The sequence below is a fragment of the Flammeovirga aprica JL-4 genome (genome assembly GCF_012844305.1).
Lineage (GTDB): Bacteria > Bacteroidota > Bacteroidia > Cytophagales > Flammeovirgaceae > Flammeovirga > Flammeovirga aprica.
In genome coordinates this window covers 1-57,671 of record NZ_JABANE010000004.1, presented here as the reverse complement: position 1 = coordinate 57,671, position 57,671 = coordinate 1, and the positions used below count along the sequence as shown (strand labels likewise).

Here is a 57,671-nt window from a genome sequence, read left to right as displayed (position 1 = left end):
CCTCCGTGTACTTTACTTTTCTTTAGTTATGAATTAATGAATTATTAAATACAGCATGAAACTAAACTTTTACTTTCTGATCGTTCTGTTTTGGGGAAGCGTTGCGTTAACGTCTTTTGCTCAAAACCCTTTAATCACACACCGCTTTTCTGCTGATCCAACAGCAAGAGTGATGAATGATACCTTATTTGTATTTCCATCTTCTGATACCACATGTGCTCAAATCCAAGGGAACAATGGTTTTTGTATGCCGGATTACCATGTTTATTCTACCACGGATCTGACAAACTGGAAAGATCATGGAGAAATTCTTTCTCACAACACTGTGCCTTGGGTAGAAGAGAACAGTTATGGTATGTGGGCGCCGGATTGTATTGAAAAGGATGGAAAATACTATTTCTATTTTCCGGCAATGCCAAAAGATAAAAGTACTTTCAGAAGAATTGGTGTAGCGGTAGCTGATACTCCCACAGGACCTTATACGCCGGAGGAGTCTTATATAGAAGGAATTGAGGGAATTGATCCCAATGTATTTATTGATGACGATGGAAGTATTTTTCTTTATTACGGAGGTGGTGAAAACTTGTATTTTGTGGAGTTGAATCAAGATATGAAGACGATTAAAACGACCCCTCAAAAAGTACAAGGGTTACCTTCAAAATATAAAGAAGGACCGTTTATGTTTAAGCGAAAAAATAAGTATTATTTTACTTTCCCGCATGCTCCTGAAGGGTCTGAAGAAATAGCCTATGCAGTCGGTGATAGTCCTAGAGGACCTTTTGAATATAAAGGAAAAGTACTGGAAAGATGGAAAGACGGCTGTTGGACTAACCATCATTCATTTGTAGAATATAAAGGAGAGTGGTTGTTGTTTTATCATCATATGGATATTTCTGGCAATAAGCACAGAAGATCAATGTGTGCAGACAGAATCTTTTTTGATGAAGATGGTAATATCCCAGAGATAAAGGCAACACAAAGAGGTATAGCGAAATTGTTTGCCAAAGATGCGATTCAGGTGGACCGTTATAGCCTGCTGAAAAAAGGAAAAGTTGAGAAAACCAATTCGGCAACGATCAATTGGGTAGTGAAACGTATTACGCCTGCTACGGAGTTAGAAATTCATGATATCAATTTTGAAAAACAGAAGTTTACACAAGTGGCTCTTTTTGTAAGTTCAACAACGAAAGCAACAATTGAAATCTCAGCAAATGGAAAAAAATGGACTACGCTAGAAGTTCCTGCCATGAAAGAGGGAGAGTGGAGATTGGTGAAAGGAAAAACGAATTTCTCACCGAAAGGAATGCAAAATCTATCTTTCCAATTCAAAGGAAATACGGAGACTTTACAGTTGGATTGGATGCAATGCATGAAAAAGAATGATGTATTGCTGGGGAAGACTTCAAACATTGAGTTATTCAATCAGGCCCAACAAAGAATTATATTCCAACCCAATCAAGGAGTGGTTTATTCTGCGAAAGCAATCAATAAAGCAACACCACATTTTTTAGAAGATGCATTGGTAAAAGGTGATTTACATATCAATGGTGAAAAAGTCAATCAGCTGACTGCTTTAGAAAGTGGAGATGTAGTGAGTTTCAGTACAGATAAAGCCAGACAAATGTACGATGCCTTCGCAGGGATAGATGCTTCAAACTTCTCTGATCAGGAGGGTGTGATGACAGAATCATGTAAACTTGGAGGAAAAAATGTGGGCTATATTGAAAATGGAGATTACTTGATGTTCAATAATTTATTATTCCATCAACAGCCTCAGAAAGTGACGATTGGTGTAGCAACACCCAATAACGGAGGTGTAGTTGAAATCAGAAAAAGTGATGTAAAAGGTGAACTCTTAGCGTCTTTCCAAATTGAAAAAACAGGGGGATGGCAAAACTGGACTAATCTTACTTCAGACATTAATTCTCAAGTGGCTAAAAACGAGAAAATCTATATTGTATTCAAAGGCAATAACGGGTTTTTGATGAATTTGAAAGACGTCAAATTTGAATAAAAAAACTAAAGCAATAATAAATCATGATTAAGAAATACATAACAGGTGCCTTGCTCGGTATATTAATGGCAGGGTGTGCAACTACTGAAAAAGCAAAGCAAACAGAAGAAATAAAATATGAGGCAGACTGGGAGTCGTTAGGGCAATACCAAGTACCGGAATGGTGGAAAAACTCAAAATTTGGAATTTATTTCCATTGGGGTCCATATTCAGTGCCTGCCTATGAAACAGAATGGTATTCACACCATATGTATAACGAAGGAAGCAAAATCAGAAAGCACCATGAGGAAAAATATGGTAGCCTGGATAAATTCGGGTACAAAGATTTTATTCCAATGTTTACAGGAGAGCATTTTGATGCCGATGAATGGGCAAAACTCTTCAAAGAAGCTGGTGCTCAATTTGCTGGTCCTGTAGCAGAACATGCCGATGGTTTTGCCATGTGGGATAGTGAATTGACGCACTGGGATGCCAAAGAAATGGGACCGAAAAGGGACATTGTGGGGGAGATGGCGAAAGCGGTGAAGAAATACGATATGAAGTTTATAGCCACTTACCATAGACATTGGATGTACGCTTGGTACCCTACGTGGGATAAATCAACAGATGCCGGAAACCCTGAATACGAAGGTCTATATGGCCCATATACTCCCAAAGGGACTTTCACTATGGCAGATGTAAAAAGTGACCCGCTTCCAGACAAAAAGTTCAATGATGAATGGCTGGCCCGTTTGGATGAACTTATGGAAAAATATCAGCCAGATATTATTTGGTTTGATAACAGAATGGACATCATTGATGAAAAACACAGAAAGCAGTTTTTAGCCAATTATTACAACAATGCACAGAAGTGGGGCAAAGAAGTAGTTTGTACCTATAAGTTCGAAGACATGGAAAAAGGGACCGCAGTCCTTGACCTAGAACGTTCAAGAATGAAAGACAAGCAACCTTTTGTTTGGCTAACGGATGACTCTGTAGACTGGAAAGCATGGTGTGATATTGATGATCCTAAGTACAAATCAACCAATAGATTAATTGACTTTTTGGTGGATGTAGTTTCTAAAAATGGAGCTGTATTATTAAATATTCCTCCAAAAGCCAACGGTGAAATTCCAGAAGGTGTAGTGACCCGTTTAAAAGAAATGGGGCAATGGTTAAGCATGAATGGTGAAGCAATTTATGACACTCGCCCTTGGGTGATTTATGGTGAAGGTCCTCAAGAAATCAAGGAAGGTCACTTGAGTGAACATAAAAACAAAGAAGCAGTCGCAGAAGATATTCGATTCACAACCAACGGTAACAATCTTTATGCAATAGCATTGGACTGGCCAAAAGACGGAAAATTGAATATTAAAAGTTTAGGAACAGATAAAACCTACTTGAAAAATAAAATCAAAAGCCTACAATTACTAGGCTCAAATAAAGAATTGAAATGGTCATTAAAAGGTGATGGTTTGGCAATTGAACTACCAAAAGACAAGCCTTGTGATCACGCTTTTGTTTTCAAAATGGTATTGGATAAGAATGTGATGTAAACATTAAAAAGGGAAGAAGGAAGGTAGTCTTATTCCTCTTTCTTCATCCCTTTTTTTACATGAAAAAAAACTGTATTATATTTTTTAATCACTTCTAATTCTTCAAAATATACCCCTTATCATTCAACTCTACCAAAGACATTCCTAAAGGCACATAGCTTTCAAGGGCATTACTGACGTAAATTTTCATAGGAACTTCACGTTTTGGTAGGCCCATGATGCCGGAAGGGAGTTTGTTGATTAAAGTAGTTTTAATATGTAAAGACTTAAGTTTTGGTAGTGCAAAAATTTCTTCTGGCAGTTCACGAATTCTTACACAATTATCTAAATCTAAATGTTCTAAATCTTTTAGTTTGATAATATCAGTTTTTATTATTTTAAACGGGTTTTTACCAATATATAGCCTTTGTAATTTCGTATTCTGATAAATAAAATCAGGAAATTCAAAAAGGCCTTGATCCGATAAAGATAATACTTCTAGGTTATAACATTTTTTGAAAGATTCCATTGGGAATTTGGTATGACCACGATACCCTATATTTACCTCTTTCAAAGAATCATAGGTACCAAAAAGGTTATCCATATGATCAAGTTTACGGTTATCTTCAATAGAAATTTTACTTATCTCATAAGTACTATATTCAGTTGGAATTTCGGAGATATCTGTTTTGGATATGAACAGGAATTTTGGTTTTTGATTATTCTTTAGCAGTGGTAGATTTCTAACTTTCATATTACTAAGGAATAATGAAGAAAAATTTTCCAAGCATATTGAATCAGGTAGATACTCAATATTATTACCTTTGAATCCAATATGTTCTAGACTATCTAGTTCTAGAACCTGAATAGGAAAAGATTGAAGAGGCACATTAATGAAAGTGATTTTTTTTAGCCTATCAAAATTCTTAATCCATTGTGGAACAGTTTTATTATTTAACCAGTTCATAAATAAATATTCTAGGTTATTAAATCCTTGAATTTCATTTGGTATGGTATCAAAATGAGATGATAAGGTTATACTATATACATTTCCTTGTTCATTAGATTTATATGCTAATTTAGTATTGTATTTATTGTTAATCTCTTCAACTAATTTCTGATCATTAATATTTGAAGAGCAACCAAAAAGAATTACAAAAAAGATACTAATTACTTTTCTTATTATATTGATAATCATAACTTTGTTGGTCTTTATATAAGTTTTTAAAAATAATATCTAAATGTCTCGCTTCAAAAGTAGGTTCATAATCTTTAAAAGATTGAACCCCTAGTAAATTCATAAAGAAATCCTTAGGCCCTTTATCCCCAAAATACTTCTTAGCTTGAACAGCATTAATTGTCATAAAGGCATCTTCATCTACCTCACTCCAACTTGTTTTATCATTAAATTCCCAAAGTTTTCCAAAGAAGTTCTGCGATAACTGATCTAGTTCACTTCTATGTTCTTGACTGTATTCCTTCCAAGTATTTTCTTTTGGATTTACTTCAATAGATTTACCTTCTGTTTTGATTTATAAAAAGAAAGACCAAGAGTAATTTTATTAAAAGCACTCTTAGTCTTTACTTTTCAATATTGATAGTTATAATATCATCTATTATTCTACTTCAAATTCCCTTCAACAAATTGCTTCTAATTCTTCAAAATATACCCCTTCTCATTTAACTCTTCCAAAGACATTCCTAAAGGCACATAGCTTTCAGGAGCATTACTAACATAGATCTTCATAGGTGCTTCACGTTTTGGAAGCCCCATGATGCCGGAAGGAAGTTTTCCAATTAAAGTAGATTTTATATCGATAGCCTCTAATTTTGGTAATGCAAATATCTCTTCGGGTATTTCTCTCATTCTAAAACTTTCACTTAAATCTAAGTATTCTAAATTTTGTAATTTGATAATATCAGGTTTAATAATTTTAAATGGGTTATCACCTATATAAAGCCTTTTTAGCTTTGTATTTTGATAAATAAAATCAGGAAATTCCCTAAGGCTTTGATTCGATAAATATAAAACTTCAAGATTATAACATCTTTTGAAAGATTCCATTGGGAACTCAGTATGCCCACGGTATCCTAAATCTACCTCTTTCAATGAATCAAAAGTGCCAAAGAGGTTATCTACATGATCTAGTTGACGGTTATCATCTATTGTAAAATCTTTAATATGATATTTGCTATATTCTTTTGGAATTTCAGTTATATCTGTTTTCCTCAATATAACACTCACCCCTTCTTTAGTATTAAAATGAAGTAGGGGTAACTTTTGAATCTTCAACTCGCTTAAATAGATTGATTTTAGATTTTCAAAATATAACTCTGCAGGTAGCTCTTTCACTTCATTACCATTAAAACTGAAATGTTCCATACTATCTAATTCTAATAATTCCTCTGGAAATGAGGTGAATGGAACATCTACAATAGTAACCGTCTTTAGTTGTTTTAATTCTTTTATCCAATCAGGTAGTTTTTTTATATTAACATCATCGATTCTTAAATCTTTTAAATTCCTAAATTCTTTTATCTCTTCTGGTATAACAGAAAAGTCAGATCCATAAATACTAAGCCCAAGTATAGTATCCCCTTCATCATCCGAAACATGTAAATCAGCATTATATTTTTTATTGATTAATGATATTAATTTTTGATCATTATGCGTTGTCATTTCACAACTGATTATGATGATCATAAAAATGAATAGCAGTTTAGTTTTTATACGTGTAATCATAACTTTGTTGATCTTTATATAGATTGTTTAATATTATTATTAAATCTTTAGAAGTAAATTTTGGCATTTTCTTAGGAAGTTCCTTTCTTTTCAATAACTTAAGAAATAAACCCTTAGGCCCACCATCCCCAAAATACTTTTTAGCTTGAACAGCATTAATTGTCATAAAGGCATCTTCATCTACCTCACTCCAACTTGTTTTATCTTTAAATTTCCAAAGAAGTTCTGTGATAACTGACCTAGTTCACCAGCATGTGCTTTACTGTATTCCTTCCAAGTATTTTCTTTTGGATTTACTTCAATAGATTTACCTTCTGTTTTGATTTATAAAAAGAAAGACCAAGAGTAATTTTATTAAAAGCACTCTTAGTCTTTACTTTTCAATATTGATAGTTATAATATCATCTATTATTCTACTTCAAATTCCCTTCAACAAATTGCTTCTAATTCTTCAAAATATACCCCTTTTCATTCAACTCATCCAAAGACATTCCTAAAGGCACATAGCTTTCAGGAGCATTACTAACATAGATCTTCATAGGCACTTCACGTTTTGGTAGGCCCATGATGCCGGAGGGGAGTTTACCAATTAAAGTAGATTTAATATCGATAGCCTCTAATTTTGGTAATGCAAATAATTCTTCAGGTAAATCCGCAATCATAAGGCTATTATATAAACCTAAGTATTCTAGGTTTTGTAGTTTAATGATTTGTGAAGATATTTTTTCAAAAGGGTTATTACCAATATAAAGCCTTTTTAGTTTTGTATTTTGATAAATAAAATCTGGGAATTCCCAAAGGCCTTGATCCGTTAAAGATAATACTTCTAGGTTATAACATTTTTTGAAGGATTCCATTGGGAACTTAGTATGCCCTCGGTATTCGATTTTTACTTCTTTCAATGAATCATAAGTACCAAAGAGGTTATCTACATGATCTAGTTGACGGTTATCTTCAATGATGAATTCTCTTATACGATATTTTCTATATTCGTTTGGAATTTCATTTATATCTGTTTTCCTCAATATAACACTCATCCCTTCTTTTGAGTTAAAATAAAGTAGGGGTAACTTTTGAATCTTCAACTCGCTTAAATAGATTGATTTTAGATTTTCAAAATGTAACTCCGAAGGTAGTTCTTTCAATTCATTACCATTAAAACTGAAATGTTCCATACTATCTAATTCTAATAATTCCTCTGGAAATGAGTTAAATGGAACATCTACAATAGTGACCGTCTTTAGTTGTTTTAATTCTTTTATCCAATCAGGCAGTTTTTTTATATTTACACCATCAATCCTTAATGCCTTTAAATATTCAAAGTCCATAATTTCTTTTGGTAATTCAGAAAAATACCTTCCGTAAATTCTTAGTCCTGTAATTGTATCTCCTTTATGGTAAGATGTATTTAATTTTGCGTTATACTTTTTATTAATTAATCTAAAAGTCTCCTGATCTTTATAGGTTGTACTTTCACAACTGATAAAGAGGACCATAAAAATGAATAGCAGTTTAGTTTTTATACGTGTAATCATAACTTTGTTGATCTTTATATAGATTGTTTAATATTATTATTAAATCTTTAGAAGTAAATTCTGGCATATCGTCTGGTAATTCCTTTACTTCCAATAACGTCATAAAGAAATCCTTTGGTCCTCCTTTACCAAAATACTTTTTAGCTTGATCTGCATTTATTGTCATAAAATTCTTTTCATTTACCTCATCCCAGCTTGTTTTATCTTTATCTTTCCAAAGGCCTTCATAGAAGTTATGAGCTAACTTATCCAATGCACTTTTATTTGCTGTACTATATTCCTCCCAGGTGTTTTCTTTTAGGTTGACTTCAATAGGTTTGCCTTCTGTTTTAATTCAGCAAAACAAAGACCAAGAGTAATTTTATAAAAAGAACTCTTAGTCTCTACTTTTCAGCATTGATAGCGATTATATCATTTATTATTCTATTTCAGATGCCCTTTCCCTTGAATAGTTTAATTATAATTCAACAAGACATACCCCTTCTCATTCAATTCTTCCAAAGACATTCCTACAGGTACATAACTTTCAGGGGCATTACTGACGTAAATCTTCATAGGCACTTCACGTTTTGGAAGTCCCATGATGCCTGAAGGGAGTTTTTTTATTAGAGGGTTCCTAATATTTAGATAACTTAACTTGGGTAAAGCAAATATTTCTTCGGGTAGATCAATCATAAAAGTATTACTCATATGTAGCAACTCTAAATCTTGTAATTTGATAATATCAGGTTTTATGTTTTCAAAAAAGTTATCATCTATATAAAGCCTTTTTAGCTTTGTATTTTGATAAATAAAATCAGGAAATTCCCTAAGGCCTTGATCTACTAAATATAATACTTCCAGGTTATAACATTTTTTAAAAGATTCCATTGGGAACTCAGTATGTCCTCGGTATTGAAATTTCACCTCTTTTAATGAATCATATGTACCAAAGAGATTGTCTACATGATCTAGTTTACGATTATCATCAATAGTAAATTCTCTAATATGATATTTTCTATATTCATCTGGAATTTCAGTTATATCTGTTTTCCTCAATGTAAAACTCACCCCTTCTTTAGTATTAAAATGAAGTAGGGGTAACTTTTGAATCTTTAATCTACTTAAGTGGATCGATTTTAGATTTTTATAATGCAACTCCTTAGGAAGTTCTTTCACAGCATTATTAAGAGTGAAATGATTATTGAAACTGAAATGCTCCATACTATCTATTTCTAGTAATTCCTCTGGAAATGAGTTAAATGGAACATCTACAATAGTAATCGCTTTTAATCGTTTTAATTCTTTTATCCAATCAGGTAGTTTTGTTATTTCTACTCCATCAATTCTTAAATCTTCCAAATACCTAAATTCCTTAATCTCTTCCGGTATAACAGAAAAACTATGTCCATAAATTCTTAACCCTGTAATAGTATCTCCACTATGGGAAGAAATATTTAATTCTGCATTATACTTTTTATTAATTCTTTTAAGGGTTTGCTGATCTTTATTAATCGAAGTTTCACAACTGATAAAGATGATCATAAAAATGAATAGTAGTTTAGTTTTTATACGTGTAATCATAACTTTGTTGATCTTTATATAGATTTTTTAATATTATTATTAAATGCTGAGAAGTAAACGTTGGCATATCGCCTGTTAATTCCTTTCTATCCAATAACTCCATAAAGAACTCATTTGGTCCACCTTTCCCAAAATACTTTTCAGCTTGTACTGCTGTTATTGTCATTAAATTACTTTCATTTACTTCAGACCATTTTATTTTATCTTTTTCCTTCCAAAGGTCTTCATAGAAGTTATGAGCTAACTGATCTAGTTCGCTTTTATGAGCTGTACTGTATTCCTCCCAGGTGTTTTCTTTTAGGTTGACTTCAATAGGTTTGCCTTCTAAGCCTAATACACTATCCCAATGTAGAGTGTTCATGAGGTTAAAGAGAATCTTATCTTGATTCTGCTTTAAGATTTTGATTTTTAGATTGTTTGCTTTAAATGCATTCAGACTGACATCATCGGTTTTATCTTTTAATTTTTTATTTTCTTCTTTTAAGATTATAATGTCACTTCTAAAAGATTTATAATTTTTAACATCCTCCTCATGCCCCTTCAACTTAGTGTTATCCTCATCACTTAAACTATTACTTTTTAAGCGTTCAATTAATGCAAAACTTTTGTCTCTTCTTTTCATAATATTCTCACCCTCTTTGTAATTCTTAAGTTGACGAGACATCATTCCATTGTAAACTGTTGAAGCATAAGTTAGCGTATTTGGAGAGATAGATTCTACTACATTTCTAGTATAACCCAATTCCGTTTTCATACCAGCCTCAAACCCTAAAATTCCATAGAGAGTTGATATTCTTCCAGTGGTCGCTTCAAATGTTAAATTTCCACTTAATAAAACTCTAGTATATTGTTGTTTTAAATCAGTAATACTATCCCCATCTTTAACAAAATGTACTTGGAAAGTGACACTTGCATCTCCGCCAATTCCTATAGAACTTTTGTTTTCATTTTCACTTAACGACTCTATATGTTCAAATAAACTTTTAGCTTCTGTATCTGATTCAGTAAATGATATACCAGCATTATGTCCCCCAATTTTCATTTCTCCAGAAACAGATTTTACCATTTCATTCATAATGGCATTAGATGTTTTTGCTGGGATACTTTTGATTATTGACTTTAATCTCTTTAAGAAATTATGAGAAGAACCAGGTTTTACCACCTTATCCCAGACACCTTTCAAGTCTTCTATAGAGGGTGAATTTTTTAATGCTTTTATACCTCCATATAAAAGGCTTTTGAGCTGTTTAGCATTTAGAGTCAGTTCTCCTGTAAGATATGATCCATTATTATCACTATTCACATCATTGCCATAATAACTATAGACAAGGCTTAGTCCACTTTTTTTGCCTAAAGAGGTCAAGCCTGCATCAACCACATCTAATGATACTATTTTTGAAGTTTTATTTCCTTCGTCAGCTTGAGTAATATCTATTTCTTGACCAGGGGCATCTACAGTTGGTAATTTATCATAGGAGAAAAAGCCAAAATTTAATTTTACACTACCTTCGCCTTCACCTGTTTTGTTTTTTGCTCCACCCCCTGCACCAAATGATCCATTCTGTTTTCTTACTTTGTAAGCATTAGTGCGTAAATAATTAATATGGGAACCATCATCCCAATACTCCTTGAAACTATCGGTCATCTGTGCATCTAAATCTAATAGACATGAATAGACTGAATTGTTAAAATGTACTGCATAATGATCTATATTATTATATCTTATTGCGGAAGAGGAAAGTTGTACTGCTAGTTTTACATTACCAAGCCCGGCTACTCCTGCTTCTCCTTTTACAGCAAAAGAGGTTTTACTTGTGATAGAAGTGTCATCATCCAACGATAAAGAAGCATTGTATTCGGTGCCTAATTCTAACGTAATTACTAATATGATATCTCCTTTTACAAAAATTTCTAATGTAAAACTTAGTGAACTTCCCCCTTTCTGCCCAAGAATCATATTAAGAAGGTCATGAATAAATTCAGGGTGGTAATTATCTTCATTTACTCTGTAAGTTCCTGCATCAATAATACCCGCATCTTTGTACTTTTTAATGACCGTATTGCCTACTATATATAAAGAATCATGGACACGTCTCTGAATATCAAAAGCATTAGCCGTAATTTTTATGGCATTTCCTGGTTGTAGAAATTTTGGTTGAGCACCTTCTTTTTCTGTAATTTGACCATCTTTAGAAATACTTTTCCAATCGTTAAGTTTAATCAACTCATTTGAGGATATTCCCAAAGTTTCACAAATTTTATTGGGGGTATCTCCATTTCTAACAATATAATAATGTTCAGGTTCATCCATTTTTTGTTTCCTGAACTCTATAATAGTGCCTTCATCATAAATAAATTTCCTGTCAGATAAATCACTGTTTACTTGATGATTGTAAGTCTGATAGAGCTTTGATACATCTTCTGAATTGGTCAAATAACGATTTTCAATTTTTTCATTTAATAGGAATAAAATATCATTAGCATCATGATTCGAAAGGTAATTGATGTCAACTTCACTGTAAACTGGACCGTAAGATGTATAAGCTACCACTATATTTTCTCGGGTTCGAAATTTTTGTCTAGCATACTCAACATCTTTTAATAATTGCTCTTTTGGATACAGTTCATAAAACTCTTCGATGTGATTTCCATCCCTTTTCAAGCCATTCAGAAAGACTACTATATTATGAACATCAATGGGAACATTAGCGTCATCAGGAGCTTTTTGTAATTCTCCTCTCACCGTATCTGCAATTTGTTTATAGCTAAGACCTTCCCATAACTTATCTTTACCTCGCATATCTATAGATGCAATAAAGCGCATCTTCTCATAAGCCAAAGCATATTCAAGGCTATAGTTTTGTTCTCCAAAGACTTCTGCAATATCACTTGCATGACGTTTCCTTAATTCGTCATAAGGATCAATCCCTGTTTGTTGTCTTCTCATACTGTATGCACGAATTGTCTCGGGGTTCAATGACCTTTGAAATTCTCTCATCACATTATTTATCCAATGCATATTTAAATGAGCTTTAAATTTGCTAAAATAAACTGTATTAAGAATCTCAAGTGCTACAGCTTCATTATTAAAATTAGCGATCATTGAACAGATTAACCTATGGTTAGTCATTGCTCCACTAGTGATTAATTTATTGATTTTGTTTACTACAATAGTATAATCCTTTAGCGTATAAAAGTCACTAGTTCCTTTCTTTTCCAAATGAGAGACCTTTGCCTTACCTTCCGTTTGATGATCGATAACCGTAAAACGATCTGCCTCTTTCACTTTCAAATTTTTGGGTAAGATTACCTCATCTTTTTCATATAAAATGACTTCTTTTTTGGTTTGATTATCAGTTAATTTCTGATTCTCATATGTATATCCATTTTTATATGCTATATCTTGGATGGAGACACTAAATCTATTGGCGATCGCATAAATACTATCACCATTTTCCACGATATATTTATTTTCTATATATCCTTGGGGGAATTTCTCAACTATTAATTCACCACTAGGATATTGATAAGAATCAATAGAAACCTCCTGGACTAAAGTAAGTTGTTCAGTATCTAATAGAAGTATTAAGTGCCTTGTATCAACGTTTGCATGTTTTTCCCCTAATAAGTCAGACCATAATTTCCTTTTATAGGCTTTAAAATACAATAGCTCAAGATACTGTGTTGCATATTGAGAGACAGTCACTTCATTCAACAATCTAAACACATTTTCTTCCACCTTAACGACAACCTCTTTCGAATTCAAGTAATAGTATAATTCGTTTACTATTTCAATCATTCGTAAATGAGTAAGGCCGTATTCTTCAAGCTCTTTTTGTTTATCTATCCCCTTGATCGCCTCTATGTTTTTGATATGTCCTTCATCACTATCAGGAACGTACCAGTAATCCAAAGCGTCACCTAATAATTCTCTATCTTCAATAGTTAGAAAAGGTAAGTCAGTCACAGATAAATTCTGTATAATTAGTCCCGCTAAATCATCTTTGCCAAAACCAGCATCATCTAATGCGAATTTTAGTAAACCGACTGTTGAAAAAATATGATCAGCTATAAGTTTAGCCATCTGTTCTTTATTTCGATAGGCTTTACCCTTAAATTCTTTCCAATCCGCTTCTGTTTTTATTTCACTTTTTGGTAAATTCTTTTCTGGCACATTTTGGGGATAATTTCGTTCAAATTGTATACTATTTGATTCTTTATTTGCACCGTAGAAGTAATTGAAAAGATAGGCTTCTTCTTGCTCTGGAAATCTCATAAAATTAGAAGTATTAAAAGTTTCTTCTAACATTGTATCAAGATTTCCATCTGTGATTTTACCTAAATAAACTTCAGAACCTTTTTGCAACTTCGGCATATAGTCTCTGGACCAATGTTTCTCTACGTTTAATTCCTTTATGGTTTGTTCTTCAATCCCTACTTCTTTAGAGAGTTCATACAAACCAAAGTAGAATTCTCTATCGCTTGTTTTATAATATACATCCGTAGTTTGTTTCAATGGATCTGTAAGGTTGAATGTCTTAATATACAACCCTTGGTGAGGTACATAGGCTGGAGCTTTGTGTGAATTATTGTAGTACCCTCCATAACTTCTGCCATATGCTTGCGTTTTGTTTTTATCTTCCCTTTCTAATTTATATCCCGACATATTATTCAGTTAGTTTATTTTTAATTAGTTTTTTAGTCAGTTATTATACTGTAATAGTTGTTGCTATTGATGAATAGTTTAGTACCCAAAAGCATGTATTCTATCAGCGAATATTATTCCATAAATGTATTATGTGTTATTACTCTTTGGGAAATAATACATTTTATTCACAGATAAGTCCTAAGGTAGTAGTAAACAGAATTTTTAATGAAGAATTAAAAATGATTTTTGAGCCATAACAATGAACAGTATACTTTCTATTATGTTCATTAAAACACAAAAAGCTAGAGTTAAAGAACCCTAGCTTTTACAACTACTTATTATATTAAACTATTTTTATTAGAAATAGATCTTATTACTCTTTGATTAACTTAAAACTTTGATGCTCTTGATCAGAGTGGATATAAATAATATAAACACCTCTTTTTTCGTACGACAGATTTAAATTATTTTTACCTTTGAGAAGGTTTTGTTCCAATATTTTATTTCCCAATACATCATACATGAACAATACAGCATTAAATGCTACATCAATATTCAATACATTATGCACAGGATTGGGGTAAATTTTGACGCTATTTTGATCAGTGCCAATAGCCGTAGGGATCTCATTATCTTTACGAGGTACAACGGTGATATTTACCTGATCAGCATCTGTCTGATCTTCCTTGCTGATGTTTACTTCAAAAACGAAAGTCGTTTCCTCATCCACTTCAGGTGCTGTAAAAGTGGGATTTGCGGAAGTGCTGTTTTGAAGTTGAATAGAAGAAATGGTAGTCCATTGAAATGTAATACCTTCAGGAGAAGAAGCAGATGCGTCCAAAGCCACCAATTCACCTGCATCTACTGTTTGATCTTCTCCTGCATTGGCTACCAACGGAATAATCGTAATGTTTTCCGAAAGTGCCACTGTCTTTTCCACCTCGCTCTGATTTGCAGTAACAGTACCGGTGGATTCATTAAAATTTTCTTTAGTAACAATGTAGTTATAGTCTGCATTGGGTGTAACATCAAATGATGCTACTCCGTTTTCGTTAGTCAATTGTGAAGTGTTGAAATTTTGATTTTCGTTGGTTAATGCCACTAATGCATTTTGTAGAGGTTGATTTTCAGTATCTAAAACTATGATTTTTAAAGTGGATGTAGTACTTAAAGCTTCTACAACGCTGATATTGTTTATTTGATGCCTTGCAATATTTTCTTGCCAATTACTGCCCACAGGCCTGATGCTTGATTTAATAATATAATCACCGCCCAATTCGGGTAAATTGGGCAATGATATCATTAATTCTTTTTCTCCTTCGCCTGCTTGAACAGTAGCTCTAGTTTCGGCAATCCATCCTTCAGAAGACCAAAATTCTGCGACAATATCTCTTGAGACATTGGCATTATAAGACAGTTTTACTTTCACTTCCTGACTTTGGATTACTTCAGTTTTAGGGCTTTCAATATGAATAGCTTCATCTTTGTCTACCGTAGCATCGTCATTTTTCACTTCTAAAATCAATGAGCTGACATGTCCTCCATCATCAGGGAAGGTCACTTCTACAGTATTCTCTTCTTTTAATAAAGACAGGTCCACAGGGATCTCAATCACACCGAAAAAGTCATCCCTATGTGCTTGATCCTGTCCTTTCCAGTTATCGGGAACGTTGACAGCAGTACCATTCACTTTGATGGTTGGTTGTTTAGAGCGGTCATGCTTACGACCAATTCCCATCAGAAGCGTAGCTGTTCCCTTATTAATCGTCACATTAGAAAATCCAAAAGAAAGTGTTGTATTGCCTTTGATGGGCTGTAGATAAGTTGTCGAATAGTATTTTGTCTCTTTAGAAGCACTTGTCTGCTTAATTTCAGCTTCAAATTCATATTCCAAAACTACTGTTTCCCCCGCAATCAGTTCTAATGAAGCAGGAGCAGAAGTCGCTTCATTGATAGACATCACAGGATCAATATCATCATAGATTTTTAAAGATTTTGTCGTCAATTTTACTAATTCACCAGCGGTCTCTTCAAAATTTAGTTGAACAGTTTGTGTTTTATTGTCCAAATTATTGAATGCTATAAAAAGCGTATTTCCTTTCACGAATCCATGCACTTGTACATCAGGATTGTCAGTTTCTACTTTAATTCTTCTACCTTCTATATTTTTCCATAATTCATAAAAATGGATTCTAGGAGAAAATCTCCAGCCTTCTACATTGGCTTCACCAATATTGGTAGGGATAAACAAAGCGGCACCATAAGGTTGGTAATTGTTGCCTGCGTTCATATGCCATTGTGATTTATCAGTGATAAATGGAATAGAAATGTCCATCACATTTTCACGGTCCAGCAAATTGAACAACATATGATTTATACTTCTGATGGCCTGAATACTCTCAAGGTCGGTAAAATGATCTTCAAACCCTTTCGTGATCCCTCCATACTCCGTAATAGCATGTGGTTTTACAATTCCCCATTTGATAAAACTATACGTTTCAATCAGATCTAGAATCGCCTCTGAATTACTTCCTGACCTTAGGTTATTTTGTCCCGTTACATTTACTCCATCATAAAGGTGAGTAGCAAATGCATCCATATCCGCACCGGCAATGTCCATAAACAACTTCATATTTTCATCCCAATGTCTAAAGTCTTTCAATTCCATGGAAGGCCAAGCGGCTGAATAACCAATGACTTTCATTTTTGCCAAAGTAGGTTCAGCATGTATTTTTTTACCTACAGAAGCAAATACCTGTGCCATCTGCCTTTTGATACGGTCTTCCTCACTGTCAATCCATTGTCCATCATAAAAATCGACGGCATGTACAAATGGCTCATTCATCGGTTCAAAGAACTCAGGTCGGCCACTTTCATCCACATAATTTTTATAATACTCCACAGCCCAGTCTCCTGCTTTTTCAGGATCTACACCATCTAGGAAAACACTTTTAGGGTGTTCAGTTCCTACAAACCGTGTCACATTTCTTACATTATCATTTCCCGATTTAGAACTTGGGTAAGTCCCTACAGGATTCCCTTTACTTTTGGAGTAAGAATAAGGTCCCCAAAAGCCTCTGCTTGGGAATACATTATAATCAGAAAAGAATTGCCTCACATCAGCATCATTTCCACTAGAGTGCAGGTTGAAGTATTTGTTACGTTCCAATTCAGAAACGTTACCGATAAAGCGTTGTACCTTAGGGTTGATTTTAACGGTAGTTTGTCCAAAAGATGGCATTACAAATACACTTCCCAACATACAGATGAAGAGACAGGACAAAAAGTATTTGTGCCAATTGGTAAATAATCGACTCATAAAACAAGATAGTTTAGTACTTTGTAAACTAAATTTTCTTCAACTTCCAATCGACATTACTACAAGCTTTTGGAGTTCTTATTTCAAGCTTCCTTCTTCTTCGTTTTTGTCTTGAAACAAAAAGAAACAAAAAATTCATGGCTTTGAAGGGAAAGCACTACCAAACGAATTGGTTAGAAAGTCTATTGATACGAACGTTAAGAATAAGCGTCATTCGTCTCCTACAGATCATCAGAAATCTCCCGATTTCTAAGCACCATAAATATTCGAAGATTTAGTTTACAATATATTTAGTAATAATTCATAAGCCGAAACTACCACTCAAACCGTCAAAAGGTGGAGAAATTATTCATGGAATAGGGGATGAAAATTTTTTATGGTTGGGATTGGAGGGATATTGGGGTGGGTGTTGATGAAAAATAATAAAACATTCAAGGTTGCAGGGGAGCATTACCAAACGAATTTATTGTGAAATTACGATAGATATTACTCCACTTCAAACCTCAAAACGGTCTTCAATTTCTCTTCCGGCACTTTACGGAAATCAGAAAGATAAATTTCTCTGTGTACTTTATATTTTCTAATCAAATGAGATGCCTTCGCAAACTCTTCCATCATAGCAAAACTTTCCGGTTCATTATCATAGCTTCCAGTGTGGAGCATCTGAATACATTTTCCATCCGCTATTTTTTCAAACCTAACTTTATCCAAAAGGACATGTGGTTTTTTCTTTTTTGTGAGTTCAAGTATCTCATCAAAAAAAGCTTGACTTACAAAATCAGGTTGTCTGATCATGATGTCATAGACTAATTCATCCTTATTCAATTCCCCAGTATAATTTGCTTTAGCCTCTTCAGAAATATCCCATACACCTTCCAAAGGATAAACTTTCCAATCTTCATACCGCAGAGGTAATTGATTACTTTTTTTGAGCGTCATTTTAATACCGTAAGCCATACTGTAAAGTGCACCGATGCCCTCAGCAAACAGTTCACCGTTAGGATTTCCTTTTCCACTTAATACAATATAATTGAAGGCAGGGACATCAATAATTTCAGGTTTCTTTTTAGGTAAGTAAATGGCCTTTTCCTTTTTTCTCCACTCGTGTTTCATTGCTTTTTTAATTGATTTAGATGTAAATGTACTACAAATTATAAGGTTTTCCATGTGTTGCTTGAGCCAGAAGCAAGAGAGTTATATTTATTGCACCACCGATTTTAGTTTGGCAGTACTTCCCCGGCCTTGAAGGGAAAAGCGTTAAGAATTTTATGAAATGAGCCGTTAAAAATGATTTTCTTGTTTGAGCTTTAGCGAGTTTAAAATCATTTAGGCGAATGGAGTGAAATTTAGCTTTTGACTTCAAAGCCTAGATTTTTTTGCTTCGTTTTTTCATCAATGGAAAAAATGAAGAAGAAGGAAGCTTGAAAGTAGAACCTTAAAATTTTGCAATGAAATTGATTAATAGTTGTCCAAAAAATAGGATATAAAAAAACCGGAATTAAGATAATTCCGGCTTATTTCAATCTAACTAAGCTGTGATTCAAATTGCTTTGAAATCACGTTAACAATATTATTCTTTGATCAGTTTAACACTTTGAAGTCCGTTTGCAGTTTTGACCTGAATAATGTATATACCTGTTTTATAATCAGAAACATCCAAAAGGTGTTTCCCTGCTCTAAGTTCTTTAGTTAAGATACTAGCTCCATTAAGGTTTAAAATTGAGATTGTTGCACTTTCCACTAACTCAATTGTTGCTTGATCAGCAGTTGGGTTAGGGTAGAGGTTGATCACTATTTTAGTATCCTCAACTGATGTTGGTACTTCCTCATCAGGAGCATTGACAGTGATGTCTACTTGATCAATCACTACAACATCTCCTAGAGCAACTTTGACTACAAAAGTAAAGGTCGTTTCTACCGTTACCTCTGGAGCTGTGAAAGTTGGTTTTGCTACTGATACATCAGAAAGTGTAATTCCTTCAGGAGCCATCCATTCAAATGTTACCGTTTCAGGAGTAGAAGCAGAGGCATCTAGTGTTACCATATCACCAATTTCTACCACTTGATCCGCACCAGCATTGGCTACAGGAAGCGTATTAGGAGTGATGGTTACTGCTACTTCAGCCGTTTCAGTCATATCCTTGTAATTTGCAGATAATGTGAAAGTATACGTCGTTTCTTCACTTACTTCAGGGGCTGTGAAAGTAGGTTTTACAGCATTTACATCCGAAAGTGAGATGCCTTCAGGAGCAGTCCATGTTAGTGTTGCATTGGCTGGAACAGTTGCAGATCCATCTAATGTCACAATTTCGTTGACGAAAGATGAAAGTGCTGTACCTGCGTTGGCTACCAACTGAGGGTATACCATTACATTCACTTCGCTAGTTGCTTCATTGTCCATATAAGAAGCTTTTAAAGTGAAAGTATAAGTTGTCTCCTCGCTTACCGCAGGAGCAGTGAATGTTGGCATTGCTGATGTTATATCCGAAAGTGTAATTCCTTCAGGGGCAGTCCATTCTAAAGTCACGTCAGCAGGAGTCGTAGCAGAAGCATCTAAAGTTACAGTAGTACCTGTTTTTACTTCTTGATTTTCCCCAGCATTTACTTTGATTTGTGGCGTTACCGTTACTTTCACCTCATCCGTTGAAATGAAGTCGTTGTTTTGAGCCGTTAAAGTGATGATATATTCTTTTACCGCAGTCAATTCCTCCGTTGCTGTTACTGTTGTTGTTATTCCTTCAGTTGCTGAAAGCGTGATTCCTTCAGGAGCAGACCAAGTGTAAGTAAATTCCTCTGATGAGTTTTGAGATGCAGTTAATTCTACACTTCCACCAGACTGAATTGTAACGTCATCACCTGCATTTAATGCAAATTCAATATCACTTTCTACTAAGCTAATGTCATCAAAATAGACTGTTGTTGCTATATCTTTAGGGCTTTGGAAGAAAAGTCTTGAAGAAACTTTATCACCATTATTTACCGCTTCTGCAGTGTATTCTTCATTAATCAAAATTTCTTTCTCGAAGTAAATCCACTCACCAATTACAATTTGAAAATCACCCCAATTGATATTTGTATTACCAATTGACACTTTATAACTATCAGCCCACTCATCTACTGGCATTATTCTAATGTTAAATACATCAGCACCCATTCTATCTGCTTTCACTCTACCGCTGAGTGTATATGTTTTACCAATTGTAAGGTCGAAATAGCTGTCACTGCTTGTTTGAAGGGCATCAATTTTCACCTCTTCTTCTACCAGCATACTTTTAGTTCCTTTGCTGTCACCACTCACTACATCTGAACGTGTATAGTTTTCAATACCTGCCCAGCCTACTGTCAACTCTTCTTCAAAACCACCATTTACAATAATCTCTTTACCTCTTAATTTCACTTTTTGAACGGTAACAGTCACTGTTGTTTCAGGAGAAGTATTTTCACCGTCTGTTACTGTTAGTTTGAAAGTATAAGTTGTTGTTTCTTCAACTTCAGGAGCAGTGAAAGTTGGCATTGCAGCGTTAGCATCAGATAGTGTAATGCCTTCAGGTGCTGTCCAATTATAAGTCAATGCATTTTGTGTTTTACTTTCAGAAAGTGAAGCATCCAACGTTACAAGATCACCTTTGAATACCATTTGATTTTCTCCGGCATTAGCGACTGGAGTAAGATCTGGCTCTACCGTAATTACAACTTCATCCGTTGCTTCTCTTTCTCCAATTTTTGCTGTAACCGTAAATGTATAAGTCGTTACTTCTGTCACGTCAGGCGCTGTGAATGTAGGCATTTTCTCTGTTAAGCTTGACAATTCGATTCCTTCAGGAGCAGTCCATGTAATCATAGCTGTAGAAGGAGAAGTAGCCGAAGCGTCTAAAGTCACAACTGCTCTTGCATCTACTGTTTGATCATCACCCGCTGATGCTTGAATACTTTCTAATACTGTTACTTTGACAGTGGATTGGAATGAAAGATTACCTGTTGTAGCAGTTACAGTAAAGTCTAATTCTGTTACTTCAGTAATCTCATTTGGAGCTGTAAATGAAGTAGACATTTGATCTGTAGATGTCAATGTAATGCCTTCAGGAGCAGACCATGCATAAGTAAAACCGTTTGAAGATCCGTGCATAGCTTTTAAATCGACTACAGTTCCAGGAAGTACCGTTTGATTTTCTCCAGCAGTAAGATCCATTGGGAAATCAGCAACTTCTAAGCTTAGATCATCCAAATAAAGTAACTCATCCATTGTATTTCCTGAGCTTTGAATATACATTCTCCCCAATACTTTATCACCCTTTACAACACCTGCTTTAAATGTTTCATCAATCACCAACGTTTTTTCAAAAGAAACCCATTCGTTGATGGTAGGGTGGATATCTCCCCAGCTTAAATCACCTCTTGTAATGGAGAACTTCGTATTGTCTGCATCTTTCCAATCATCATGAGGCATTAATCTTAAGTTATAAACCGAAGTATTCATTTGGTCCACTCTGAATTTTCCTGAGAATTTATACGATTTACCTACTTCTAGTTCTATGAAATTATCCGGGTGTGTTTGAATATTATCGAACTGACCTTTTGATTCAATTTTTAAACTTTGAGTGCCTTTAGCATCACTAGCTACTTCCTCTGAAACCGTGTAAATATCAAGACCTGACCACCCTACTGTTAATGCTTCTTCAAAACTACCGTTTGTCAATAAATTCTTACCGTAGATAATTTTGTTTTTTGCCATAAAAGTAACTGAAGCGGCGTCTGAATCATTTACTCCATCATTGACTACTAAAGAGAACGTTAGAGGAGTGTCAACATTAACAACCGGTACTGTGAAAGTAGTGATGGCATTGTTTTCATTCTCTAAAGTGATACCTTCAGGAGCGGTCCATTTATAAGAAAGTTCATCGCCATTGGCATCATAAGAAGCTGAACCATTAAGGTATACTACTTGACCAGATTCAATACTTCTTCCTGTATTGACCATTGCCACTGGTTTTTTGTTATCGATCACCAATGTCACTTCTTGATTGATTTCTTGATCAACTAAAACCTCACTCGCTGTCTCAAGGTGTAAAGTTTTGTTGATGCTGTACTGATAAGTAGCACCCACTAGCTGATCGAAAGTCACTTGACCATTGCTGTCTGTAGTTTCAGTTTGATCATAGCCATCTGCAATATATAATCTGAATTCAGCACCTTCAACTACTTCGTTTTTGTCGTTTTTAACCGTAAAAGTAGCAGAATAAGTAGTCACACCTTCTGTAATTAGAGTAATAGTGCTTGATTCTGTGTTATCGTTGATTTCAAATTCCCCATTGTAAACTTTAAACCCATCAGCAGTAATGCTGTAACTGTAGGTTCCGTCATCTAAAAGACCACTCACTTTTCCTTCTGCATCAGTAGTATAATTTATATCATTAATAGTGATAGTAGCACCTTCAACTGGAGTTGCTCCATCTGAAGTAACAATAAGAGGTATACCAGGATACTGTTTGATAGAGGCAAATGCTTCTGGAGCAAAACCTTTTAACACAGGATATGAGTTTTCTCTCATTTCCCATGCACCATCAGCAGAAAAATCAAGTTCAGGGAAGTTGCTTTGATCCGTCATTTGTAATGAAGTCAAAACATTTACATTTGTATTTGTATTGAAATTGCCAGAAGTTTTTAAAGCATATAGACCCGCAAAGTTGATATTTTCAGCAGCACTTACATCACTATCAGGAACCAGTGCTCTCATATCACTTAGGTTGATCGATTGAGAAAGTGCAGTATTAGGATACATGTATCTCAAATCACCTGCAATACCACCTGTAGCCCAGTTATTGGAAACTAATGTAATATCAGTGATACAGTTCGTGATAGAGTTACCATCAAAACGACCGAACATAGCACCTGCACCACCGTTTGCATTGATTTTTCCTCCTAAAACAAAACATCTATCAGCAATAGTTGTATTCTGAGCGAAGCCAACAAAAACAGCGACTCTACCAACGCCTTTATCTACTCCGATAACCGGATTGATCAACCCAAGTTTTTCTACCGTTGCACTATTCCCAAATCCAATAAAGCCTAATCCAATGGCATCTTGCTCAGGATTGAGTGTAACTGTAAGGTTTGTAATCGTATGGAAGTTACCATCAAATGTACCTGTAAAAGCTCTGTCTCCTGCAGTTCTCTTATAACCGATTGGGTGGAAAGTTTCACCATCCATATCTAAGTCTGCAGTTAGTTTGTAATATAAATCCCATGAATCATATGAGGCACTAAGTTTGATTAAGTCAGCGTTTGTTTCAATGAGAAAAGGATCTTCGGCTGTACCTGTTCCGGTCCCTGTAAAAGTTTGTGCGTGAGTGTTGCCGAGAAAGCATAAGAACAACACACTCCAACACATTAATGTGTGTAGACTGTAAAAGTATTTCATACTGTACTAAATAATAGTTGGTTTAAAAAGTATTTCATCTTCTAGTTTAAATTCTGCCTTGTGTGGATCAGAATTTCATTTTCAAAGATGTAAATCTTACACTAATAATTGGGGTGTAAAATAAAAGCCAATAACGGGGGTATTTTTTATCAGTTTTTGTACATCTATCATTACTAGCGTGTTAGGAGAAGTTGTTTTAGCGTCCTTTTGAGATAAATCGTAATGAAAGTTAATTAATTTAAAGGGAAATGGGGTGTGAAATGATGAAGTGGAATATGTAATTCAACTTTTAAAAATGGGAAAAAAATAGAATTGAAAAGTAATATTTTGATTGATTAGAATTGAAAAATAATGTGCAACGCCCTATTGAAGTGTGGCCCACTAAGCATTTTTATCAACGTAGTATGGAATATTATTGATAGTATTTTGAGAAAGGTGAGTTATAATTCAAGGTTTTTTCGATCGTGGAGTTTTTAGTGATGTTGTCGATAAATACAATAAACAGTAGGGTGAAAATGGGTATTATTGTGGCTAGTAAAACCATCTTGTTTCATACCTCATCTTTTAAGCATTAGGATAATTTAAAATGGGTGTTTCGTAGACCCATAATTGAAATTATGGGCTTTTGGGAAGATAACGCATTTAGCAACTATTGATCATAATTATTAATCTATCACTGAAAAAAAGGGACTTCAGCACTTATAAATTATTGAAACATTTCAAGTTTATAATGAAAGTCGAAAAGAAGGATAGCTTCCCAAAAGCCCATGACTTCAAGTCATGGTGCACGGGTTTTTATCTACTTATCAATTTTTGAATAAAAAAAGGGAGACCAAAATGATCTCCCTCACAAACAATTCAAAATATAAATAGGTACTGTTAGTACTACATCAATTCTAATTTTTTAGTTTTACCGAACCCATCACCTCTAAGCTTTGTGAATTCCTCTAAAAGTTGTTTTGTCAACTCAGGCTTTTCTTTAGCGATGTTATGCGTTTGAGCACGGTCATTTTTCAAGTCATACAATTGGATTTCGTTATCGTTACCCAATTCGATGTTCACTTGTTTGTTTACTTTCTTACCCTTGTAAGGAGGGATTAAAACGTAATCACCTTTTCTGTAAGAAGTTCTTGTTGTAGCTTCCAAGATCAATGAAGTTCTACCCTCAGCATCTGCGTTTAAGAAAGCATTTAAAACATCTTTAGAATCATCGCTTCTCACATCACTGCCTACTAATGCCGCCAATGAGTTCAACATATCCATTTGACAAACTAGAGCATTTGACTTACCTGGCTTGATTTTACCTTTCCAGTAAGTGATAAATGGCACGTGAGCACCTGCATCAAATAAAGAGTATTTACCACCTCTTAGGCCACCTTTTGGATCGTGATTACCGATTAATTCTACAGCATCATCATAGTAACCGTCGTTTAGAACAGGACCGTTATCAGATGAGAAGATAATCATTGTGTTTTCTTCAATACCAGCGTCTTTGATAGTTTTCATCAATTCACCAATACACCAATCCGCTTCCATAATCACATCACCTCTAGGGCCCATTCCTGATTTGCCTTCAAAACGAGGGTGTGGTGTTCTTGGTACGTGAGGCTGTTGCATTGTATAGGCTAAGAAGAAAGGCTTTTCCGTTTTCGCTTGTGCAGTGATATAATTTTTCACTTTATCTAAGAAGTTATCCGCCATGTCTACATCGCTCCATAACGCTGATTTACCACCTTTCATATAACCAATTCTTGGAATACCGTTTACGATGGTATTGTTATGACCGTGGTGCCATTTCATTGTGATCAACTCAGGATTATCCTTACCCGTAGGTTGTCCTTCGAAGTTCTTTTTGTAATCAATTTGAATAGGATCATTTTTATCCAAACCTACTACATCACCGTCTTCAATATACACTGTTGGTACACGGTCTTGAGTGGCCGCCATGATGTAAGAGTGATTAAATCCTACTTCATTTGGACCTGGAGAGATGTGCTCATTCCAGTCTTTGTCATGCGTACCCAATCCAAGGTGCCACTTACCAATAATCGCTGTTTCATAGCCTGCACCTTGTAACATTTTAGGGACCGTCATTTGATCTGTAGTGATCAACATTGGAGCAGAACCCGGTAAGATCTGAGCATTTTTTCTCCAAGGATATTCCCCTGTAAATGCCGCATATCTTGATGGAGTACAAGTGGCAGAAGAAGCATAACCATTGCTGAAGTTAATACCTCCATTCGCTAGTGCATCCATATTTGGCGTGTTGATGGTAGAAGCACCATTTGCACTAATGTCACCGTAACCCAAGTCATCCATATAAACGAAGATGATGTTTGGTTTACTCGACTTGACTTCCTCTGAAGTCGATGTGTTTTTTTGGCATCCCAAGGCCAGTAAAGACAGAGGAATAAGCCAGAATTTGTTGATTTTCATTTGTTAATAATTATAATGATGGTTGAAAAGATATTTTAATATTCGCTTCCTGAAGACCCTCCGCTTTAGCTGTTAAAGTGATGGGCGTTTCAGGATTTTTTGCCCCTTGAATAATCGCTAGGGCTAAACCGTTAAAGAGTTCCATTTTGTTGCCTTGAAGTGAAGTCAATGAAGCAGCGTCACCATTACCCACACCGGCTAGTTTGCCGTCACCGTTGATTTCAAATTGAATCATATTAGAAGCTGTAGCACAGAAATTACCCTTTTCATCTACCACCTTTACAGTGACATAAGAAAGGTCTTTACCGTCTGATGCAATTAAACTGCGATCTGCTTCTAATTCAATATGATGTGGTTTACCTGCCGTTTTAATTGCTTTTCTTGCCACTTCTTTTCCTTTGGTATATGCTACCACTTCAATACTGCCCGGAGTGTAAGGTACATCCCAGCTTAATCTATATTTCGACATCAACGGACCTTCCTGTTTCCAGTCGCGGTGTGTCATTTTGATAGGCGTTAAGTCCACACCCTTCACTTTTTTACCCATTGATTTGCCATTCACAAATAGCTCTACTTCTTCCGCATTTGTAAAAGCATGTACCGGAATCACTTCACCTTCATGTCCTTCCCAGTTCCAGTGAGGAAGTACGTGTACCATTGGTTTGTCCGTCCATTGTGATTGGTATAAGTAGTAACGGTCTTTAGGGAAACCACATAAATCTGCCGCTCCGAAGTACGACGAGTGACTTGGCCAATCACCGTTCCAATACCCGTTTGTAGAGTTGTCTTTTCCGCCGTAAGGAGTTGGTTCACCTAAATAATCAAAACCAGTCCACATAAATTCACCCAAAATTCTAGGGCTCTTCGCTAGCATATCAAATTCTAAATCAGGAGGGTAAGCCCAAGGTGGTCCTACTAAATCGTAACTTGTTACTTGATTCACGCCTTTTTTGAATGTAGGAGCCACAGGTCTTTCATAATATCCTCTTGAACTTGTACATGAAGAAGTTTCAGAACCATATACCACCCACTCAGGGTATTCTTCTAGAATTTTTTCATAACGCATTGGGAAGTAGTTGAAACCTACTATGTCAATTTCATGTGCCAGTTTGTTGACAATAGAAGCAGGGTGATAGTTGAAACCTGCCGTTACAGGGCGTGAAGTATCTTCTGATTTTGTGATTTTAGCTAATCTTCTAGTTTCTTTCCAACCATCTTTTCTACCTTGCTCAAGTATCTCGTTTCCAATACTCCACATAATGATAGAAGGGTGGTTGCGGTCTCTGCGAATCAAGGCACGGAGGTCTGTTTCACTCCATTTATCCCAATCTTTATTGTAACCGTTTTCTACCTTGCCAATTCTCCAGTTATCAAAAGCTTCATCAATGACCACCAATCCCATTTCGTCACAAAGTTCTAAAAGCACTTTAGCAGGAGGGTTGTGGCTTGTACGGATGGCGTTGACACCCATATTTTTCATGATTTGTAATTGTCTTTCCTTCGCTCTTTTGTTAACCGCAGTTCCAAGAGGCCCTTGGTCGTGGTGCAGACAAACGCCTTGTAACTGTATTCTTTCTCCATTTAGGAGGAAGCCTTTTTTAGCTGAGAATTCAATGGTTCTCACACCAAAAGTAGATTTATATTTATCCAATACTTCATCACCACTTTTCAATACTGTCACCGCAGTGTATAAATGTGGATTTTCCATAGACCATAATTCAGGATTGGAAAGCGTAACTTTCTGACTGAATGTATGTTCCGTAGAAGCATTGATTTTATCTTTTGAAACTACATCACCTACTTTTTGTCCGGCCTTATTGTAGATATTTGTTTCAATAGTAATTAAACTATTTTTAGTGGATGCATTGACTAAATCAATATCAATTTCAACGCCTGCTGCTTTTTCAGAAACCACAGGAGTTTTGATAAAAGTACCATCAAAAGCGATGTGTATAGGGTTTTTATATTCAATCCATACATCACGGTAAATACCGGCTCCAGGATACCATCTTGAACTCAAATCTTCAGGAGCACATTTTACGGCAATTGTATTTTCCTCTCCAAATTTCAAGTAAGACGTCATATCCAACTCAAAACCAATATAACCATAAGGTCTCTCACCGATCTTCTGACCATTGACAAAAACCTCTGCATTGTTCATCACCCCTTCAAAGTGAACAAACACTTTTTGACCTTCCATTTTTGAAGGCACATTAAAATCCTTTCTGTACCAAGCTTCACCATGGAAAGGCAAACCACCACAACGGGCGTTATAAGCTTTATCAATCGGTCCTTCAATCGCCCAATCATGAGGAAGATCCAATTGTTTCCAACCTTCATCATTCAGGTCCAGTGCCATTCCGTTTTTTAGTTCTCCTTTAGAAAACTTCCAGTTGTCATTAAAACTGATTTCCTCAAGACTCTCAAAGTCCTGCTGTGGGAGTTGCTGTGAACAGGACATTAGCCCGCACAGTACTCCAATTCCTAATTTCTTTAATCTATTCATCATTCATTCCGTTAATTCAAAAGACTCTTTTTTGTGATTTTATAGTGATGTTTTTGAGGCTTGTTTTCTTTATAAATGTTTGATCTTACCTCTGTCATTTTCTGTTCAATCTGGTCTACTTTAGTGACATACTTTTTATAAGACTCAATGGTCTTCTTATTGTATGCATACCAACTCTTTCCTCTTTGTTTTTCTAATTTCTCTAGAAGAAAATCTAATTTTGCTTCAAAAGTGGCAGGACCTTTATAGTCGTTCAGCATTCTATATTCTGTCAGTGCCACACTTCGTACTTTCGCTTGAAGTTGATGGTATTCACTACAAAGCTGTATTACTTTTTGAGCTTGCTTATATTGTGGTGTTTCAGATAATACAGCAAGATTAATCCCGTTTTGAAGCTGCTGATGACTGAAATGTCCAATAGTTTTATTGTCAATCTCTACTAAATACTCTCCTTTTTCAAGACCGCTTACTGCTATGATATCTGTATTGAAAGTTTGAAAAACATTGGAAAATTGTTCCCCTTTTTTAAACTGAGGAATAGAAGGAAATGGCAGAGTGCTACTTTTACGATCAAAAGAAAACTGATTGGGCTTATTTTTATTGGAAAGCACTACGGTACATTCATTTTCAAAAATCACCATATTTTCACTTTTGCTGATCATAGAATAAGCATAAGGATGTTTTTCTAGTACTTCTTTTACTAAGGCCCCTGCCATTACATAATGTCCTGCGTCTTCAGGGTGAACTCTATCTTTACCTATGATTGTGAAAGAAGGGTTCTCCTGCTGATAGGTCGTATTAATATCACTTAAAAGGTGAAAGAAATCGACTACTAAAATATTATTGCTTTTGGCGTATTCTAATACAAATGCAGCGCATTCCTCCAAAGCATCATTTACTCCTATTTTGTTTTCCTGTGCTATTTCTGAAGTCTGGTCATAAATTGAAGGAGCAATCAAAATAGGGGTAATTTTACTTTCTTGGAGCAATGCCACCATCTTCAAGAAGTTATTTTTATAAGTGTCAATTGCCTTTTTTCTTTTCTCTTTTACCTCTTTGGTTACTTTAAGGCTGGGTGCATATAAGTGACTCATCACATCATTCATACCTGACATCAGAAAAGCATAGTCAGGCTGACGCGTAAGTATATCTTCTTTATACCTTTTCAACATACCACCCGTCACATCTCCGGCAATACCTGTATTATAAAAGGACAGTTTTGTTGAAGGAAACTTAGTGGCACAGTAAGAATGAAAAAGCATATGATACCTTCCATCTTGTGTAATACTGTTGCCAATAAATACAACCGTTTCATTTGGTTTGAAACTAATTTTATGTTGACTGAATACAGTATTACCCCCAAGAAGTAAAAAGATAAAAGTGATAAATTTATACATTACTTGTCAATTAATCGTGTACTATTGGTTTATGTTTTTGCTTAAATTCAAAAGCAGATTCTTTTGTGAAACGCTCCACCAACGGCTGTCCTTCACCTCTTGCCATTTTGATTTCTTTGGCCCACACTTTTCTAAGCTCTTCTAGCTTTTCCTTGTATTGAGCATCAGAAGCTAAATTTTGTAATTCATTAGGATCTTCCCCTAAATGATACAACTCCTCATACACTGCTTCCTCACCGTTTAGAGGACTTTCCACGTAACTTCTGTAAACAGGTATTTCCTTGTCATTCATACCATAAAGCACACTGTTTACATTCAAACCCAATGCCTTTGCGTATTCAATTCTTTTACTCGCTGAGAAGTTGTCGTTCTTATAATATCTGATGTATTTCCATTCTTGATTTTGTACCGCTTCACATCTTGGGTTTCCGAAGTGTGTAGACCAAAGGTTTTCTGTATACACATAAGGTCTTACCGAAGCATTCTCATCGGTCAACAATGCCGAAACATCTTTTCCTTGATAAGCTGAAGGGATTTCAATACCTGCTTTTGCCAGCATAGTAGGGGCGATATCGATACTTTGAACTAAGTTGTCATTTCTATGTACTCTTTTCTTTTTCGGAAGGCGAGGGTCATAAATAATGGTCGAAACCTTTGTGCAGTATTCATACAATAAAGCCTTTCCACCTAAACCATATTGTCCCATCAAAAGACCATGATCTGAAGAGAAAACGATGATTGTATTTTTATCTAATTTCAATTCTTTCAACTTCTCCGTAAGGTTCCCCACTAAACGGTCAATACCGATCATTGCCTGATATTGACGTGTTAATCTTTCTCTTGCTCCATCAGGTGTATCTACATGATCATAAATCGTCTGACGGTCCTCAGCGTGCAGTAATTCTTCTGGAAGTTTTGGTGTTTTAATGTCTTTTTTGGCGATGTAGTGCTCTGGTAAAGGAAGTGTTTGATCTCTGAACAATGTTCTGTAAATCTCATCATCCGTTTCTTTCTGTTTCATGGTAGAAGTACTTGCACCATGCGGTAAATTGAAGCAGATATTTAATAAGAAAGGTTGATCTTGAGGTCTGCCTTCCATCACTTTAAACGCCTCTTTAATTCTGAATTCATTGTTGTCCAATACATCAAAAGAAGCCTCTTGTAAGATTTCAATTTGTGTATCATTCTTGGCTCCTCTGAAAATTTTATGACGGTCTTTAGGGTAGAAACCTAAATGTCTGTGTCCGGCATAGAAATAATCAAAAGCATGTTCCATTACTTTAGAGTCATATCCATTTTTACCTAGTGGCGTATGATTCTTTCCGATATATGCTGTAAAGTAACCCGCTTCTTTCATTACAGCAGGGTAGGTTGTTTTCCATCCTTCCTCTGATAAAGCAGTGCCCGAATTGAAGTTCACACCATGTTTTCTTTCATATTGAGAAGTCAACATAGAAACCCTGCTTGGCATACAGATCGGGCTTGTGATATGTGCATTCGTAAATAAAGTACCTTGATTGGCCAATTGATCAATATTAGGTGTTTTCAATACCTTATTACCAGTCACACTAAGGTAATCGTAAGGTTGGTCATCCGTTAAAATAAAAATAATATTAGGACGGGTTTCCTTTGCCTTTTTCTGAGCATTGACGCTCCAGATAGGCATTGTAAAGAATAAAAACAGTAATAGATTTTTCATGTTTTTTAAAAAAGTGTTTTCACATAAAATGAAATAATAGGAGGCACAGTATACCTCCTATATTTACTCTCATTTTAAATGTGTAAACAGTTACATAATAGTCACACTCGTTGTCTGAAATTTTGCTCCCAACTCAACGCTTCTCTGCATTGGTGAGGCATTTCCAATTGTAATCTTCAAGGCTCCTTTCGGATCAACTGCCTTTCCTTTATCGTCAAAAATTTGTCTTGCTTCTTGCGTAATTCTAAACGTCACTTCTTTTGATTCACCCGGCTTCAAACGCACTCTCTCAAATCCTTTTAAAGAAGAGTTCGGTGCATTAAACTTCACTTTATAATCAGATAAATAAAGCTGTACTACTTCTTCTGCTTCAAACTGACCTGAATTTGTAATTGTCACTTTTGCTACTAAATCCTCTTTTGCTTTTAGTTTTTCCTTGGCGAAAGTGATAGGGCTGTAATTGAATTCAGAATAAGAAAGACCAAAACCAAATGGGTACATAGGATCAACGTCCATATACCTGTACGTTCTTCCTTCCATAGTATAATCTTCATAGGCCGGTAATTGATCTACGGATTTAGGGAATGTAATCGGTAATTTTCCTGAGGGAGAAGCATTGCCGAAAATAATATCACCAATGGCATCACCGCCTTCCTGACCAGGGTACCAAGCAAAAAGAATCACATCTGCAATCTCCGCAATCTCCGTTAAGTTTACAGGACTACCTGCTGTAAGCACTACAATCAAAGGGTTTTTAGATTTAGAACGGATCTTCTTCAAGTAAGCAATCTGATTAGCAGGTAGATTCAAATCATTTTTATCACCCTTAGATGCTGACGCAATTGCTTCACCTTCTTCTCCTTCAATCAAACCAGAAATACCCATTACAGCAATACATGCATCAGCAGCGGCAGCTTCACCTGTAGACCAGTCGATAGGGTTGCGGTTTTCTCTATCCAGCATAATTCCTTGCTTATAATTGATACTTGTACCCAAGCTCACTTTACTCACAATACCTTCCAAAATATTTGTCATATGACCACTTACACCAAAGTAATTACCCAAAAGCACTTCTGAGTTGTTGGCATTAGGCCCCACCACATAAAGCGTTCTGATATCTTTTTTCAATGGAAGTACATTATTATCATTTTTCAATAACACCACTGATTTCAATGCGGCATCATACGCTAGTTTTCTATGCGTAGCACACTCTACAGTATCACCGCTCACTTTATTGAAAGGATTGATTTCAGCAGGATCAAGCAAGCCTAATTTAATACGCGTCTCCAGTAAGTTTCTCAAGCGGGCATCCACTTCTTTCTCTGTGATCAAACCTTGGTTCACCGCCGCAACAATGCTTCCTTTATATACCTTTCCACAATTCAAATCAGTTCCCGCCTTGATTGCCGCTGCAGTTGCCGCTTCTGCTGTCGGGTAAACCTTGTGATGAGCATAAAAATCTTGAATCGCTCCACAGTCCGAAACTACATGACCATCAAATCCCCATTCATTTCTAAGAATCTCTTCCAGTAACAAATCACTGCCACAAGCCGGTTCGCCAAAAACACGGTTGTAAGCCCCCATCACAGCTTCTACTTTACCTTCTTTTACCAACGTCTTAAACGCCGGAAGGTATGTCTCTCTAAAATCTCTCATGCTTGGCACCGCATCAAAAACATGTCGGTCTTCCTCTGGTCCTGAGTGTACCGCATAATGTTTTGCACATGCCGCCGCCTGAATATATTTTTCATGATCACCTTGCAAACCTTTCACAAAATGCAATCCCATTTGTCCTGATAAATAAGGGTCCTCACCATACGTCTCTTGTCCACGACCCCAACGCGGATCACGGAAAATATTCACGTTCGGAGACCAAAACGTCAACCCTGCATAACGAGAACTATTATTCATTTCTTGAGCCACCAAAAATTTCGCTCTCGCTTCAGCTCCAATTGCCGTTGCTATATCCTGAATCAATGCTTTATCAAAGCTCGCTGCCATACCAATTGCCTGAGGGAAAACAGTAGCTCTACCATTTCTCGCCACACCATGCAGCGCCTCATTCCACCAGCTATATTTAGGAATTTGTAATCTCGGAATTCCCTCACTAATATCCACCATCTGCGAGGCTTTTTCCTCCAAAGTCATCGCCTTCAAAAGCGCATCAATTCTCTCGTCCGTATCTCTATAAGGATCTAACCAAATAAACTCCTCCTGTGCTTTGGCTTCGTAGGTGAGTGTACATAAAAGTAGGCACCCTAAAGCGTATAAGTATTTCTTCATTTCATTCCTAATTTAAAAAGTTGTTGTTGCTATGGTCTCAAAAATACTAGATTGCCGACGTGGACAGGGTGTATATTTCACGTAAATAAAGGGGGGAGATTTGTTGTTGAGTAAAAGTCCATTGAGAAGGATGGAAAAAGATGCAAGTGTGGAAGGGGGGATTGGGGGGCTTAGAACGATAATTTAGAGGGAGGAAGGGTGTAGTTTTAAGTTTGAAGGTTAATAAAAGAGACTTTTGTGAAGAGCTGTGTGATTAAATAAGAACGAGATGAAGTACTTATTTTACTTCTGAGTCTACCTCCAAAAAATGACTTTTTACCTATGCAAATACAAAAAAGCAGGAGATCTAAAACCTCCTGCTTTACCAATAATTACCTGTTTATTAAACTATATAAGAAGCACACTATTTCTATATGATTTACTTTGAAGCTTTTTTCAATAAAGCCTGATTTTCTTTATCAATACGAGCTTTTTGTTTCTTATTCAGACCTTGAGAGAAGTACACTTTTGGTTTGAAGTATACTTGTGTTTGCTTCATTACAGGGTCATGAACATCTAAGCTCAGGTCACAATCAAAACGAGCGATGATGGCGTGGTTTTCTTTCCAAGTTGTGACGTTTGTGAAGTGTGAAATACCCCATGTGATACCGCGTCCGTTGCCATTGCTGTTAAAGGCATCTGGAACATATGGACCGGCCGCAGTTGGCATTAATGATACCACAGAAGCGATATCGAAGTTTACACCATCTTCAGCGTATTGGATTGTGAAATGTTCTGTACCATCCTTAATGACTAAAGCCGCCATACCTTCTTTGAATGGGAATAATGTAGTTTCGTGTCCTGATGTGATAACAGGGTTCAGCGGGTGCTTTTCGAATGGTCCTAGTGGATCATCTGCAATTGCTAAACCTTGCATGCGTACTAGATTAGGATCTCCGTCGAAATCAGATTTGTAGTACAAATAAATTTTATCTTTGTACACAATTGGGTAGGGATCGTGGATAGAGTATTGATCCCATTCGCCTTCTTTTCCGTTTGGAATCACGATTTTGTTTGCAGGAGTCCAAGGTCCGTCAGGAGAGTCTGCATAGGATACTGCTACAGGGCAGTCGTCGCCACGCTTTCCACTAGCTTGCATAAATCCTTGGTAGTATAAATAGTACTTACCTTTCCACTTTAAGATGTCAGTGGTAGTCACTGATCTCCATCCTACGTTTGGTTTTGGAGGGCGAGGTACTGCAACACCCTTTTCTTCCCAAGTGAAGCCATCCTTACTTGTAGCGTACCAAATTTCTGATAAATCCCAGTCTCTCGAAGGAATCGTATCATTACATAAGTCAGGCCCCTTGGGTGGAGTAGGGGTATCTCTTTTCGTATACCAAACATAGTATTGACCATTTTCGAAGATGACTTTTGAAGGGTCTCTTCTGGAAATAGTACCATCATGTCCATTATAATCAAACCCTTTCAGTTCAGTGTACTTGAATTGCGTATACAGTTCATTTTCCTCTGGACGTGCGGCAGGGTAAGAGTAGTTTCTTTCCATAGCTCTGCTAAGCTGTCTGTCAGTAGGCTTTTCTTTCGGTAGAATAAAAGGGAAAGCCGAATCATTTTTTACTTCTTTTTTATCAAAAGTAGGCTGACATGCACTCCCTCCAATCATCATGAGAAGAAGGACATACTGCATTAATTTGTTGTTTGTTTTCATTTCAATATATAGCGATTAATTATTTACAATATTTTGAGTTAAGAGTTAAGTTCATCTTCATATCATAATGCTTAAGGCATTTGTTAAACAAGTAAGATGAGGTTAAAGGACCACAATACGAACCACCTTAACTCTTCATACTTAACTCTTAACTCATAACTTAAATCTAGTTTTCAAGCGGTTTATCGTTCTCTTTCATCACCTTCGACCAATCTCTGATCTTTGCATTAGGAACAACGGCACCGATGATGTTTCCTTTGATCGGGTTACCGAAGAAGTCTGTTGTTACTTCCAAACCACCGAAGTAGATGCCTTTCTCTGTTTTATCTGATTTTAATTTTTCAATCTTCTCACCAGCGGAAATAAGAACGGTATTTTTAGGAACAAAATCAGAAGGGTTTGAACCTTTTTCATTCTCGAAATCAGGGTTGCCACCCATTGCTTTTTCGTCCCAGTATCCTTCCGCTAGTGCATTTTTTACTTTAGAATATTTATCTGTACCCTTTTCATTATAAAGCTGATAGATATTGTTTCTCATATTCAGCTCCATTTTTGCAAGTTCTTCTGCATTCATAGGACGCGCCTTTGCTGCTACAGAACCATCAAAACCTTTTTCAGGTTTAGCGTTTGGTTTTGGTTCATTTGAAATTTTAAAATCGAATGCTGCATCATAAGCTGCATCGTCTTTCCAGCGGTGCATTGACCAGCCTTTATTTGCTTTTTCTTCCATCCAGAAAATATTATTCATCATCACAAGACCTTCGTTTGATGTGGAGATATTGAATACATTCGGGTTTTTGTAAGGAGCATTTCCTTCTTTAGTATTGATGATTGTATTATTGTAGATGTAAGTTTGGTAAGGACCTTCATATTGTTTTTTATGATTGTGTCCATTTACCGTAACGATAGCGCCAGGAGTTCCTACCTTACCCCAGAATGCCTGAGCAGGGTCTTTCATATTTCTCCATCCATCGTTTACACTGATATTGAAACGGTAAGAACAGTTGTAGTTCAGCCCAAGAATTTCAATAAATCCACCTGCATTATAACGGCTTAAGTTGTTTTGAAGCACTACATTTTTACAGTTGAAATCAATATGAGCACCACAGCAGTCCGCAATTCCTTGTGCACCTTCGAAAACGTTGTATTCGAAAAGGAAATTTTGAAGACCCCAAGTCCACATACCACTCCCACGACCCCATTTACGTTTGTCGTTTCTATTTCCAGATTCTGTAATTCTGCTGTATTTTAAGTGGCTGTTGTTGCACCTGTTGAACTGCATTCCTGGTCCACCTGCTTGGTATACAGTACAGAACTCAATATGAACATTGTTGACATTACGAGGAGCAGAACCGTCAATTTTACCGCTTCCTTTAAAACGGATTCCCATTTGACTAATGTTTTCTACCGTTACATGTTTTACAGTGACGTTGTTGATACCTTTGCCTTTTCTCAAAACTTGACCAAAGACACCCCAGCCCCAGCCAGCACCATCGTTCATATTCCACTGACGGCAAGCACGAGAAGTTTCCGCACTGTTCAACAAGAATACATCATAAATATCCACGTTGTAAACAGTGAAATCTTCCATTAAACTGTGAGGGTGAGTTTCATCTGATTGAATACGGATGGCATAACGTTGATCTTTCTTCTGATCCTGAGGACGTTTCATCGGTTTTGCATTACTAGGTCCGCCGTCACCTGTTATTTTAAGATCAGTGATGATTACATTCGACGTATTTTGGACCATAATTCCGGCAGGGTAGCCTTTAAAGTCAATCGTCGCCTTTCCTTTTCCGTAACTACCAATATGTATTTTTTCAGTTGCCTTTTTTTTCTTATTAAGGTTCAATAATTCAATTGTACCAAAGTGTGTCTGATTTCCTTTCAATAATACTTGATCACCAAAAGTCAATTTCATTGTTCCAAGCTTTTCTAATGATTTGATGGCTTTCTTAGCGGATAAACCATCATTTTTATCCTTTCCATTTTTAGCATCCACATAAATCGTTCTATTAAAAGTGATAGACGATTTGTATTTGATACTGTTGTTTGTTGTAGGTTTTTCAAATACAAAACCATTAGGTGCTACCGGAATATCTTCAATAATAGGAGCATTAGCGGCATCTTTCAATGCACTTTCCAACTGCACCTGAGCAAAGAGGCTCAAAGGCAATAGGTAGAGTAATAATGACAGTTTAAGGAAACGATTTTTCATATTTTTGTTTATTAAATTTAGTAGTTGATTATAATTGAGGGGCGTCATGTTCAGTATCAAAATTGTCGTACTTCGGAAGAATTTCCTCCAGCATTTCTTTTTCTTTTCGATGTGCTTCTGAAACTTTACTCCAATCTGTAATCACAGGAAAACTGATTAAGTCAGCAGGTTTTTTAGAGACATCAAAATATTTTCCATGCCCGTCAATCAATACATTTTTACCTCTGATTAGTTGTTTGTCTTTATGATAAGAATAGATCCATTCTCTATGTTCCTTATTTCCAGTAGTCAGATAAGGAAGTAGACTTTTACCATTGATTTCATATTCCTTAGGGATACTTACTCCAGCTATTTCAGCAATAGTAGGAAGAATATCGGAGATATTTACTAAGATGTCTTGCTCTCCTTTTTTATTGAAATGAAGGCCAGGAGCATAAATTACCAATGGAACATGAACACCTTTCTGCGATACAAAACTTCCTTTTCCGTACTTGCTTGTACCGTTGTCGGCACAGAAAATAAGGATAGTGTTGTTTTCTTCACCCAATTCTTTGAGCTTGTTCATGTATTGCCAAACTTGATAGTCTAGATAATTGACATGATGGTGAATACCCCCTTCAGTTACTGTGTTGTGTGTATCGTAAACTCCTTTATCACCCGTGACTTTTGGTTGCGTACGAGTATATTTTCCATTTTCCCATTTGATTTTTGGTGTACCAGGCCATTTCTCTCTGGTTTTAGGGTTTGTATCTCTGCTGAAGAAATTCCATCCATCATGTCCTAAATGACTGGTGTGGTAGATGAAGAAAGGTTGATCTTCTTTCTTTTTTCTTTCCATAAATTCCATGATGTATTCCATCTCTACATCCGGACCGTAAGTATGCAACCCATATTCCTTTTTAGCTTCTTTTGTATTAGGCCACCATTCAAATTTATTTTGAGCGTCAGGATGGTTCATCAATTGGACATGGGGTTGCCAATACCATCCATCTTGAGCATAATATTTTACTACTTGATCTGTATCAACATTGACCAACACGCGCTTTCCGTCTACTTTTTTAGCTTTGATTTTAAAGTCGCTGTAAGGGTAAAGGTTTTTACGGTTGCGTACTTCACCTGGCGTAAATACACCTTCATCAAAACCAAATTGATCCACTCCGCTCATCTGTGTTTTTCCTGCCCAATACGTGGCATACCCACCTTCTTTTGCGATATGACCAATGGTTTTTGGAGAGCTTTTATACAAAGGCCATGTCACTTTATTCCCCTGAGGATTTACCCATGTGCCTCTGTCTTTCAGGTGCCACCATTTATGAATATGAGCATAGCGTCCTGTCATCATCATGGCTCTGCTTGGTGAACAAATAGTAGTGGCCCAAGCTGTTTTAATATAAACGCCCTCTTTTGCCAATTGATCTAGCACAGGTGTTTTTGCTCTGAACTTTTGATCAGAAGTAGTTCCTCCTTGAGGAGCCGGGCTCCATTTTGTAGAGCCATAAATAGGGAGCTCCCGAGCACTGATGTCATCGGCAAAAATGACAATGATGTTCGGCTTCTTCTGAGCATAAATCACCGTATTCAGACACAGTCCCAAGGTGAGATAGAGTAATAGTAATTTCATTTAATTCATACTTTTAATAAGTCGTCACATTATATACTTTCCAAAAGTTAGAAATGAATAACTTTACAATAAGGAGTTTTGTCTCTATTTAGGGGGGAGATATGAGATGTATGTATAATACACGCCATATTTGTCACCTTTCTCCACAAAATCATTGACCAGAAGCGTCTTTCCTTTTTCCAGATAGACCGTAAAATCTACTTCTTCCATTTCGGGTTTTACCACCTTTTCATGGATCTGATTACCGATTTTGATGCGTGCTAACTCCGGTTTTATCGCTTTATATTCGAATGTATGCTTAGGATGCAAAGCCGGTTTCCCATGCATAGGTCCAGCCCATTCTTTCGGCCATCTTCTACAGCTGATCTTATACATTCCTTCCTTTATCACTTCCAAAGCATGCGTGTTGTTTTTGTTCTTCAAACCTGAAGCTACCTGTTCACATTTCCATATTCCTTTGTCTTCACCAATAGCATGTTGAATTGTCAATGTGACTTCATTTTGAATATCACTCCCAATGATGGTTGAAGGCATTTCCGAAAACGTTTTTTCCTTTTTTATTTTCTGATAAAACACCTCATTATCTGCCAGAAGCTGAGCGATGATGGTTGGGTGTTGATTCGCAAGGTTTGTTTTTTGAAGAGGGTCTTTCTTAATGTCGTAAAGTTGCTTACCATTAATTAATCGCCAATCCTTCTGCAACACACAAGTACCCTCTACAGCGGTTGGAGGTCGCCAGTCTTGTCTGTGATGCACAAAAACAGAACGCTCCACTTCTTGCTTTTCCTTTAATACTGGAGAAAGATCGACACCATCTAACATCAAACTATCGGCCAACGGAATCTCACATAATTGTGCTAAAGTTGGAAATAAATCTACATGTGCTGCTAAAGTTGGAATATCTTTCCCTCCTTTGATACCAGCACCTGCCCAACGCATAAAGAAAGGAACTCGATGCCCTCCTTCAAGTTTTGCCCCTTTAATGCCTCTTAGATTGTAATTGTAGCCCTTCTTCCCGTCAGGACTATATCCAAAACGAGTTCCATTATCACTCATATAGATAATGATCGTATTTTCCTCTAGTTTTTTCTTTTTGAGGAATTTCTGAAAACGACCGAAGTTCTCATCAATATTCGCAATCATACCATACAGGTTAGCATCAATGATTTCGTTGTTCTCCTCGTATTGCTTATAAGGTTTTGCATATTCTTCCGCCACGATTAATGGATCATGAGGAGCATTTAACGGTAAGTAGATAAAGAAAGGTTCATCTTGATTTTGCTCTATAAACTTCATCGTTTCATCAAACCACACATCTGTACAGTACCCTTCAAACTGCTGGGGTTCATTGTTGACATAATAAACGTCGTCAAAGTAAGTATTTCCCCAGTGATCAGAAAGCTCTCCAATACCGCCAGCATGATGTTGTACCACATAGTCAAACCCTTTATCAGTAGGCCTAACAGGATAATTGTCACCCAAGTGCCATTTACCAAAAAGAGCGGTTTTATAACCTGCCGATTGAAATACTTCGGCTATAGTTGTTGTATTTTTTGATAATGCGTCTCTTCCTTTATAAGTAGCCCATGCTCCGTTGTGAATGGGGTATTGTCCAGTCATAATTGCTGCACGGGTGGGGGTGCAGAGTGGACTTACATGGAAGTCTGTAAAGCGTACTGAAGAAGCATAAAATTTATCAATATTGGGTGTTTTTAGCCAAGGATTACCATGACAGCCTAAATCTCCAATGCCTTGGTCATCGGTAAGTATTAAAATAACATTCGGTGTCTTTTCCGATTGTGAAAAAGCGATAAGAGGAATAAATATTATTCCCCCTATCGTTACAATTAATGAATGAATTATAGGTATCATCTACTTATTAAGCTTTTGATTCTGAATAGTGGTGGATGAGAAAAATTCCTTACGGCCTTCTCTGAGTTCTAAAGGTTCACCTTTGATATTTACCGAAGCACTCAAGCGAATATCCGTAGAAGAAGCACCAATTTTGAATGCATAATTTCCACCTTCTACTATCCATTTATTATTTTTATACTGTGCCAATACCTGTGGTGACACTTTGAATGTAATTTCTTTCGTTTCTCCTTTTTTTAGCTTTACTTTTTGGAAACCTTTCAATTGAATCGGCTTCATTGTTGTGTTTTTATCCAAAGGAGAGATATAAAGTTGAACGACCTCAGCTCCATCCGTTTTACCTGTATTTGTGATCGAACAAGAAACTTCAATCGCTTTATCTGTCAATTGAGCCTCTTTTGATAATTGAATATTGTTGTATTGATAAGAAGTATAGCTTAAACCATAACCGAAAGGGTATTGAGGCTGATCATCTGCGTCATATCCCATTTTATAATCAATCTCCTTTTTCTCCTGCGTTCTAGGATAAGTCACACAAAGCTTTCCTGAAGGATTGGCATTACCTAATAAAATATCTGCCACAGCATTACCGCCTTCTTCACCGGGGAACCAAGCATTTACAATAGCAGTACAATCTTTTTCAATATCAGCAATCACTTGTTGTCTTCCTCCAAAAAGTACTAGTACTACAGGTTTTCCCGTAGCAATCAATTGCTTTACAAATTCCTCTTGCTGTCCCGGTAGACCGATGCCTTTTCTCCATCTTCCTTCACCATTCAAGTAAATGTTCTCCCCCATAGCAGCGATAATCACATCGCTTTCCTTCGCAATTTTCATTGCTCTTTTTAAATCAGGTTGAGGAAGGTCTTGCACAGAAATCATTTTCAGCTTGCTCAATCGGTCATCCCCAAAACCATCTTTATCAATGGTCGCTTCCAAAGCTGCACTCCAGTCACAACCTCTTTCATGCTGAATTTTTACCTTTCTACCCACTTTGCTTTCCAGTCCTTCTTTCAAAGTGACTAACTTCGGATTCAATTCATCAAACTTGGCACTTTTCCAGAAAGCACGCATCGCTTGATAAGTATAGTCACCCAAAAGGCAATGTACTGTAGAGGCGTTAGGACCTACTAAAGCAATTTTACGAGTAGATTTTTTTAGTGGTAAAACGCCATCATTTTTTAATAAAACGATAGATTCTACAGCCGACTGATACGCTAATTGTCTGTTGGAAGCAGGATCAAAATCTAAGTCCCCGTCTTTACCAATAGCAGGGTTGTCCACCAACAAACCTAATCGAGCTTTCATCGTCAATGATCTTCTGACTGCTTGATCAATATCGCTTTCCGTCACTAATCCTTTTTTCAATGCATCCTTCAAATAAGGGAAAGTCATAGGTGACGAAAGTTCTATATCCACACCAGCATTCAAGGCCATTGCACCGGCAGTCATTTGGTCTGGAGCTCTTTTGTATTTTTTATAGATCATATTAATGGCGCCATAATCACTCACCACCAATCCATCAAAACCAATTTCTTTACGTAAAATCTGATCCAGCATGGTAGGGCTCATACTGATAGGAAGGGCCTTGTACGTACCATAAGAAGGCATCACACTTTTTGCATTTCCCACTTTAATACACGCTTCATGAGGCATCAAATATTCTTCATACAACTCCTTCACAGAGTTGTTTTTTGTTCCATACCCCGCAAAGTGTTTTACAGTAGCTGCTACACCTGTTTTCAAATCATCACCTTGCAGACCTTGCACAAATGCAACACCCATTCTTGAAGTCAAATAACTGTCTTCACCGTAGCTTTCCTGATGTCTGTTCCAGTGGGCTGTTCTACTAATATCAATCATAGGAGACAATGCAAAAGAAGCCCCCACTTCTCTCATGCTTTTAGAAATAGCCGAGGTGTTCTGTTGTACCAAATCCGGATTCCAAGAACATCCCATTCCAATTTGCTGAGGGAAAGTAGTGGCTTGGTAGGTCGCGAAACCAGTGATAGCTTCCTCATGAAAAATGGCAGGAATTTTCAAACGCGTTTCCGTCATCAGATAATTTTGCACCTCTCTCACCAAATCCCTTAATTCCTCTGGCGGTAATTCCTGTCCCGATGAAAACTGACAAAAATGCCCAATCCCATGCGGTATATGTTCTCTACATTTTTCAAGTGATACCTTACCGTCTACCATTATATCACGCAGACGAGTTCCTTCTATTTGAGCGATTTTTTCATCCAAAGTCATCGTAGCCATCAAACTTTCTACTTGTTGGTCTATAGCTTTAGTTGAAAATGAAGTTTGTCCCATTACACTTTGCATAAGCAAAAGTGCAGTTATTAATAAGTAATATCTTTTCATCATTCCTTTTCTTTTCTCCAAAATTATTTGAAAGCGGTGGTTTACTTAGAAATAAATTGAGCAGAAAAAGAGGGGGGAAATTTATAAAAGGGAGAATGTGTGGATTTGCACCATTAGGCAGTGTGTATTGATTTAGCACGAGGACATTTTAAAAAATGAAGAGTGAAGAATGAAGGATGAAGAAAAATGGTTCGTAAAATGGTTTTTTCTGGTAGTTTGGTGGATTTTGTGATATGACATCCTAACAGTCTGCTTTCAATTTTGGGTACAATATTTTTTATGATCTACTGTAGGGATGTTGCATTGCAACGTCCACCAAACCACAACAAGAACCATTTTTTTGAACATTCGTTTAGATGTTTTAGTATCGTTTAAGAATGCTTTTTCTCTTAATGAAAGAAATTCAACTAACTTGTATTCCATAGCAACTATTCTTTTTAAACACTTATTCTATCAATCTATGCGAACATATCAATCTGTAGTTTTTTTGTTAAGCCTTGTATTTTTTAGCTGTGATTTTGACAGGCATAGTATTCCTAATCGAAAGCAAAATAACGGGGTCGTGAGGATGAAAAATTATGCAATTTTAGAAGAATCTTATTTTTCAAAATTTGATACAACGCGTGAAGAACTTCTAACCATTACCTACAATGGTGCTGAAGCATCGGTAGTAACTTTTAACTATGAATTTTTCCCGAATCGTTATATACAACATACATTAGATCAGTCTAAAAATACATTTAATAAAGTTTTGATAGAATACTCAGACCCTATTGATACAATTGATTATACATTTGATAGTGAAAGGGTTTATCAGATTGATGGCGAGAAGATTGTTGTAAAAAAGTTTAATTGGATTAGAGAAAAATATTATTCATGCTGTTTTGATTGTAAGGATACTTTATCAACAATTTATGTCAATGAAGACCTTGGTGTGTTACAGGAGTATTCCCGAAATTATAGTACTACCAGTGTTTTAGTAGAAAGTAATAAGACAAATAATCTTTCTCAACTATTTAATGCCATTAAAAAGGATAAAGCTTTTTATCCAGATGAAAAAGAAATTGCACTTAGAAAAGAACAAGAAATGGTAAAAGCCCTTCGAGCGATTGAGGTGGATGATTTAGAAGAAGACATTGATATAGAAATACCAATAGAAATCCCAGAAGAATTTTTAGAGTAAGAAAAAAGCTCCCCAATACATTGAGGAGCTTTCCATTAGTTGAATTATTATTAATTATTAAAAAATGTTGCCTAAGTTTTATTTCTTCATCACTTTCACTACTTCCACAGCATCTTCAGATTGTACACTGATAAAATAGATACCGAAGTTGTAAGTTGAAAGATCGATTGTATTATTTCCTTTTAATAATGTTACTGTCTGAAGTACCTGACCGTTTGAGTTCATCACCTGAGCAGTAGCATTTTGAGTAACCTCTACATTAATGTTTGATGTAGTAGGGTTAGGATATACATTTAATGTGATTGCCGATGATGGATCTACTGAAGTTGGTTCTTCTACAGGGTTTACTGTGATCACTACTTCATCTGTTACTTCTTGACCAAATTCATCAGAAACAGTCAATGTAAATGTAATTGCAGTAGCTTCTTCTACACTAGGAGCAGTGAATGAAGCCGTAGCTTTGTCAGCGTTAGTAATCACAATTGAAGCATCACTTGAAGTCCAAGCGTAAGTCACATTATCAGATGAATTAGAACCATTTAATGTCACTGCATCACCTTCATTTACTGTTTGATCATCACCTGCATTAGCAGAAATTTCAGGGTAAACAGTGATCATTACCTGATCTGTGGCTGTTTGATTATGAGTATCAGTAATTGTTAAAGTAAATGTGATATCAGTTGTAACTGTTACTTCTGGAGCAGTGAATGAAGCTGTAGCTTTGTCAGCATCTGTGATGATCACCGCTTCATTGTTTGAAGTCCAAGCGTACGTCACATTAGCAGAAGAATTAGAACCATCTAAGTTCACTGAAGTGCCTTCCATTACTGTTTGATCATCACCTGCATTGGCAATAATCTGAGGATAAACAGTTACCACTACATCATCTGTTTTAACTTGATTGTTTTGACCAGAAACTGTTAATGTGAAAGTGATTTCTGTAGCAAGCGTTACTTCAGGAGCAACAAATGTTGCAGTAGCTTTATCCGCATCAGTGATTGTAATATTATCATTAGTAGTTGACCAAGCGTATGTAACATCTGAAGATGACATAGAACCGTCTAAAGTCACGGTTGAAGTAGACATAGCTGATTGATCATCGCCAGCATTGGCCATAATTTCAGGGTAAACCGTAATGATTACATCAGAAGTTGCACTGTAGTTTTCATCGTAAGTAACCTTTAGAGTGAAAGTGAAATCAGTGGCTACATCTACAGCAGGTGCAGTGAATGAAGCGGCTACTTGATCAGCATTTGTAATTACAATATTATCATCACTAGCAGTCCAAGCGTAAGTAACATTTTCAGCCGTTGACTTTGAACCATCTAAATTAACTGAAGCGTTTTCGATCACACTTTGATTCTCTCCTGCATCTGCTATTATCACTGGGTAAACCGTTACTTTTACAACATTAGTATCTTCTTTTCCTTCATAACTAACTTTCAATGTAAATTCATACTCTGTTTTCATAGTTACAGTAGGAGCTGTAAATGTAGGCATCGAAGCAGTTGCATCAGAAAGTGTGATGCCCTCAGGTGCAGTCCAAGCATAAGTAACGCTACTTGGAGTAGAAGCAGAACCATCTAAAGTTACTACTTCACCAGATTCTGCAGTTTGATCCTCACCAGCCATAGCTTTAGTGATTGGCAATACAGTAATCACTACCTCATCCATTACGTCCATTCCTTTATAACTCGCTTTTACAGTGAAAGTGAAATCTGTTTTTTCATCCACTAAAGGAGCAGTGAATTTTGGTTGAGCACTTGTCGCGTCATCAAGTGTAATATCATGCGTGTTGCTCCATTCTAATGTAACATTTGCAGGCAATGAAGCTGATGCATCTAAAGTTACTTCTTGATTCGCTTCGATTGTCTGATCATCACCAGCACTTGCTACTGCATTAGGAAGTGCAGTGATTACCACTTCGCTTGTTTCAGTTCTGATTGCCTTTGTAGCACTTAAAGTAAATGTATATTGTGTGTCTTCCGTTACTGCTGGAACTACAAAAGAAGCCTCTTTAGCATCAGGGTTAGTAATGGTTAAACCTTCTTTCGAAGTCCACATTAATGCCAATACATCACTAGTTGAGAAAGAGCCCATTAAATTAGCAGTTGCACCTGTTCTCACCTCTATATTTTCACCAGCACTCAACATAATATCAGCATCATACTCCACAATACTCATATCATCTAAATAAATTTCGTCTTCAGGTAGAGATGTTTCATCAAGGCCTATTCCGTTTCTTGGTGAAGGGAAGATATTTAACTTTGAAAGTACTTCATCACCAATACCATCATTAGGGTCTGATGTAAATTCTGGAGTGATTTCTATAATTTTTTCAAACTCAATCCACTCATTCAATGTCAATTCTTTACCCCAAGTTACTGTAGGTCTTGTTAAACCAAGTTTGGCTCCGTCATACCATTGATCTTGAGGCATAATACGAAGATTGATCACGTTCATACTCATTGCAACGGCCTTAACTTTACCTTTAAGCACATACTTACGTCCAATGATTAATGGTTTTTGTAAGTTGTTCTTAATTTCAGTTGGAGCATCATGGTAACCGCCAATTTGTGTCGCTTTAGTGAATATTTTAATACTTTTTGATCCCTCTGATGTTTCAGGAACATCATCAGAAGTAGCGTAAACATCTTGAAGTCCAGTCCACCCTTCAGTTAGAGCATTTTCAAAAGAACCATTTTTTATTAATTCAGGACCATAAAAAATTGCTCCTTTTACTGTAATAACTACTGTTCCTTCTGTTTCTAATTCTCCATCACTTACTTTTAGTTTGAAAGTGTAGTCTGTTGGACCGTCAACAGCAGGAGCTGTAAAAGTTCTAATTTGATCAACGTCGGCTTCAGTTGCTTCAAGCGTAATTGCAGGATCTACTGATTCCCATGTATAGGTAAGAGCATCTCCGTTCGGGTCAGTTGAAAAAGAACCATCTAATGTAACTAAATCACCAGAAGCAACTACTCTATCAGCACCAGTATCTGCTACAGGGGCCTTATTATCTTTGTCTAATGTGATTTCAAAAGTTTCATCTTTAGTAACTGTAATGTTACTTGTTTTATCAATGAATAAGTCTTTTGAAGTCGTATAGCTATATTGTTTTGCTAATATTTTTCCTAATGTCACAATGCCGTCAGCACCTGAAGTTAAAGTGACATTGAATAAATCACCATCAGTTACAGTCACTGATACACCTTCAATTGCAGCACCACCTTCTTTTAAGAATTTCAATGCAACATTATAAGACATTTCATCATCTCTTAAGAAGACAACATAGGCCATTTCCTCACCTTCTGTATTGACAGTACCACTGTTTGTTTGGTAGTTTGTTTTAGTGACTTCATAGTCATATACACCTGGGAAGAATAAGTTGTCAATTTTACCTTCCGCGTTAGTTGTGTAAGGTGTACCATCAATGGTTACTGTTGCACCTTCAATTGGTGTAGTGTTGTCAGAGGCGATAACTTGAAGAGGTAGTTTTGCAAATGTTGTCAATCCATCAAAAGCACTGCTTGAGAAACCTTGTAATACTGCAAAAGAATTTTCTTTCATTACCCATTTTCCTGAACCATCAGTAAAATCAAATCCAGTATATGTAGCTTGTTCAGTTAATTCAAGAGGTGTTTTTTTAGCAGCAGTACTATACTTTGGATCTTTTTCGAGAATTGTAAATATATTTTTCACATAATCAGTACTGACAATAAACTTCTGACCATTCGTGCCATCATTACCACCAAAGTCTGACTCTCCTTCTGTTTGTTTGTTGTAATTTTCACTGATACCATAGCTTCCATAAAAAACAAGGTTTTCAAAAAGACAAGTTTCTGTGATGTTGTCGATGTCGCCAAAAATAGCTCCATTTTTCTTATATCTCGCTCTAATTTCAACAGATGAGAAACAGTTCTTAACTATAGTTCCCCAGTTAGGTTTACCCATGATACTGCCTACTTTTGATTCACCTTCAATTGAACCGCCAATAACGAAACAGTTTTCAAGAGTTGTTTGAGAACCATTACCGACAAATGGACCCACTCTTTCAGCAAGGGCATTGATATAAGGATTGACCAGACCTAAGTTAGTAATTTTTGCATTATGTGTACTTCCAAAAAGTCCAAGACCAATATGTTTTACATTTTCACGAACCCCACTAATATAAAGGTTACGGATGACGTGATAATCACCATCAATTTTTCCTTGGAATTGATTTTTCTTTTCACCTCCATTGTACTCATAACCGATACAGTTCATGCCATCAATACCTGCCATATCAATGTCGGCAGTTAGTTTGAAATAAACATTTGCTGCCCAATGTCCTGCATCAAAGGTAGCATCCAAACTCAAGTCATAAAGGTCTTGTGCTGTACCAATTAAAAAAGGATCTTCCTGTGTACCTGTACCTCCTGAATAGGTAGGTGTTTGTGCGAATAGAGACGTGTTTACAAAAGTGACTAAGCTGATCATAGCCACTATTAGTAGTGTAGAGTAACTTCTTTTCATTTCTCTTAAAAAAATAGTTTAATGTAATAATATCAGTTCGTTGTACTTTTTATTTTTGGATTTACTTCAGACGTAGACTTTATCTTTAAGTAGTTGTAAAAAATATGTTTTGAGTTCGTTTATCATTTTCATTCCAAAAATGTTTTTTCTAGTACAGGATCAATATTAGAGGTTCCTTTTGGAAGGATTGCAAATAAATTTCTCATAAATAGTGGGGGATATTTGCAGTCGTTAACTAAAAGAGCTCATTTTGAAAGTTGATTTCAGTCGAAAAACGTCGTTTTTACGATTATTTGCTTTTGAAAGGTGTGTAAATTAATTAATTGAAGGGGGGGAGATCTTTTTTGGTTTTTTTTGTGGAATAGTGTGAAAAAAATACGTGTTATACTTGCCTATCTTCAAATGAGGAAATGAAAATAAGAACCAGGACAAAAGTAAACTGACATTTTATCTTATATTTTTATCCTACTTTTCGTTAGATTTTTATCGCGTAACTAAGGCTATGCACTGCAAATCTGCCTCGATTAGAATAAAAAATATTAATCTAAAATTATCCGTTTTCTTCTGTCCTAAGTACTAAGGCAAAAATAAATAATAATTAATTCTTCATTATTTTTTGTGAGTACAACGCTAAAAAACGTATGAATAGTGGTTCTATTTAAAGTTTTTTGAAGGCAGTAATCAGAAAAAAAATATGAATTAGTGTTATTTATTTTTGGCTTGGTACTTAGTACTTAAATAATAAGATCAAACATACTTGAGGTAAAGAAATGAGATTTAGTAATTTTTTGTGGCTATTACTTTTGATGCCAATGTCAGTTTGGGCACAGTCCAAAGGGCAGATTGATTTCAATAAAGATTGGAAGTTTTATAAAGGAACTGTAGCAAACGGTGAGCAGAAAACGCTTAATGATGATAAGTGGGCCACTGTCAGAATCCCTCACGATTGGGCTATTGATGGTCCTTTTTCTGATGAGTACAATGCACGAAGTGGCGGTCTTCCGTTTCATGGCGAAGGCTGGTATAGAAAGCATTTCACATTGACCAACACGCAAAAAGACAAACAAGTAGCGATTGAGTTTGAAGGTGTGATGAACAACTCTGAAGTTTGGATCAATGAGCACTATTTAGGCAAAAGACCTTTTGGTTATATCGGTTTTGAATATGACCTAACTCCTTACTTAAATAAAGATGGAGAGAATGTAATTGCAGTAAAAGTAGCACCTGAGGATCTTTCATCAAGATGGTATCCTGGAGCCGGAATGTACAGAAAAGTTTGGCTGAATGTCAACAATCCGATTCACATTGCACATTGGGGTACTTTTGTTAAAGCGACCAACGTTTCTTCGAGAGTAGCTACTGTGGAAATGGAAGTTGAAGTTGAAAATCACTTAAAAGTAGATGAGGTTGTCTCTTTAGTACAAAGTGTTATTTCTCCTGAAGGAAAAGTGATCGAAACGTTAGAGACAAAAACGGTAGCGGAAGCTGGTAAAACTATTCATGCTTTCAAATCATTCAATTTACTGAAGCCTCAATTGTGGTCGCAGGAAAATCCAAACCTGTATCACTTGAAAACAGAAATCAAAAACCAGAAAGGAGAGGTGACAGATACATATGTTTCTCGTTTTGGTATCAGAGATATAAAATTCACAGCCAAAGAAGGCTTTTTCTTAAATGGAAAATTGACGAAGTTCTACGGTGTTTGTTTACACCATGACTTAGGCCCTCTTGGTGCGGCAGTAAACAGAAGAGCGACTGAGCGTCAGTTGCAAATCATGAAATCGATGGGTGTGAATGCCATCCGTACTTCACATAACCCTCCAAGTACAGAGTTGTTGGAATTGTGTGATGAGATGGGGTTAGTAGTATTGGATGAAGCCTTTGATGAGTGGAAAATCGCTAAAATTGAAAACGGTTACCATAAAGTTTTTGATGAGTGGCATGAGCGTGACTTAAGAGATATGATCCGCAGAGATAGAAATCACCCTTCTATCATTATGTGGAGTATTGGTAATGAGATCTTGGAGCAAGGTCAAAAAGACGGATGGAAAGTAGCACAACGTTTAGCGGAAATCTGTCACGAGGAAGATCCTTCAAGACCAAGTACTGCCGGTTTCAATAACTATTACGGATCGATCAAAAATAAATTGGCAGATCAAATTGATATTGTTGGTTTCAACTATAAGCCTGCAAAATATAAGGAAGTAGTTGAAGCACATCCAGATTGGATCATCTACGGTTCTGAAACAGAGTCAGTGACAAGTTCAAGAGGTGTTTACCATGATACTTTCTTAGAGAAATACACTAAGTTTTCAGACAATCAGGTAACAAGTTATGATATTGTTGGGCCAGTATGGGCATACCCTCCAGATATGGAATTCAAATTCCAAGCTGAAAACCCTTCTATTATGGGTGAGTTTATGTGGACTGGTTTCGATTACTTCGGTGAGCCAACACCTTACGGTGGTAGAGACAATTCTACAAACGGTTACTGGAACGATGATTGGCCTTCAAAATCTTCTTACTTTGGAGCGGTAGATTTATGTGGTTTCCCTAAAGACCGTTATTATCTTTACCAAAGTCAATGGACAGACACTCCAATGGTTCACTTGCTTCCGCATTGGAATTGGAAAGGTTTTGAAGGAAAAGAAATCCCTGTTTTCGCATATACAAATGCTGAAGAAGTGGAGTTATTCTTAAATGGAAAATCATTAGGTAAGAAAGTAAAAGGAGTAGACAAAGCGATGATCCCTGTAAAATTCAGATTTTATGAAGGACCTAACAACTTTGAGTCACCTTATAGATTACGTTGGGATGTTCCTTACGCAGCAGGAGAGTTAAAAGCAGTGGCTTATACAGATGGTAAAGTGGTAAGCGAAGAAATCATTGCTACTTCAGGAAGAGCAAAAGCAATAGAGTTATCAGCAGACCGTAAAGTGATTTCTTGTAATGATGGTGAAGATTTAGTGTTCGTAACTGCGAAAGCTGTAGATCAAAATGGTAACTTCTGTGCTACTTTCAATGGTGAATTACAATTGGATGTAAAAGGAACAGGTACTTTTGAAGCTTCAGGAAACGGTGATGCTGCTTCATTGATTACCGCTAACAGCAAGAAGTTAAAATTCTTCAATGGTTTGGCTTTAATTATTGCGAGAGCAAATGAAGGTCAGGAAGGAATGATTACTATCTCTGCAAAAGGAAAGAAATTAAAGGCGGCTTCTATCCAAGTAGAGACTAAAAAGACAAAAGAGCCAGAGAGCTTTTTATAGAATGGAGAAAATTTGATGAAGAATGAAGATGTGGATCGTATTGTGGTTCATAAAGTGGTGATTATGGTGGTTCTTGAGACACAAGGCATTGTGGCTCTACGTAGCGATTTCTTTTCAATCTAATGATGTCATTGATTGAAAGAGGATTTTTACAACAACTTAATGAACCACAATCTGAATACATTGTAAACTAAATTATCGTTATTTATTGTACTTAGAAATCAGGAGATTTCTGATGATCTGTAGGACACGAATGATGCTAACGCTTAACATTCGCGCCAGTGGGCTTTCTACCATTTTTAGTTTGGTAGTGCTTCCCCGGCCTTGAAGGGAAAAGCGTTAAGAATTTCATGTATTGAGCCGTTAAAAATGATTTTCCTGTTTGAGCTTTAGCGAGTTTAAAATCATTTAGGCGAGAGGAATGGAATTTAGCTTTTGACTTCTAAGCCTTGAATTTTTTGCTTCGTTTTTGTTTCAAGACAAAAATGAAGAAGAAAGAAGCTTGAAAGTAGAGTATAAAAAGCTTGCAGAAATGTCGATAGAAAGTTGACGATAATTTAGTTTACAAAATGCTGAACCACCTTTTCTTCATTCCTACTTCTTCTCTAAAACATTTTTTTAACTGTTACTTTTATACATCGAAATGAATATGAAATTATCAAAGTGGATTGGTACTACTATAGTAGGTATGAGTCTGCTCTCAACGCAAGGTTTCGCTCAAAATACCATTACAGTGAAACCCACCATCCAACGTTATCTAGGAGAAAACACTAGCAAACTGGACCGCGATAAATATATGCAGGCCCATATTTGGATTGGGGAAAAAGAAGATAAAGAGTTTGAAGCTTTTAAAAGCACCTATAATATCAACCCTGCTTATAAAGGATCAAGAAGATTCTGGAACCCATTGGCTACTGTAAAGCAAGGGAAGAAACCGAAGGTGAAAAATAAATACAAAGGAGTTAGAGATGTGACGCCATTTTCAGTAAGTACGGGCCGTGCTACTAATTTCTTTTATGACAGAAGTGTAGATTACTCTGAAGCAGATGTGGCAGCCTACTCTAAAGAAATGGCGGCTTATATTGCGGAGCGTTATCAGAAAGATTGGCCAGAAATGCCTGCCATCTATGAACCGTTTAATGAGCCTTTTGTACACGCAAAGGATTTGTATCCTGGAAAGGGAAATAAAGCCAAGTCCAATAAAGCGATTATCAAGATTTCTGAAGCGCTGAGAGATATAGGGCAAGCGGTACATGCCATTCCAGAATTGGAAAATATGAAGGTGGCAGGATACGCTTCGGCTTGGCCAGCTTTTGAAGTGAACAATTTTGAAATTTGGGACACACGCTACCGTACTTTTATTGATATTGCCGGTAAAGATATGGACATGCTTTCGGTGCACCTTTATGATGGAAAAGGTCTGAACAATGCTGGAGGCCGAAGATCAGGTTCAAATGCTGAAGCAATTTTGGATATGATAGAGGTTTATAGTTATATCAGTCTTGGTGAAGTGAAACCAATTGCCATTACTGAGTACGGTCGTTTGGTAGATGATCAGCCGGGTTGGACTCCTAAAAACGGAAAATCAAATTATCACCCTATCGAAAACTCACAAGCAGTAAGGTCTCAGATGCACTTAGCGATGGGCTTTATGGAAAGAGGTGATAATTTAGTGTGTGCTATTCCATTTTCAACAGGAAAACAACCTTCTACTAAAAAATATGCAAAAGCAGGTCTTTGGACAGTAGATAAAGACGGTAAGGCGGAATTGACTTCCAGAAAATATTTCTTTGAAGTACTGAAAGATGTAAAAGGTAACCGCGTGCATATCGGTTCTGATAATGTGGATATTCAAACACAAGCCTTTGTAGATGGAAAGCAACTGTATGTGATTTTGAATAACTTAAATGAGGAAACGCAAACACTGAATCTAGCAGTTGAGGAGTTGAAAGGTCTTAAAAAAGTTGAGACAAAAAGAATCAAAACCTACGTCAATAAATTACCACAATTAGTGAAGGATTCCTCTAAAGAAGCCCCTTCAACAATTGATATTGAATATGGTGAAACGATCATTTTGACTTACAATTTCTCTAAAAACCTTCCTACAAAGAAGAAAGAATACAGCACAAAATATTACGCAAGTGAATATTTAAAGCCGATCAAAGCCAACGAGGCAAATACGTTTGATTTCCAAAATGTAACAGCTGACGCAAAAGGAAGTGCGGTATTACGTTTGGGAGTAGGTAGAGCACACGGTAAAAGCCTTCAGCCAGTGGTGACGGTCAACGGTAATAAAGTAACGCTTCCAGAAGATGTTATCAGAGGTTATAATCAGCACAACAGAAAAGAATTCTTTGGTCTGTTGGAAATTCCAGTACCCGCTGAATACCTCAAGTCAGGTGATAATAAAGTGAGTATCACTTTTCCTGATAGCAACGGTAAAATCAGTTCGGCGATACTGAAAGTAATTGGCTATTCGAAGAAAAGCAGTTAATAACCATAATGTTTCTTTCGAAACTTAAGATATGGGATAGAATCTCATCTGTCATAGATTAATAAAATGGTTGATGAGATTCTATCTTTTTATTTTTTTAAGTATCGTTCTTTCTAATAAGATTGATTTTAACTTTTTGAGCGGAAGTGTCAGTTGAGCACTGTCTCATTATTCTTCTGAATTCTTATTTTTCGATTACTTTCTTAAAAACTTTAATTGTTACTATTCATACAATTTTTAGTGTAGTGATCACAGAAAATAATTAAGAATTATCTATTTAACAATTTGGAAATATCTTATTCCACTATTATTCTCTTTATTAGCATCCCATACAACTTTACCATTATAGGTTATTTTCACTAAAACTTTTACATTTTTGTAAGCTTGTATGTTTTCTAAAACGATAGTATCTCTATCATTTTCTGACCATTCTATTATTCCTCTTACAATTAAGTCATCATTTGTTGCACCAAATGACAATGAAATTTTATTTAACCCATCATGATCGTTAATGGAATATCCCATTCGTGGATAATTAGATGATTCATTATTTTCGGTATCTAAACGATACAACCTTATATTATTAGAAGAATTAAGAGTTCCAGGTGTATTTTTATTTAGTAAATCTTCCCCTTTTTCATTAATTAAACTAAAACTATAACCTACATCATCTACAGCACAACAAAATAAATCTTCTTCCGTTTTACAACTACCTGCTACTAGTACAATTAATAATAAAATAAAATTCTTCATAATTATTGAGGTTTAATATTATATATCATTTCCCTTTTGTGATTATATGAATCATCACCAGGATTCCAATTATTAAAAGAATACCATCCATTTAGTAAACGATATTTTTCAGAATCGTTCCAACTCCAGTTCATATGTAAATACAAGTAACTCGCACCTGTATCACAACTAAAAAAGCTCTTATATCCATCACATACCCATGCATGACCCTCATAATATGAACACCAAGATAAAAAAGAGTCTTGATCTTGATATCCCGATAATATTACAGGTTGTTTCAACTTTAACTGCTATTTTACTGTTTCATGATTGAAGGATGCTAAATGAGCACTTTTATAATTAAAAACATTTGCATAACCTGAAGTTGCAGCGCTCATACTTGCACCAGAACCATCACACCCCCAAGTCATACCAACAGCATCGCCTATATCTTTCATTAAAATTGACGTTTCTGTTGAACCTATATTATTTGGCATCGCTTCCCAGTTATAATTATACGGATACTCATGATATTTCATCACCTGAGCCATAGCAGTAGCCACACAACCTGAAGGAGCTTTACCCTGAGTATATGCACAACCTAAATTCGGAGAAAAATCATTGTAACCACCCCACTGCCCCCACTCGGTTGTTAAATAAGGACCAACATAAGTTGACTGATCTTCACAATGATTACCGTCATCAGGATCAATTAGCATTATACTAGCTTGAATTTCAGATTGATCCCATGTTTGTAATATTGTTTCAGTTTGATCTTTATCTAAAGTTCTAATTTCCCCAATCATATAGGACGATTCTGACAACCAACCAATCAAACCATTTGGAAGAGTTTCAGTATCAACAGGAAATTTATCTTTCAAAGAAAATGCTCTGACAGGATTGATCCGGTTATCTGCTGAAATAATAATAAAACCAGAATCTTTATAATTTATTATATACAAAGCAACTTCTCCAGTTTGATCAGGTACTTTTAATATATTTTCTATTTCTTTGTTGATAGTCTTTATTCTACTTGAGCTATGATTTGCTGTATTAAAACCTCCTTCCAAAGGAAAACGAATCTTTGATGCAATACTTATAATTTGATTTTCGGGAACAAAATTGACAGTTGATTTGGCAAAATTTTCATCAGAGAAAATTGTATCATTATCATCTTTTTGACAAGAAGCCACAGTGAGAACTGAAATAAGAAACATCAGTATTCTCAAAAATTTTTATGTGTACATATTTTTTCTTTAGTTAAGTTTTGTAGATTAGTGAATGACGTGTTATTGATTTGCTAGCTTCTCTTTAACTTCATTTAAATATTGCTAACTTATTTCAAAAAAAAAAAAAAACTTCACATTGAATATTGACGTTTGCATATATTAACTACGTTGTAATCAGTAAATAATGTTTCAAACTAAACAGATTAAGATTTAACTTTAATTTCAAAATCACTTCTTTGATTAATTTACACTTTTGTCATTCTTCTTTATGTTCAAAAAAAGAATATGATTATATTGAAAACTGATTAATTTCACTTAAGTACTGAGACAAATTAAAATATAAGCTATATTTATACCCTAATTATGGGTCGTAAAACAAAAGTTATAG

Annotated in this window: 29 protein-coding genes; 5 read left to right on the top strand and 24 right to left on the bottom strand. The window is 36.0% G+C overall.

The window, feature by feature from the left end; translation table 11 throughout:
• Positions 1-55: 55 nt before the first annotated feature.
• Positions 56-2,014 carry a family 43 glycosylhydrolase gene (locus HHU12_RS02180; protein WP_169654558.1) on the top strand — a complete coding sequence of 653 codons (1,959 nt, stop codon included), beginning with the start codon at positions 56-58 and terminating at the stop codon, positions 2,012-2,014.
• A 23-nt stretch (positions 2,015-2,037) separates the two neighbouring features.
• Positions 2,038-3,549, top strand: a complete 1,512-nt coding sequence (locus HHU12_RS02175) for an alpha-L-fucosidase (RefSeq protein ID WP_169654556.1) — start codon at positions 2,038-2,040, stop codon at positions 3,547-3,549.
• Positions 3,550-3,643: 94 nt separating this feature from the next.
• Here HHU12_RS02175 and HHU12_RS02170 read toward each other — a convergent pair whose 3' ends face one another.
• The 20 genes from HHU12_RS02170 to HHU12_RS02075 all read right to left on the bottom strand — a co-directional run bounded on the left by HHU12_RS02170 (position 3,644) and on the right by HHU12_RS02075 (position 43,882).
• A complete protein-coding gene (locus HHU12_RS02170) occupies positions 3,644-4,726 on the bottom strand; it encodes a leucine-rich repeat domain-containing protein (protein WP_169654554.1) in 1,083 nt (360 codons plus the stop codon).
• The gene (locus HHU12_RS02165) at positions 4,695-4,892 is read right to left on the bottom strand and encodes a hypothetical protein (RefSeq protein WP_169654552.1); all 198 of its coding nucleotides are present in this window, start codon (positions 4,890-4,892) and stop codon (positions 4,695-4,697) included. Before HHU12_RS02165 ends, HHU12_RS02170 begins: the two co-directional genes overlap by 32 nt.
• A 287-nt stretch (positions 4,893-5,179) precedes the next feature.
• Positions 5,180-6,208 (bottom strand): leucine-rich repeat domain-containing protein, encoded by a 1,029-nt coding sequence (locus HHU12_RS02160; RefSeq protein ID WP_169654550.1) that lies wholly within the window; start codon positions 6,206-6,208, stop codon positions 5,180-5,182.
• Between the two features lie 506 nt (positions 6,209-6,714).
• On the bottom strand, positions 6,715-7,806 hold the full coding sequence (locus tag HHU12_RS02155; protein ID WP_169654548.1) for a leucine-rich repeat domain-containing protein: 1,092 nt from the start codon (positions 7,804-7,806) through the stop codon (positions 6,715-6,717).
• Positions 7,784-8,059 carry a hypothetical protein gene (locus HHU12_RS02150; RefSeq protein WP_169654546.1) on the bottom strand — a complete coding sequence of 92 codons (276 nt, stop codon included), beginning with the start codon at positions 8,057-8,059 and terminating at the stop codon, positions 7,784-7,786. Before HHU12_RS02150 ends, HHU12_RS02155 begins: the two co-directional genes overlap by 23 nt.
• A gap of 200 nt (positions 8,060-8,259) precedes the next feature.
• On the bottom strand, positions 8,260-9,330 hold the full coding sequence (locus tag HHU12_RS02145) for a leucine-rich repeat domain-containing protein (protein WP_169654545.1): 1,071 nt from the start codon (positions 9,328-9,330) through the stop codon (positions 8,260-8,262).
• A gap of 16 nt (positions 9,331-9,346) precedes the next feature.
• A complete protein-coding gene (locus HHU12_RS02140) occupies positions 9,347-14,035 on the bottom strand; it encodes a LysM peptidoglycan-binding domain-containing protein (RefSeq protein WP_169654543.1) in 4,689 nt (1,562 codons plus the stop codon).
• Positions 14,036-14,390: 355 nt separating this feature from the next.
• On the bottom strand, positions 14,391-17,336 hold the full coding sequence (locus HHU12_RS02135) for a PKD domain-containing protein (RefSeq protein ID WP_169654541.1): 2,946 nt from the start codon (positions 17,334-17,336) through the stop codon (positions 14,391-14,393).
• A 486-nt stretch (positions 17,337-17,822) separates the two neighbouring features.
• Positions 17,823-18,449: a GyrI-like domain-containing protein gene (locus HHU12_RS02130; RefSeq protein ID WP_169654538.1), complete on the bottom strand. Its 627-nt coding sequence runs from the start codon at positions 18,447-18,449 to the stop codon at positions 17,823-17,825.
• Between the two features lie 457 nt (positions 18,450-18,906).
• Complete coding sequence (locus HHU12_RS02125; RefSeq protein ID WP_169654536.1) at positions 18,907-23,754, bottom strand: PKD domain-containing protein; 4,848 nt, start codon at positions 23,752-23,754, stop codon at positions 18,907-18,909.
• Positions 23,755-24,639: 885 nt separating this feature from the next.
• The gene (locus HHU12_RS02120; protein ID WP_169654534.1) at positions 24,640-26,190 is read right to left on the bottom strand and encodes a sulfatase-like hydrolase/transferase; all 1,551 of its coding nucleotides are present in this window, start codon (positions 26,188-26,190) and stop codon (positions 24,640-24,642) included.
• A 10-nt stretch (positions 26,191-26,200) separates the two neighbouring features.
• Complete coding sequence (locus tag HHU12_RS02115; RefSeq protein ID WP_205959750.1) at positions 26,201-28,699, bottom strand: glycoside hydrolase family 2 TIM barrel-domain containing protein; 2,499 nt, start codon at positions 28,697-28,699, stop codon at positions 26,201-26,203.
• Positions 28,700-28,707: 8 nt separating this feature from the next.
• Positions 28,708-30,093 (bottom strand): SGNH/GDSL hydrolase family protein, encoded by a 1,386-nt coding sequence (locus HHU12_RS02110; protein WP_169654532.1) that lies wholly within the window; start codon positions 30,091-30,093, stop codon positions 28,708-28,710.
• Between the two features lie 10 nt (positions 30,094-30,103).
• A complete protein-coding gene (locus tag HHU12_RS02105) occupies positions 30,104-31,792 on the bottom strand; it encodes a sulfatase-like hydrolase/transferase (protein WP_169654530.1) in 1,689 nt (562 codons plus the stop codon).
• A gap of 90 nt (positions 31,793-31,882) precedes the next feature.
• Positions 31,883-34,075 (bottom strand): glycoside hydrolase family 3 C-terminal domain-containing protein, encoded by a 2,193-nt coding sequence (locus tag HHU12_RS02100; RefSeq protein ID WP_169654528.1) that lies wholly within the window; start codon positions 34,073-34,075, stop codon positions 31,883-31,885.
• Positions 34,076-34,493: 418 nt separating this feature from the next.
• Positions 34,494-35,783, bottom strand: coding sequence for a glycoside hydrolase family 117 protein (locus tag HHU12_RS02095; protein ID WP_240970822.1), 1,290 nt, complete (start codon positions 35,781-35,783; stop codon positions 34,494-34,496).
• 166 nt (positions 35,784-35,949) lie between these two features.
• Positions 35,950-38,001: a right-handed parallel beta-helix repeat-containing protein gene (locus HHU12_RS02090; protein WP_169654526.1), complete on the bottom strand. Its 2,052-nt coding sequence runs from the start codon at positions 37,999-38,001 to the stop codon at positions 35,950-35,952.
• A gap of 28 nt (positions 38,002-38,029) precedes the next feature.
• Positions 38,030-39,622, bottom strand: a complete 1,593-nt coding sequence (locus tag HHU12_RS02085; protein WP_169654524.1) for a sulfatase-like hydrolase/transferase — start codon at positions 39,620-39,622, stop codon at positions 38,030-38,032.
• 84 nt (positions 39,623-39,706) lie between these two features.
• Positions 39,707-41,494, bottom strand: coding sequence for an arylsulfatase (locus HHU12_RS02080; RefSeq protein WP_169654522.1), 1,788 nt, complete (start codon positions 41,492-41,494; stop codon positions 39,707-39,709).
• A complete protein-coding gene (locus HHU12_RS02075; RefSeq protein WP_169654520.1) occupies positions 41,495-43,882 on the bottom strand; it encodes a glycoside hydrolase family 3 N-terminal domain-containing protein in 2,388 nt (795 codons plus the stop codon).
• 547 nt (positions 43,883-44,429) lie between these two features.
• Here HHU12_RS02075 and HHU12_RS02070 point away from each other — a divergent pair.
• Positions 44,430-45,044, top strand: a complete 615-nt coding sequence (locus HHU12_RS02070) for a hypothetical protein (protein ID WP_169654518.1) — start codon at positions 44,430-44,432, stop codon at positions 45,042-45,044.
• Positions 45,045-45,122: 78 nt separating this feature from the next.
• On the opposite strand, the gene HHU12_RS02065 is transcribed toward HHU12_RS02070, so the two are convergent.
• Positions 45,123-49,559, bottom strand: a complete 4,437-nt coding sequence (locus tag HHU12_RS02065) for a PKD domain-containing protein (protein ID WP_169654516.1) — start codon at positions 49,557-49,559, stop codon at positions 45,123-45,125.
• A gap of 770 nt (positions 49,560-50,329) precedes the next feature.
• Here HHU12_RS02065 and HHU12_RS02060 point away from each other — a divergent pair.
• Together HHU12_RS02060 and HHU12_RS02055 are read left to right on the top strand one after the other, a co-directional pair.
• Positions 50,330-52,828 carry a glycoside hydrolase family 2 TIM barrel-domain containing protein gene (locus HHU12_RS02060; protein WP_169654514.1) on the top strand — a complete coding sequence of 833 codons (2,499 nt, stop codon included), beginning with the start codon at positions 50,330-50,332 and terminating at the stop codon, positions 52,826-52,828.
• Between the two features lie 649 nt (positions 52,829-53,477).
• Positions 53,478-55,322 carry a hypothetical protein gene (locus tag HHU12_RS02055; RefSeq protein ID WP_169654512.1) on the top strand — a complete coding sequence of 615 codons (1,845 nt, stop codon included), beginning with the start codon at positions 53,478-53,480 and terminating at the stop codon, positions 55,320-55,322.
• Positions 55,323-55,595: 273 nt separating this feature from the next.
• On the opposite strand, the gene HHU12_RS02050 is transcribed toward HHU12_RS02055, so the two are convergent.
• The 3 genes from HHU12_RS02050 to HHU12_RS02040 are packed head-to-tail and all read right to left on the bottom strand — an operon-like array spanning position 55,596 to position 57,247.
• The gene (locus HHU12_RS02050; RefSeq protein WP_169654511.1) at positions 55,596-56,075 is read right to left on the bottom strand and encodes a hypothetical protein; all 480 of its coding nucleotides are present in this window, start codon (positions 56,073-56,075) and stop codon (positions 55,596-55,598) included.
• 2 nt (positions 56,076-56,077) lie between these two features.
• Positions 56,078-56,356 carry a C10 family peptidase gene (locus tag HHU12_RS35905; RefSeq protein WP_169654509.1) on the bottom strand — a complete coding sequence of 93 codons (279 nt, stop codon included), beginning with the start codon at positions 56,354-56,356 and terminating at the stop codon, positions 56,078-56,080.
• A 9-nt stretch (positions 56,357-56,365) separates the two neighbouring features.
• Positions 56,366-57,247 (bottom strand): C10 family peptidase, encoded by an 882-nt coding sequence (locus HHU12_RS02040; RefSeq protein WP_205959749.1) that lies wholly within the window; start codon positions 57,245-57,247, stop codon positions 56,366-56,368.
• Between the last annotated feature and the right edge of the window lie 424 nt (positions 57,248-57,671).

Bases quoted from the DNA above. Each gene is read 5' to 3' on its own strand.
- HHU12_RS02110 (WP_169654532.1), bottom strand. From the start codon at position 30,093: ATGTATAAATTTATCACTTTTATCTTTTTACTTCTTGGGGGTAATACT.
- HHU12_RS02125 (WP_169654536.1), bottom strand. From the start codon at position 23,754: ATGAAATACTTTTACAGTCTACACACATTAATGTGTTGGAGTGTGTTG.
- HHU12_RS02085 (WP_169654524.1), bottom strand. From the start codon at position 39,622: ATGAAATTACTATTACTCTATCTCACCTTGGGACTGTGTCTGAATACG.
- HHU12_RS02160 (WP_169654550.1), bottom strand. From the start codon at position 6,208: ATGACAACGCATAATGATCAAAAATTAATATCATTAATCAATAAAAAA.
- HHU12_RS02065 (WP_169654516.1), bottom strand. From the start codon at position 49,559: ATGAAAAGAAGTTACTCTACACTACTAATAGTGGCTATGATCAGCTTA.
- HHU12_RS02070 (WP_169654518.1), top strand. From the start codon at position 44,430: ATGAAAAATTATGCAATTTTAGAAGAATCTTATTTTTCAAAATTTGAT.
- HHU12_RS02130 (WP_169654538.1), bottom strand. From the start codon at position 18,449: ATGAAACACGAGTGGAGAAAAAAGGAAAAGGCCATTTACTTACCTAAA.
- HHU12_RS02180 (WP_169654558.1), top strand. From the start codon at position 56: ATGAAACTAAACTTTTACTTTCTGATCGTTCTGTTTTGGGGAAGCGTT.
- HHU12_RS02055 (WP_169654512.1), top strand. From the start codon at position 53,478: ATGAAATTATCAAAGTGGATTGGTACTACTATAGTAGGTATGAGTCTG.
- HHU12_RS02080 (WP_169654522.1), bottom strand. From the start codon at position 41,494: ATGATACCTATAATTCATTCATTAATTGTAACGATAGGGGGAATAATA.
- HHU12_RS02175 (WP_169654556.1), top strand. From the start codon at position 2,038: ATGATTAAGAAATACATAACAGGTGCCTTGCTCGGTATATTAATGGCA.
- HHU12_RS02120 (WP_169654534.1), bottom strand. From the start codon at position 26,190: ATGAAAATCAACAAATTCTGGCTTATTCCTCTGTCTTTACTGGCCTTG.
- HHU12_RS02135 (WP_169654541.1), bottom strand. From the start codon at position 17,336: ATGAGTCGATTATTTACCAATTGGCACAAATACTTTTTGTCCTGTCTC.
- HHU12_RS02145 (WP_169654545.1), bottom strand. From the start codon at position 9,330: ATGATCATCTTTATCAGTTGTGAAACTTCGATTAATAAAGATCAGCAA.
- HHU12_RS02155 (WP_169654548.1), bottom strand. From the start codon at position 7,806: ATGATTACACGTATAAAAACTAAACTGCTATTCATTTTTATGGTCCTC.
- HHU12_RS02170 (WP_169654554.1), bottom strand. From the start codon at position 4,726: ATGATTATCAATATAATAAGAAAAGTAATTAGTATCTTTTTTGTAATT.
- HHU12_RS02140 (WP_169654543.1), bottom strand. From the start codon at position 14,035: ATGTCGGGATATAAATTAGAAAGGGAAGATAAAAACAAAACGCAAGCA.
- HHU12_RS02115 (WP_205959750.1), bottom strand. From the start codon at position 28,699: ATGATGAATAGATTAAAGAAATTAGGAATTGGAGTACTGTGCGGGCTA.
- HHU12_RS02050 (WP_169654511.1), bottom strand. From the start codon at position 56,075: ATGAAGAATTTTATTTTATTATTAATTGTACTAGTAGCAGGTAGTTGT.
- HHU12_RS02090 (WP_169654526.1), bottom strand. From the start codon at position 38,001: ATGAAAAATCGTTTCCTTAAACTGTCATTATTACTCTACCTATTGCCT.
- HHU12_RS02105 (WP_169654530.1), bottom strand. From the start codon at position 31,792: ATGAAAAATCTATTACTGTTTTTATTCTTTACAATGCCTATCTGGAGC.
- HHU12_RS02060 (WP_169654514.1), top strand. From the start codon at position 50,330: ATGAGATTTAGTAATTTTTTGTGGCTATTACTTTTGATGCCAATGTCA.
- HHU12_RS02165 (WP_169654552.1), bottom strand. From the start codon at position 4,892: ATGACAATTAATGCTGTTCAAGCTAAGAAGTATTTTGGGGATAAAGGG.
- HHU12_RS02095 (WP_240970822.1), bottom strand. From the start codon at position 35,783: ATGAAAACAAACAACAAATTAATGCAGTATGTCCTTCTTCTCATGATG.
- HHU12_RS02100 (WP_169654528.1), bottom strand. From the start codon at position 34,075: ATGAAGAAATACTTATACGCTTTAGGGTGCCTACTTTTATGTACACTC.